The organism is Chitinophaga oryzae (assembly GCF_012516375.2).
Taxonomy (GTDB): domain Bacteria; phylum Bacteroidota; class Bacteroidia; order Chitinophagales; family Chitinophagaceae; genus Chitinophaga; species Chitinophaga oryzae.
Genome location: NZ_CP051204.2, coordinates 1,095,534 through 1,153,204, shown reverse-complemented (window position 1 = coordinate 1,153,204; position 57,671 = coordinate 1,095,534). Strand labels below are relative to the sequence as shown.

The window sequence follows — 57,671 nt, the reverse complement described above, 5'->3', positions numbered from 1 at the left end:
CCAGCCGCCAGCTGTATCATGAAGAAGGTTTTGACAGGGCGACGTCCCGGCAGCTGGCGGGTATTGCCTTACAGGCACAGCTGCACGAAAGGCGGCAGCTGGCAGCGTCTGTGCAGCTTACCGGGCGCAGCGAGCATCCAGGCATCAGGGTGGGCGATATCATTGAAGCCGCCGCCTCGCTTGCATCGCCGGACCTTGAAGGCACTTTTACCGTTACCCGTATTGACCACCACTGCCAGGGAGACGGCGCGTATTACAACCAGTTTACCTGTACGCCTACCGATTGCTGCATTCCTTCCGGTCATAGCGGCATAGCGCCGCTGTGCGAAGCACAGAGCGCTATTGTAACCGACAATCATGACCCTGAAGGAATGGGGCGCATCCGGATACGTTACCACTGGCAGCAACAAGGCAGTTCTCCGTGGATACGCCTGATAACACCGCACGGCGGCGCTGGCAAAGGGTTCCATTTTATACCCGAAAAAGGAGAAGAAGTGTGGGTGGATTTTGAAGGCGGCAACCCGGAGCGGCCTTTTGCCGTGGGCACGGCCTATAACGGTAAAGACAATACGAAATTCAGCGACGCCGGGAACAACCTGAAGGTCATTAAAACGCGCAGCGGGCATACCATACAGCTGGATGACAGCAATGGCGCAGAACAACTGCAGATCCATGACCGTAACGGCAACATGATACAGCTGGACACTCATCATGGTAATATTACCATCGCCTCACCGGGGCAGCTGCTGCTGAAAGCCAATCATATCAGCATCGAGGCAGCGGACCAGCTGGACATGCATGCAGGCGGTAATCTCACACAGGGCGCCGGCGAAAATATCAGCCTGTATGCCGGTAATCATCATACCGTTCTGGCTACACATATCGTACAACAGGCACAGGATACTTTTACCCGCACCTCCCGCAAGCTGGAAGAGCAGGCAGAAAGCATCCTGCTTAACAGTATCCGGCAAGACCTGACGCTGATGTCGGCAGGGACGATTGCTATTAACAGTGTTGAAAAAATAAAATTGTCCTGATATGATACCATCCTGTAGTACGGCCAGACACCTGGTATGTGAAGGCGCCCTTTGCAGCTGCGATAAAGCCGCAGCGCCGGCGCCCGTAAAAGTGGTATCACATCACCGGTATTATGTTCACAGCAGCGGAGGCACCGACAAACCCGTCGTGACCACGCGGGAGAATGATTACCGTGCGTTGCATTTCAGCAGCTGTCTCGCCGGCGGACAGCCAGCACCCTGCATGCCACAGCTGTTATGGCAGATACCAGCGGGGCAACAGCGTATTGCGCTGGCCAACGGCGCCTATCCCCTGCCGGATAATGCAACGGCGCAATGTCTCCGGGGAGGCCGGTTGCATTTCCTGACACATGGACAACTTCCCACCGGTGCGGCCGATTCCCCCGGCCTGTTCAGCGCCGACAATCAGCCGCCGGCAGATAAACTGTCGATCAACTTTTCTCCGTCCACTCCCCGCATCGTCCGTATCAAAGGGCCGGCAAAAATCCGCCAGCTGCATAATGGCTCCTGGGAAGCGCTCTTCGACCGTCCTCCCGCTGACGCAGACATCAGCGTGTTACACTGGGTGCTTGAAAATGACCAGGGCGTGCAGGAGGCTTCGCTGCATGGCGAGAAGTTTTTTCCTCATCGCTTTATGCACGACGGACAGTACACCCTGCGCGTTTATGGCGGAGAAGACTCAGACATACTGCTGACGCAAACGATACAAGTCGCGCCCACCGGTATCATTTGCTCATCGCGTACTGCAAGACCCGGAGAACGTATTCGTTTTACCGTGGCAGAAGCCGAAGCTGCCGACAGCTTCCGTTGGGACCGGACAGATGAAAAAGGGATTCGCAGCGGGACCCGGCACACAGGGCCCGAAATTGAATATACGTTTGAGCAAACCGGTCAGTATATTGTCCGTGCCGCCACCGGTGACGAAGTATGGCAACAATCGGTCACCATCTGCAACAACCGGATACGGCATATTCACGCAGACCGTACCCCTGTCAGCGGCGCCGTTGTGACATTCAGTATTGCCGAAACAATGTTTCCCGATATTACCCCCAGAGAACAACTCAAGTTACACTGGAAACTCGAAGGTCCGGAAAGCACGCATTGTGCGGGGGAAACCACTTTCCGGCATCTGTTTACCCATTGCGGGCATTATACGCTGTACGCATATCTCTACGATCTGCAACAGGAAGCAGCGCTGCGCTTTGAAGTAAAAAACGCGACCGTGTCCGCTGCACAGTGGACGACACCCAACGGGTATATCATCCGCCAGGCCGGATATGACCAGGATGTTTGTTTATATTTTGAACACAGCGGCCTTGAAAAAAGAAAAGTATTACTGGAGATATACGCCCGGCAAGCGCTTCACAGTACGTTGGTGCATTCCCGTTCGTTACAGGTACAGCAGGAAGCCAAAGTGTCGTACCCGTTGTCCATCAGCAGCCTCCGGCTTCCGGCAGGATGGGACAACGGACAGCTTCAACTCGACTTCCGGCTACACCCGACAGACAGCATCCCCATCGGGCAACAGGCACATCCCCGGTTGTTATTGCATCGCAAGCCCTGCATCGTGAAAGCCTGCTTCACCGATCCACAGGAACAGCGGATGTATTTTATCACCGACCATCAGCAACAGATAGCGTTGAAAATATACGCCGTCAACCTCACCGGTCAACAGCTGCGCGTCACCATCCTGCGACGCAACGGCTCCCCGCCGCTACAGCGGCCGCTCACACCATACCCCGTAGCCGCCATGAAGCCGCTGCTGGAAAAAGATGCCACCATTAGCACACAGCAGGTAGTGATCGACAAAACAGGGACGGCACTACTTCCCGTTCCGCTGGAATCATTGTCAGCTGTGAGCCTGATCTATGCGTTGATAACGCTTCCCGGGCATAACGCCGTTTATTCACAACAATTACTGGTATACCCGGGCCAGCAGCTCCGGCTGTCACCCGCTACAAAAGCGCGGTCCACTGCCGTCATAGAGCGGGTCAATCTTCCATCTGAACAAGCAGCCTGTCAGTCGCTGGTATGGGGCAGTAAAGTGAGCTGCGCGTTTCGGAAAAAAGTGATCAGCATCGCGAAAAAGCTTCACGCAGATCCTAATCACCTGATGACGTGCATGGCGTTTGAGACCGGAGCGTCGTTTTTACCGCATTTGTTGAGTGGACACAAACCGTGGAATACGCCGGCAGTGGAGAAATTGACGGAGGGAGTGTTGGGGAGGCATGCGGTGGGGTTGGTGCAGTTTACGCAGAAAGGAATCAATCAGATGAACAGCCGGTGGAAGCTTGGTATTACAAAGAAAAAACTGGCACATATGTCAGCCGAAGAACAGTTGGACTATGTTTATCATTATCTCCGGGAGTTCAAAGGGAGGTTGAATTCGCTGGAAGATTTTTACATGACTATTCTTAAACCGGATGGTGTAGGAAAACGGGAGGATTATGTGGTCTTTAGTGAGGAGTTAGACCAAAGGTTTAAAAAAAGTTGGTATCAAAAAAATAGTGGGCTGGACACCAACGGAGATACACAAATCACTAAAAAAGAGGTTAGTGTAATAATACATAAAAAGTTTACAGAAGGAATAAACTACAAAAACGTATGTAGTAAGAGCTGTCCACTCTTGATTCCAAACTCACCCAATCAAAGTAATAAATGGCACCACCCCACAAATAAGTTGCAGCTTCGGGGATGGTATGACTGCTGGGCTCCTTCTAGAAGTAAATATGGAATAATTGAAGGCAGAAAAAGCGGCAAGCATCAGGGATTAGATTTTTACGCTCCTGTTGGAAGTCCAATATATGCTTGCGTTAAGGGAACTATAACAGCATCTTATCATTCAAGCTCATATGGTCACGTTGTAATCCTAAATGGCGATTATGAAGATCAGAACTATTACTTTTTCTACGCGCATCTACAAGCGCAATCCTTTCGGGATATAGGCAGCGAAGTAGCAGCAGGAGAGGTAATTGGCTACTCAGGAAAGACTGGCAATGCAGCTGGAATGAAACCAGAACAAGAACACTTACATTTTGAGATCAGAACAACAGACCCTGTTGGCCGAGGTTTTGACGGCAGATTAAATCCATTTGAAATCATTACAGAGTTAAATAATGAGCAAATTATCAACCCTAGTAAAGACAACCAATATGCAAAATAACCATCACAGGTATTTTATCGTATTACCTCTTATTAACCTATTTATTCAAGGGTGTAATAGTTCGCAAGTTTCTGATAAAGAATTCTGGTCTGGGCATTATGAATGGAGTGTGTCAACTGACGAAATTATGAACGGATTGGAGGTTGGTACTATTTACGAAATTGATGCTAATAAAGACAGCTGCCTCTTCAAAGCTGATGGCATCCAATATGCATTTAACGCACAATGTGCACTTCGAACCAGCAAAGACACCTTGCTGGGTTACTTTTGCTACGATACACGGGGTATAGAGCAGTATTGGAACCCTGAGGTTCCCCTCTTCAAAATCTTCAGAAAAGACACCAACTATTACATCATTTCCAGTGCTATTCTGGAGGACACGACGAAAACCTATCTGGTAAAACATACCCCGGAAAGCGAAAAAATTCAATAGCTTTATATTCAAATTAACCTTGAATTGTGAATAAAGCTATTATCCTTTTATCGTTTTCTGTACTGGTATTATCGTTAGTGGCCTGTAATCAGTCGGAGCAGCCGGGCAACCGTGGCATTGGCGCTATCTTTTCATCCAAAGCCGGTAAACCGGTGGCGTTTAAACTGCAGTCGGGGCATCCTGACAGCAGCAGTGCTTCCTATGCGCTGTCCGGTATCACGGTGTCGTTTGAACAGACAGCCGATGCATCACAAACGATCAGTATCAAAAAAGACGCAAAAAGGCTGGTCAACTATATCCGTGCGACAGATGCGGCAGAGAAGACACTGCCAACGCCTTATATGACCATTAGCGGAAAAGATACTGTTATTACGTTTAACATCCGGCAGGATGCTTTCCGATTCAAAATAAAAGATAACAAGGCCACCTATACGAAAACGAAAGACACGACAGCCCGGCAGTAGCTGACAAAAGAAAGGCCGGCCCGCAGGCCAGCCTTCTATGACTGAATAATCCGGACAAAACCTATTTAAAATCAATAGGGATAGCCAGTTTAACACTAAAATTACGACCTACGTTAAAGACCCCGTTGCGGCCAGTCACCTCATTCACGGGTGCATATTTCAAGCGGCTCAGGTGATTCTGGTAGGCAACGTCGCCGATGTTGTTCACGGCGAAGTGCAGGGAGAACAGGGTCCTGTTATGTTTGTTCACGAACTCTGACCCCAGACCTGCATTCAGCAGCGTATAGCTTCCTGTTGATGTTTCGGTCTGATAGGCCGAGAACACATCGTTTTGGGAAAAATTCATATCCATCTGTACCCCTACATAGGCATTCCGCAGTGGACCGCCCACTTTTTTGAACTTGCCTTTCAGCTCGGACAGCCATCTGGCAGCCGGGATATTAGGCAGGTTTTTAGTGGAATCGGTAGCATTGAGCGCGGTACCTCTCACGTATGAAAGCGTATTCTCAAAGTGCAGCCAGTCGATGGGGTGCGGGTGTATATCCAGCATCAGCTCACCGCCATACAGGTTGGCGTTGGCCTGTTGATATTTGAAGGCAGCGAACCCTTCGGCGTTATCATCTGCAGGAATAGAGTCCGTACCGGCAGCATTTACCAGCTTACGGGAGAAGATGAAGTTGTTGATGTGATTATAGAACACGTTAGCCGACAGTGAAACGTGCTGGGTATTGAACTCAATACCTCCATCGATCTGTGTGCTCACTTCAGGTTTCAGCTCCTGGTTGCCATATTCATATTTGATGGTGCCCTCGTGCACACCGTTGGCGGCCAGCTCGGAGATATTGGGAGCACGGAAGCCACGGGCCGCGTTCAGTTTCAGCACCACCCGGTCGCTGGCTTCATAGCTGAGTCCTACGCTACCGGACACATTGGAGAAATTGCGGTTGAAGGCATCAAACTTAGCCTCTCCGGATGTTGCAGGTTTACCGTCAGCATCGAGATGGAGCGATTTAGAGCGCAGGGAGCGGCTGTCGAAACGTACGCCACCGCTGAGGGTGAGCCTATTGAAAGTTTTGCTTGTAACTGCAAAAGCGCCGATATCAAACAGGTTGTAGGCGGGGATGAGGAACTCTTCTCCTGAGATTTCATTTTTCTGTTGCATACCGTTAACGCCCACTGTTGTCTGCCAGCCGTTCATTTCGGGGAGATAATATTTGGCAGCGTAGTTGAAGGTCTGCAGCTTCAGCCAGAGTTCCGGTTCGTCCGGGTGCAGCGGATCGCCGAATTCACGACGGTTATTCCACTGATAGCCCAGCGTCAATCCGATGCGGCCGCCGTTATGCAGGTACAGGCTATTGTCCCATACCAGCTTCTGGTGGTTGATCTGTTGTTTGGGCACCGCCATGCTGTACGACTTGTTATCGCTGTCAGTAACAGGTACCTCTTCGGCATTACCGTTATCATTAATGGGTTTGATGAAGCGACCTTCTTCATTACGCTCGCCTTCTACCAGGCCGAGATGCTGGTTAAAGGAAGTGAAGCTCAGGCGGGAGAACCCCCATTGTTTGTTGATACCGATGTTAGCGCCGTAGTTAGTGTTGTTGAAACGGGAGTTGAACACATACCCGTCGTATTTATTTTTATAGTCGTGCGCCTGTTTCTGGGTAATGTAGGCGCCCCAGCTGAAGCCGTTGTTATTACCGGCGATATCAGCATGGTAGGCCATCAGCCCGTTGTTGGTCTGATAGTTGGCTTCCACGTTTCCTTTTATCTTGCCTTGCGGCAGTGGAGCCGGCGGAACGATGTTTACCACACCGGCGAGCGCGTCGGAACCATATACGAGAGAGGCGGGGCCTTTCAGTATTTCTATTTTGCTGACGTTGTAATCATCTACTTCGATACCGTGTTCATCGCCCCATTGCTGGCCTTCCTGGCGGGTGCCATCGCTGACAACCACCACGCGGTTGTAACCGAGGCCACGGATGAAAGGCTTGGAGATAGCCGGACCGGTAGAGAGCTGGCTTACGCCGGGCACTTTGGCAATCGCATCGATGATGTTGGTGGAAATGCTCTGGTCCAGCACGTCCCGGCGGATGATGCTGATGGGCGTAGGTGTCTTTTTCATGGAAGTGGCCAGGTTAGCGCCGGTGATCACCACTTCATTTTTTTCGATCAAAGTTTCTGTCAGCTCAAAATCCCTGGTGGTAGTACCGTTGACGTTCACGGTCTCTGTATAGGCAGCATAGCCCATGGAGTGTACTTCCACAATATATTTTCCTTTCGGCAGATTTTTGATGGTATAATTGCCCTGTGCGTCGGCAGCAGCGCCTACATGCAGGTCCGGCAGATACACCGTAGCACCGGGGATGACAGTATGAGTAACTTTATCAGTCACTTTCCCGGTGAGCACATTGGAGAAAGTGCCGTCTTCGGGAGTGATGGCATAGGCGGCAGGTTGCAGCAACAGCAACGCCCCCATTAATCCGAGTATAAATACACGCAAATAATGCATACGTAAGTAATAAAAAATAATAAAACAGTGAATACCAACAACCGGTTATTGCCGGATGACAATAGCAGCTATTTGTGATGTGAAGCTTAAATCAGGCAACCTCAACCGGAGGCGCCCGTGGGGAAAGGTCTCGGTGGGTAACATAGCTGGTTTCCGGCAGCTGCCGTGGTTGAAACACCCATATCACCGGTCGTACCGGCGCTATAAAAGTCGTAGTGTACTGGTCAAACGGCTCCACTCCTATCTGCAGGAAATCGCAGTGGCGGTGTTCTCCCGAGAACATGGCATCACCGGCGGAGGCATGCGTGTCCTGCGTGTCGTGGTGATTGGTGAAGATGTGTATAAACTCCCGTGGGACGGTATTCAGCGTGAATACTCCCAGCAGGATAAGCGCTAATATTTTTTGAAAATGTTTATACACCGGAGCAAAGGTAATAAACTTTACTCATTTGCAACAACGATGCATTTATATTGCACTATTTCACTTTCAGCATCGGCCGGACCTGTTGTACCGCACCGTTTTGGAAACGGGCATAATAAACCCCGTTGGCCAGGTATTCGGCGTCGAAAGTGAAAGTATAGGTGCCGGGGTATGGACTTTATTCACCGGCACGCTCACCAGCCGTCCCATGGTATCGAAGATCTGTATCATGGTATTGCCGCTGCCGGTGATATAGGTAATGGTGGTAGCACTGGTGAAAGGATTAGGACTATTGGTAATCAGCTTTTTATTGTCTGTATCCAGGTCAGGCAGACCGGTAATAACGCCGCAGGCCACACCGCTGATCAGTGGCAGCCGCTGGTAGTCTTTTTGAAGAATTTTGTTCAGATCGGTCTGGTCTACGCAGAACCACTGCTCCAGGATAGAAGCGTAAACAGAACGGAAATCATACTGCATGGGCACGTTATCTGCCACGCTGGTATTGTCGGGGATGGCGGGGGAGTTCCCCAGCACGCCCTGGTTTACATAGTCGCCGAATACGATCATGGGAGCAGCTGCGCCATGGTCTGTACCCATACTGAAATTGGATTTGATACGGCGTCCGAATTCAGAGAACGTCATGCCTACTACGCGACGGGAGGCCCTCAGCCCTTTCAGGTCATCCATAAAGGCTTTGATGGCGTCGGACACGCCACCGAGTAATTTAGCGTGGCCGCCGGTGGTGGTGTCACCGGATTCTGTCTGGCTGGCATGGGTGTCGAAACCGCCGGTGCTCACCATATACATGCGGGTTTTCAGTCCGCCGGCCACCAGGCGGGCTACGATCTTCAGCTGGTCTGCCAGGCTGTTGTTGGCCGGGTACGGTCCCTGGGAAGTGACCTTTGACGCTGCTGCTTTGATCGCTTTCTCGTAGCTGTTGGCCTGTTTGGCGATCATCCGGATATATTCCAGCTCTTTACCTGCTTTGGTGTTGGGAACGGGGTCTGTTACGCCGTCTATCAGGTTATAGAAATCTGTGGCGCTGGTAATAGCCATCCCCCTGCTGGCATCTGCTCCCTGAAACGCCGGGGACACGATGGAGCCTATCTGTATGGCCAACGGGTCCGGATTGTCGGCATTAGGGTAGCTATCCTGCGGTCCGGGATATTTGAAATCGAGGTAACGGCCGCCCCAGCCGCTGGTCAATATTTCGTTGGAGTCCGAGCCGGTGAGCCAGATGTCTGTTGCGCGAAAGTGGGAGAAATTAGGCGAAGGATACCCCACACTCTGGATGATACTCACCTTTCCCTCGTTATATAACTGTTGCACGCCTTTCATGGCAGGGTGCAGGCCGGATTTCAGGTAGTTGTCGAGCCGCAGTACTTTTCCTTCAGGGATAGCAATGTTTGTCCTGGCTGATTGATATTTCCCATAGATATCCAGTGGAATGACCATGTTGAGCCCATCATTGCCGCCGGTGAGCTGGATCATGACCAGCACGTGGTCATTATCCGAAGCAGCGCCGCTTAACGCCGCCAGCATCGGCGAGGTGCCAAAAGCTTTGATCGAAAAGCCGTTGATGATGGTGGGCAATATCGCGGCGGGGGCGGTATATTTCAGGAAATCTCTTCTTTTCATAGAAAGGTTTTTCAGGACAATTGATATTCTGAAAGGTTCATGATGTATTTGTAAAGGGCTTGCAGGTGATCGGTCACCTCTTTGGTGTTGGCAGCGTCGCCGGGATTGGATTTGTAGGTGTTCCAGGCGCTGGTCCAGTAGCCGTTGGTACTTTGTCCGGCCAGCAGGATGGTATCTTTCAGGAACGCTTTCACCTTATCGGACACGCCTACACGATAGAGGATATCCAGCGAGTCGTTGACGAGTGCTACCGGGTCGCCGGGATTGGACAGCTTATCCGCAAAGGCCAGCGGATCGATCTTCACGTTTTTATAGCCGGCGGCGATCATTCCATCGCTCAACTGGTTTCTTCGGGGCAGTGTAGCTGTGTTGATCCACAATTCATGGAAAGCTGGTTCCTGGTAGTAAGCGTCCCAGCCGGCTACCAGCGGCGGATCTCCCAGATTCTGGAGCATGGCGCCCATGGCGCTATGCAGGTCGCCCCAGCGCTGGTATTGGGTGGTATAGTCGGTGGGGAATGTCACACCGAATTCGCGGCACATGCCGATGCAGAAATCCACCGGGCTCTTTATCAGGCAGGCCATGTTGAGCGGATCAAAGAAATGCTCGCTGGTAAACAGCGCGTTGAGCGTGACTTTAATGTCGTAACCGCTGCTCCGGAAGATATCTGCCAACGGCAGGATCACATTGGTTTCCGTGGCAGCGTCTATATCGTAGTATACAAAGAAGCGATAGAGTTTACGGCAGATGAATTTGGCGACTTCCGGCTGCGCGAAAATGATATCCAGCAGCGTATCCAGCTCTTTAGCGCCTTCAGGGCCGGTTTGGCCGGAGATGACTTTATTACCATAGAAACCGGAGAATTCTTTGTTGCCGATATCGTGTTGGGTGGTATTAAAAGTGCTGACGATGGCCGTACGGTCTACGCGGAAGCCGGTGAGCACGCGGGCGGTCGCTCTCACGTCGTCTTCTGTATATCGCGAATCAGGGCCTTTGCCGACGGTAAATAGTTCGTGTAACTCACGGGCGTAGTTTTCATCAGCCGCGCCTTTGGAGTTCAGGTATCCATTGAGATACACCAGCATACAGGGGTCCAGGGTAATTGCTTTGGTCAGCGCCTTAAAATTGCCCAGCGCATATTGACGGAGTGTCAGGTTGTACTGGTAGATGAAGCGGCTGTCGTTTACCATGGTGGTTTCCGTCACGAAATGATTGTGCCAGAAGAGCACCATTTTCTCGTGTATGCTTGTCTGTTGGTTGATCATCTGTCCGACCCACCAGGCTTTATAGGAAGCGATTCTTTTTTGTTCCAGTTTTTCGTCGCCCATGGCGGCTCTTACCCAGGTGGCGCCGGGTGTTACGCCGGTGCTGTCGGCCCCGTAATTATTCACCGGCGGAGTGGGATCTGCCTGCGCAGTGAGCAGTATGTCCACTGCCTGCTGCATACCAAGGCCGTTGAGGGCTTTGATACTTTCCGGCGACGCCCCGAAGGTAGTCCGTTTGAGCAGGTGAATGAGCTGCTGGGGGCCCCAGGCGCCGGTGTAGGGGGTCAATCCGGTTGCCGTACGGGCAACAGCTTTGCTGTTCCGCGTATTGCGGGCAGGCGATAAGGTCAGGAATTGTCTGCGATCCATAAAGCGATATGGTTGAGATAGCGGGATGGCCTTTAATGGCGCCAAATTAATAAAAAATTTAATTCAACGGGATTAATTTATCATAAATCGGGGGATAATATCAAACAAAAGCCGCAGGAAAATCTTCCTGCGGCTTTGAGCTATAATGTATTACGAAAAAAATCAGGCAATATTTTCGATGATCCCGGCAATCCCCTGGCCGCCGCCTACGCAGGCCGTCACGATGCCGTATTTCTTATTCAGCCGTTTCATGTCGTTGAGGATCTGTACTGTGAGCTTGGCACCGGTACAACCCAGCGGGTGTCCGAGGGCGATAGCGCCACCATTGATATTCACGATATCGGGGTTGATGCCCAGTTCGCGGATCACAGCGATGGACTGGGAAGCGAAAGCTTCGTTCAGTTCCACCAGATCGATGTCCTGCAGGGTCTTGCCCGCACGTTGCAGCACTTTAGGTACGGCGGCTACCGGTCCTACCCCCATGATACGGGGATGTACGCCGGCAGAAACGCAGGCGACCAAACGGCCGATAGGCTTCAGTCCCAGCTCGTTCACCATCCTTTCGCTCATGACGATCACGAAAGCGGCGCCGTCGGAGGTCTGCGAGGAGTTGCCCGCTGTAACGGAGCCCCCCGCGGCGAACACGGGCTTCAGTTTGCCCAGCGCTTCGAGGGAAGTATCTCCACGAGGTCCTTCGTCGGTGTCTACCGTGAAGGTGCGCTTCTGTTTTTTACCTTTTTCGTCCACGTATACTTCTTCCACGTTGATGGGCAGTATACCGGATTTGAAATAGCCTTCCTTGATAGCGTTCAGCGCTTTCTGGTGGGATTTGAAAGAGAACTCATCCTGGTCCTGGCGGCTCACTTTAAATTCATTGGCCACTGCTTCAGCGGTGAGTCCCATGCCGATATAGTAGTCAGGGGTGGTGCTGGCCACGGTGTAGTTGGGCACGGTTTTCCAGCCGGCCACCGGCACCAGGCTCATACTTTCCGTACCACCGGCGATGATACAGTCGGCCATCCCTGTCTGTATTTTAGCGGTTGCGATAGCAATTGTTTCCAGGCCGGAGGCGCAGTAGCGGTTGACCGTCATTCCCGGCACATCGATTCCCAATGCACGCACCGAGATCATGCGGCCGATCTGCAGTCCCTGTTCCGCTTCCGGAACGGCGTTGCCCACAATCAGGTCATCTACCCGTTTAGGGTCGAGCTGTGGCACGGATTGCAGCAATCCGGTAATCACATCTACGGCCAGATCATCGGGTCTGTAAAAACGAAATCCTCCCCTTTTGGACTTACCTACCGCAGTGCGGTAGCCGGCTACTATGTACGCTTCTTGCATGAAAAACAATTTTATAATAAGCTAACGGTTAGATTATCAACATGATGGATAATTATCCACATTTTTACCTTGTAACCAAATTTAATTAAATTAAGGACACAAATATGCGAGAGAACCGTTAAATTTGTCGCTACCCGTTTTCCGGGGAATTATTGACTCTGTAGCTCAGTTGGTAGAGCAGCTGACTCTTAATCAGCGGGTCTAGGGTTCGAGTCCCTACAGGGTCACTTTTTATCTTATTCGCCCAATCTTAGTTTTACTAAGGTTGGGCGTTTTTCTTTACCGGGCGCGGCTTTCAGCAGAAAGCGGAATTAAACGAAGTAAAGAGAAAACAAAGTTTCGTGTACCCCATCGTGTACCCCAATATTTTTTAACCCGTTAACCCTATCGCCATGGATTTACAGTTTTATCTCAAACGCCCAGACGCGACAGCCATTACAACCATCTTCGCCCGTATCACTTATGAAGGTGGGAAACTGAAATACTACATTCCGGAGAAAATTGATCCACAGTACTGGAATCCGGATACACATAGAGCCAGAGAAACAAAAAGGTTTCCGGAGTTTTCGGAGTTTAACGCACGCCTGGACAACATTGCCCAAACGATCAAAAACACACTGCGCAAATTCCAGAATGACAATCAGAACAAAATCCCCATGCCGGCGCAGCTTAAAGAGTTGCTAGATATTACCTTTGGCAAGAAAACATCTGTGCTGAACAAAGATTTCTTTCAATACTTTGAAGACTTTGTAACCCGCACTTCCAAGGGCGAACGATTAAGCCCAAAGACAAAGAAGAAGATAGCACTAACCACCAATAAGGGCTATACGACGACATTAAACCATTTGAAGAAATTCAAGGCTGTATACAACCGGAAAATTGACTTTGACACCATCGATTTGCAGTTTCACAACGACTACATTGCCTACCTGACAAATAAAGTCAGCCTAAGCAATAACACCATAGGCGATCACATCAAACGGATTATCGTTATCCTGGGCGATGCAAAAAGGCTAGGTATCAATGTCAACCCATCTTTTGAAAGTGGCTACTTTTTTAAGCCTTCAGAAGAAACCGATAATGTTTACCTTGATCAAACTGAATTGTCCCTACTGGAAGAAATAGACCTTACCAGCCATCCCAAACTTGACAGGGTACGTGATCTGTTCCTGATAGGCTGCTATACCGGCCTGCGCTATTCCGATTATTCCACGTTGAAACCGGAAGATTTCAAAGACGGCTTTATAGAGATACGGCAAACAAAAACCGGTAAACCGGTGGTTATACCGGAACACCCGGTTGTCAAAAAGATACTGGATAAATATAATGGCCAGCTTCCCAAGTCCATCAGCAACCAAAAAACCAATGCTTACCTGAAAGATCTGGGGGAAATGATTCCGGCGCTGGAAAAGGAATGTAGTAAGACCTATACAAAGGGAGGTGTGACAGAAACGCTATTATCTCCCAAATGGAAAATGATCAGCTCTCATACTGCCCGGCGCTCCTTTGCCACCAACGAGTATTTGGCCGGTACCCCAACGCTTACCATTATGGCGATAACCGGGCATACCACGGAAAAAATGTTCATGAAGTATATTAAACTGACACCTAAAGAACACGCGGTACTACTCAAAATGCATTGGGAAAAAAGAAGTAATAAAAAGGAAGAACCAGAAAAAGTTTTTTGAAATGCTAAAAAAATTAGTAAATTAGATTAAGTAAGATTAAGAGGCAGAAAGTTAACCCCTATTAAGATGTCAAGAAATTATTTTGTATCCCGCAGAGATAGTCTTGAGAATGAGTTGCAAATGGTTATTCCTCAAAATAATAAAGGAATATTTGAACAGCTATTTGAGATATATTTTAACGGGCTGAATCTTTACTCGAAGATGTCAGACCTTCCTATAATCGACATTGTTAACGAAGAAACCGGTAAAATATACAAGAAGATTGCCCCACATGCAACAACTTTTCAAATAGAAAGACTGTCGGAAATCATTGCTAATCATAAAAAACAGCTTTGTTCAAAAAAGAGACAATTACTTGAGCAAGTCATTATCGAGGATACACTATTGGGTAAAGACTATTCGTTATCGGAGAAAAGAGAGTTAATAAAACCGTATTTATATTATTTCATTAGACCATATTATTACACTGGCTACGATAACATATTTGATGACCTTTTCAGGAAATGGCTTTTCAAGATTAAAAAGATAGCCACAGCCGCGCAAATACTGCGTGAATTAACAAATAAACTGACGGAACTAAAGGAACTTCCGGCCAACCAAATAACAACAGATCCTCCGGTAAAAATTAAGTGGAAGGGATCGCCCGCCTTATTGGGTTGCATCATAGAAGAACTGATTTCCAAAGGTTATATGGAACGGCCAACTTCATCCTATTTGAAAGACGCAGCTGTCTACCTGCAAATTTTCGATATTGACACCACGCCCGCGACCCTCGCCAAAGAATTGAGCGACCGCACCAACTCCCTTTGTGCTGAAAACAAATTGAAGTTTTCCTTGCCCAAAAAAGAGCATCTAAAATAACCTGCGAAAGTAGAACGAAACAAGTCAGAAAGTAAACCAGGGCCGACTAAGTGAAATTTGTTTAAACAAAACAAAGTTTAGACAAATGGAAAATTTAGTTCTTTCTTCTATTCCTTTAGAGGAATTAAAAAATGTGATTTCTGATACGGTTCGTTGTGAATTGTCCAAACACTTAGAGGTAAAAAGCCAGTCTCCTAAGACGGCGGAATTATTAACCCGTAAAGAGGCGGCCCAATTATTAGGGATCTCCCTACCTACCCTGTTAGATTATACCAAGTCGGGAAAAATTACCGGCTACCGTCTGGGTACCAGGGTACGCTATAAGCGCGAAGAGCTGGAACAGTCTTTAATGCAAATCAGGTCTGCTAAACAAAAAGGGGGGCTTTATGACAGAAAGTAAGGTAACCACTCCCCCAACCAAACCAGAGTTTTCCGACACTATAAAAAGACTGACTGTTGCCGATATCCTGGAACATAGCCGGGAATTGTTGGCCCAGGGGAAGCCGCTGGCACATCAACTGATTCTAAACCAGCTATTGGAAAAAGTAGATTTAATAGACTTCCAAGGCATAGCCTTCCCGCACGTTATAGCGTTGCGGGAAGACTTGGAATTAGTGGAACAACAGATGTCTGCCGGTAACGGAGCGATGAAAGATGATCCAATCATCCGGGAGAAGGCTCAAAGCCTGCGCACCAGCATAAGTAAATGTAAGCTCAAACAAGCCCATTACCTGATCATCTGTGTGGAGGAAATATTAAGGACGGCTACCGCCAACCGCTGGGGAATATGCCGGCATCAGGACTTTATATATCTGTACAATGGCGCGTACTGGTCGGAGCTTAACACCAACGAGCTAAAAACCTTTCTGGGAAAATGCGGCGAGAAAATGGGGATAGACAAGTTTAAAAGCCGGTTCTACATGTTCCGCGATCACCTGCTGAAACAGTTCTTTGATACCGCCTACCTACCCAGCCCGATAGTTCCCGACAATGCTGTTTTTATCAATCTGCAAAACGGCACGTTTGAGATAACGCCTGAAGGCACCCAATTACGGGACTTCCGACGCGAGGATTTCATTACCTACCAGCTTCCATTTGCTTTCGATAAAGCAGCGACGGCCCCGCTTTTCACACAGTATTTAAATACTGTGTTACCGGATGTACAGCGTCAAACCGTGTTAGCGGAATACATCGGGTACGTATTCATCCATCCCAGCACGCTTAAACTGGAGAAATCGTTGTTACTATATGGCTCAGGAGCCAACGGCAAGTCTGTCTTCTTTGAGGTCATAAACGCGCTGCTAGGCTCTGAAAACGTCTGTAGTTATAGCCTGCAAAGCCTTACAGACACCACCGGATACTACCGCGCTAACCTGGCTAATAAACTGGTAAACTATGCCAGTGAAATCAACGGAAATATGGAAGCGTCCATCTTTAAGCAACTGGCCAGCGGGGAGCCGGTAGAGGCACGGCAGCCATACGGCCAAGCCTTTAACCTCACCCATTACGCAAAGCTCATTTTTAACTGTAATGAACTGCCCAGAGATGTTGAACATACTAACGCCTATTTCCGGCGCTTCCTGATCATCCCTTTTGACGTGACGATACCACCGGAAGCCCAAGACAAAGAACTTTCTAAAAAGATCATTCAGCAGGAGCTTTCCGGCGTTTTCAATTGGGTACTGGCAGGCCTTCGCCGGCTCATGGAACAAAAAAAATTTTCTCCTTGCGATGCGGCCACACAGCAGCTACAGCAGTATCAACAGCAATCTGATAGCCTGTTGATGTTCCTGGAAGATGAGGGTTACCGGCCATCACGGATAGCGTTTTTGCTCTTGAAAAACCTTTATACACAGTATAAAATATTCTGTTCGGATAACGGTTATCGGGTCTGTTCGGCTAAAACTGTCAGCGAAAGACTCCGTAGTCAAGGGTATGAAATGGAGCGGAAGACACCGGGAATGGTAGTCTACTTAGAAAAATAATGTTTGTTCCGCCCTACATATGCTACATATCCTACATGGTGCCAGTCACGCTATGTAGCATATGTAGCATATGCAGGGCCAAAAACAATTTTTTTTATGCATACTTACAGGTACACGTTAGAAAGGGGCAATAAAAAACATATCTGTCCCAGTTGTGGAAAGAAGCGGTTTGTAAGGTTCATTGATACAGAAACAGGGGAATATCTGCCGACAGAGTATGGGCGATGTGACAGGGAAGTAAATTGTGGCTACTTCCTCAAACCGGATTTTGGCACAATGGCACAGTTAAATGAGGCGGGGAAGGGCCATCATACACCATTACATCGTAGCCAGCACTACAAAAGACAGGAAACCAACAGATCACCGGCTTATATACCTATTGATGTTCTAAATCAAAGCCAGCAAGGATTTGAAACAAATAGCTTTGTAACCTACCTGCATTCTCTTTTCGGAAGCGAAATAACCCATGAATTAATTCAGCTATACCAGATAGGCACCTCCGGCAGCCGATGGCCGGGAGCTACTGTATTTTGGTGGATCGATGTATCCGGCAACGTTAGGGCCGGACAAGTAAAACAGTTTGATCATACCGGCCATACGGCCAAATCTCAAGATGGCAATTCCCGGACAACATGGATACACAGTATTTTAAAATACAACCATGAAACCAAAGGGGAGTGCCTTCCCGGCTGGCTGGCTGCTTATTTAGAACAAGCGGGCAACTTCGTCGGCTGTCTTTTCGGGGAATACCTATTGCCTAGCAGCCTCGGTAAACCGGTCGCTATTGTGGAAGCGCCGGCAACGGCCATTGTTGCAAGCGTCTATCTTCCTGCTTTTATTTGGCTGGCTGCCGGGAGTCTGTCTTACCTTACTGTTGAACGGTGTCAGGCGCTTACCGGTAGACAAGTGTTTCTCTTTCCTGATCTTTCCCCTGATGGCAGGGCGTTCACTTTATGGAATAGCAAGGCTAAAGAACTGGCCGGTATTGCCGCTGTAACAGTATCCGACCTCCTGGAACGCGGTGCAACCGTAACCGAGCGCGCCCAAGGATTAGATTTACGGGATTATCTTACCCGATTTGACCTTCAGCAGTTTCATCCAGCACCACCACCGGAGGACAAATACACGCTTACCATCGATGGACAGGAGCATGAAATCAATGCTATAGCGGTCATAACAGAAATTGACGATTATAAAATCGTGACTTATATGTTAAGAAATGCTAAGTTTTGCGAGGTTTTATATACAGCCGCCGGTGAGTTGATTCCTCAGCCGGAAGATTTTTCCGCAATCATATACGCGCGTATGGGAAAGATGATTATGCCAGGGAGATTAAACGATATCAATTGTCTATTTACCTATGACATAATATGACATCCTAGAAATTGGTAAAAGTAATTAAATACGTGACGTGTATTTCTATTCATTCGTTTATGCTTATTGCAACTTAATTTTTTTATTTTTAATCCTTTCGTTACTTTAGGTATTATAAAAATATAATGTGTATAAAGTAAGTCCTAAATATACCGGCTATCATGGAACGTACCCCGAAAACATTGAAAGTATACTCACCAATAATTTTCGAGAATCCTTAAACCATGATATGTGGATTGGCGACGGAGTATATTTTTTTATTGAAGGAGTGGGCATTGTGAAAGCTTCCCTCAGACAGTAACGTTTTCAACTAAGGTTTCCCACTCAAATCCTTCATCTTTTTGAAGAGTAGGAAATGTGTTGGTTTTTTGATGCCGACATAGAAAATCTATTGGCGATCTGTAACCCAGTGCCTTGTGTGGTCTTTGGTTGTTGTACACCCACATCCAGGCGTTTGAAAGTATTTGAGCTTCCCCCAGGCGGGTAAAACAAAATGCATCCAATACTTCCTCGCGGTAGCTTCTATTGAAGCGCTCCATATAACCATTCTGGAAAGGTTTACCCTTCTGGATGAATTTGAGTTCGACACATCGGATCTCAGCCCATTGAGAGAGTGCTTCAGCAACAAACTCCGGCCCATTATCGACTCTGATCTTTAACGGTTGTCCACGCCAGGCAATCAATTGGTCCAGCTGCCTGATAATACGCTTGCTGGTTAAGCTGGTATCAATAGTGATGTTTAGAGCCTCTCTGTTATAGTCATCGATGATATTAAATGATCTGAAAGTAACACCATTGCTTAGTGTGTCATGCATAAAATCCATGGACCAGGTTATATTAGGTCTGAGAGGCTGTAGCAATGGCTCCATTATTCTTGCTGGTAGGCGTTTTTTATGCTTACGCCTCATATTGAGTCCCATCTCTGTATAGACCCTGTATACCCGCTTGTGATTCCATTTGTGGTTCAGATTACGCAGATAATGGTGCATCATCCAGAATCCCCAGCGATTATGCAATTGCGACAATTCAGATAATTTCTCCCGAATATCTTCGTCACCGTCTGGCAATGGTTTATAATAGTAAACAGAAGGATGGATTTGAAACAATCTTAACGCCTGCCGGATACTCATTTTATGGCTATCACGGGCATAATCCACCAACTCACGCTTATCTGCAGGCGTTAGAGCTTTTTTTCTATGACATCTTTCATTACGGTGATCTGAAAGGCTTGTTCCGCTACTATTTTTTTGTACTGGGCAAGTTCCGACTCCAGATCCTTCAGTTTCTTTAACTGATTGACTTCAAGCCCGGAGTATTTCGACTTCCACTGATAAAATGTCGCCTGGCTTATTCCATGATCACGACAGATGTCGGCTACCGATTTGCCTGATTCCTGGCCATTTAGAATCCCAATAATCTGGCTTTCTGTAAATTTTGATTTTTTCATACCCATTAAATTTAACGATTATTCGATATTTTTAACCGTTACGTTTTAATGGGAAGCTTTCAATCGCCTTAGTATTCCCCTATTTAAGAGCGTTCATTACAACCTTAACCTCCGTAGCTAATCTGAATCCACTGATCTTACCAACTTATAATTTATCCAATTTAGGTACACAGCTAAAAGAAAGAACAACAATCGAGCAATAGTATCGAATAGAATTGATATTTATGCAACTATTGGATTTCTTCTAAAAGCGTTGCAGGAGTAATACCTAACCCACGGGCCAAATCAACGATAACTAGAACACCAGGATTCAACAATCCGGCCTCAATCCGGCTAATATCTGCCTGTTCCGTATCACATTTAGCAGCAAGCTTATCTTGACTAAGCTTTGCCTGTTCTCTATATTTTTTCAGTGTTTGACCGAGTGTTGCCAGTACTTCTTTGGAATCTTTAATCATCTTTGTCGAGTTCGTCCCAATCTGTCCAATCCTTATAAAAAAAACCATGTGTAATTACACATGGAATGATATTTTTAGTATCTTAGTCTATATTTGCGATCCCATAAATAATTAAAAAGGCATCGCTTTTATCCTGTCCGACCCGCCAAAATAGGACACGGGGTAAGAGTGAAGCCCGCCACCTTAGTGCGCGGGCTCTTCTTGTCCGTGTCCACCTTGGCGGGTCGGGCGGCAAGTTGAGTTCCGCGCCTTTTTCATATATTTCCGGCGCGTTCTACCTCACCAAACCTCACTTTGATATGAACGTTAAAGCCGCCGCCAAAACCCTTAACAAAATCCCCTTTGACATTCTCATTGGCTTTCTATGTGGGATTACCCTGTGTCTAACCGTTGCGCTAGCCTTTTGTATCTGGATTATCACCGAGCAGGACAGCTTTATCCACAACCTCCTACTGGATTTACCACAAAAAATAGTTTCAACCCGATAATCAACATTGCCTCATGAAAGTAGACATTCTCTTAGTTGATGCCGCTAACGAGTGCCCATGTAGCACTGGTTTTGTTCCTTATTTGATAAACAGGAACTATATCATAGACAGACGGCCGAATATATACACTTGTATAGAAGCCTTTGCTGACCAGGAGCGTGAATATGGGGTAGTAATCGTTCACATGAGTATTTTGGCGAAGTCCTTACGAGTTGTCAGGAAAATACGGGAACAAAACGCCTCCATTCCCATCATCGTAATCACCTTCATCGGTAGGGGGCCAACCGATATACACGCCATCACGGAGGCAGGAGCTGACGATTATATTATTAAACCCATGTGCGGGCCGGGCTACCTGATTGAAGTTATCGGGAAGTACTTACCACATAAACAATAATCCTGTATTTTATTCTTGGATGTAAGGTTTTGTCAGGGTAAATTGTTGAAAGTAGACAGCGTGTGTACCCCTACGTGTACCCCATGCCGTTAAAAATACACATAAAAAATTGATTATCAAATGATTCAGAACATCAAAAATAACCCCTACAGGGTCACCTTAAAGGACATTTCGGTATTATTGCTGGAATGTCCTTTTTTTATTTCCCCGAAAGCCTCGTCCAGACTACATATTAAACGAACCGCTTCATTGATACGAGGAGTTCGATAATTGAAACCATCAAAAGTCAATTTTTCCGGATAGATCGAACTCACGATCAAACGCTTTTCTATCACCGTTCTATTTTCATACAGGCAATCCATTCTGGAAACGTTATCCACGGCCTTGTTAATCAAGTCGTCAATCTTATTGGAGGGTGTTGAGCAATTCAATACTTGTGCCTCTAAGGAATTTATTTCGGGTTGATATTCTGCTTTTATTTCGCGGTATTCAGCAGGTGTAATTTCTTCCTTTAACATCGTCGCCTCGCTTTCGCAAGCTGTTTGTTTAATTCTTCCAGTCGCTCTAACATCAACCTGCGACCATTCATGTGGTCTTTAGTCTTGCTGTTATACTCACTGATAATGGCTGATTTATATATCTCTATCATACCGGGATGCGGAACCAGCTTCTTCAACTCTACGATAAATAGTTTGTTGACCGCATCTGTTCTAAATCGGCTACCACAAGAAGAGGAGCAATGATAGTAATGATAGTATCTGTATTTTCCCTTTGATGCACTGCCGGTTAGCAGCCTCCCACAGCGGGGACAGACAAGGAAACCACGGAGCGGCAAATTTTCGTCTACCTCAATTTGTACCCGCTGTTTCCTTTTTCTACCGTCCAATACATCTTGTACTTCATAATAAAGTGCATCTGAAATGATTGGTTCATGTTGTCCTTTCACAAAATGCGCTTCTTCCTCTTTGTACTTAGGAATAAAAATCTTTCCACAATAAACCGGGTTACGCACCAGCACCCAAAAGCCGTTCTTACAGATACGCAGTCCTTTTGCCTTCGCTTGTTTCCAAACCTGTTCCGTAGTAAATATGCCTTTGGCGATTGTTTCAAATACCCATTGGATAATCTCCGCGTGTGGATGTTTAGGGGTAATGTATTTCTTGCCGACTTCCGTCACCTTGTTGGCGTAACCGAATGGCGCTGTTCCCATCCATCTCCCCTCCTTCTTTGCGCGGCGCATACCTGAAAAGGTATTTAAAGCCCTGCGATCATTTTCTACTTCCGGTGCGGCGAGATAAAACGCCAGCATCATTTTGTTTTCCTGGACAGATAGATCTAAAGGTTGTTCAATGGCCTGCGGTTCAACTCCTACTGTCCTTAACAGGCTAATCATTTGGTAGGCGTCTCCTGCATTCCGGCTGAATCGATCCCATTTTGTAAACAGGATTAAATCAGCCTGACCTTTATGTTTACGCAGATCAGCCAGCAGCTTTTGCCACTCCGGGCGATTAAAGGTTTTGGCGGAATGGTCTTCGTATATAGTTTTGCGTACCTGGATGGCGTTTAATTCGCAATACCTGCGAAGCATTTCTTCCTGATTACGCTGGCTATACCCTTCTCCGCCTGCTCGTCTGTACTCACCCGAATGTATAAGTCTGCTGTTTTCATCACGTAAACATTGAGCTATGGCAATTTGTGCCATAGCATAAATAAATTCTAAGATCAATACGGCTTCTTCCCTGCTTACCTGTAATCCATACTTTCGCAGTATTTCTACTGCCGTGTCCGGCTTCATTCTTTCCATAACCCATTTTCATTTTCACGTTACCTAACCACCACAATTTCCCCATAGAGCAGGGCTATGAATACCAATATACGAAAGTTTTGATGAAAATATATTTTTGGTAAAACTTTTATTCTTAAATTCGTGTAACAATGTAAAATGAGGTAAGTATTGGCAAAGACATATAAAGTCACTTATAAACCGTACTTCAACGAACGGATTAAGCCGGTCCGGTTTCATGGCAAGGATGTTCATCCCTTGTACATGCAGGTTACCTTTGACCGGAAATCTATATTCTTTAAAAGCTACTACTTTGATCTATTTGCCCGCCCCAAATACGCGGAGCTGGAGACAAGTATAGAACAGATCAAGGAACAGGAAAGCCGCCTGATCGAGTACATCGTAGATAAAAATACTGACACCTTCTCACTTGAACAGTTTGCCCAAGAATACAAATATTTATCTACTGACCTATTTGATCTAATGGACGAACGTTTCAAGGACTATCTTGTAGATTTCTTTATGGATGAAGGTATTCCCAGATATGCAGGGATAGTAAGGGCCATTTATGATAGCTTAACAGTTATACAAATAGTTGAAACTTTTAAAGAGGGTTTCAAACCTGAACTATATAACAAAATGATAGAACATGCTATCTATTACGCTCCTCCATATATCCCCTTAGTGGCCTTTGTCCGGCAACAGCATCCTAAAGGTTTAATCAGCTTCCCTGTTTTTGAATGGAAGCAGTTGGGGACAGCGGCAGCGTTGGAGAATTTTCTATCGGCGTCCTTTCCCGAATACAAAATAGCTGAGGTAAAAAAGGCGATAGAGCGATATATAGATCATATATAGCCCTTTCCCACGGAGGCCTAGCCAATAACACGCAACCAATACATATTTCAACGGTTATTGACTTGAACCTCCACGGGCAACAGGTCATTATTTCCCCCACATTTATAATACAATAGATTATTAGCCTAAAAATCTATTCAATATGTCAAAGAACTTTACTCACTCTCCTTTATGGAAATAGCTGTTTTAGTAAATCAGCAAGCCTACTTTTGCTGACCGGTTTAATCACGCATCCGACAACCCCCATATCCCAAATATTCAACTTTCTATCAATCAATAAATTTGCTGTTATTACGATCAATGGTATGTGACGTAACCGATGATCAGCTTTCAATAACTTCAATAATGTTTCACCATCCATATCGGGCATTCCCATATCCATCATAATAAAAGATGGAAACACCTTATGCGCCATTGTCCAGCCTTCCGAACCAGTTCCGGCTATGTGCAACTTTATGCCAAGATCACCCATATAGAGCGTCATTAGTCGCTGTTCTATCAAATTATCTTCAATATAAAGTGCTTCCATTGTGGTTGGTTTTTCACATATGGGATGCTATCAAATCACCGTTTGGGTCGACGATATTTATCACAGTCGCTTGCAATACTTTTAATCACATCTTCAAAAATCTCGGCAATCTTTTCCTTTTCAGCATTGCTCAAACCTGTAATCAACCTTTGTTTGCGGTAAAAAGTAGGTGCACTCCATGCACATTCCTCCTCTATCTTCTCACGGAAGGAGCAGGGTAAGGCAATCAATTTTGAATAGATTTCACCCAGTAAATTATCCGGTGGTCCTATCATCCTGTTCATAAAGAAAGGGGGTAAATGTTAGATAATAGTTGACCACTGCGCACAAAAATAGCGCAGAACTCAACTTGCGGTACCTGTACGCCTTCGGAAGCCCAGGTAACCAACAAGCGAGCCTGCGCCATAAGGTGCAGGCACCGCCCTACTCTATTCCCGGGCTTCCGAAGGCGTACGGGAATGAGAACGATGGCAATGCGGATAATTCATTTACGAAGACCCGCAAAGCTAATATTTTTATTAATTATACCTAAAACAGTGTTTCAGGCCCTATAACACTACAAAGATAAGGAACATTCCAAATGGAATGCGACTAATGATAATCAATTTGATAATTAAAATTAAACAAATCAATTACTATTAATAATCATTTCATTATGCTTTAGGATATTTTTTGCTACTTTAAATGTATGGCGAAAGATAAACGATATAATGCAATCAAGGAGTTGATAGAACGTGGTGGTATCACAGATTTCAACAAAATCTTTGATATTATGCCGCCGTCAACGATGGCGAGGCACTTGGGCATTAATTATAATAATTTTACGAAAAGGCAGGCGGATTGTAGCCGGTTTACGGTGAAGGAGATAATGAAAATGGCGGAGTTGATTGGGGTAGAGGATTTGGTGGTGGCTAAGCTTATAATTGAAGCCAGTAGGAAGCAGAAAAATAAAAAGCCTAAAACCACTTAACTATCTCTAGTTTAAATTCTTCTTATGAAGCAAACTTTTCTTGATCATATTTCAAATGAAAAAATAAGCGTAGTCGAACCGTTAATAAATAAAGTAATTGGATTTTACCGTGAGAATCTTGAATTGGTTAGAACTGATGATGTACAAAGTACCTTCGCTAGGGAAATAAAAGATCAGGAAGGGAAAATTGTTCCATTGGGCAAAATACAACTAACTACAAAGGGAAATATCGAAGAAGGATTAGTTCACGAGCTATTACATTTAGCCCTACCGTTGAAAACAGGACTATATACAATGGAAAAGACTAGGCAGGACCCCCAAAATTTTTTTGCTGTTTATAATAATATGGCAGAGCATGATCTGATTCTTCCCGATTTCTTGGAAATGGGCTATCATTTGGAAACCTTTTTAGCAGGAGGATTTACAATTGATTATAAAAGAGAATCTAAAGAAGCAATGGGTTGGTGGATTTACGAATACATCAGAAATGTAATCACAAAAAATCATCTTGGCTCTGTTGGAGCTAAGCAATCAGAAAAGGCAATAAAAGACATACGACAGTATGGAGTACAATTTTATCCACGGCTGGATAACAGCTTTAAAACAGTATATGAATGGATAAAAAGCAGAAAAAAAATGGAGCCGAAAGACCATCCCCAAATGATGCGGGCACTAATCGTACTTCTGAATCTGGGTACTCCTGGAAAATATCTTGCACCTGATGGTGACGGAGCTTTGAAAGAGGTTAGCTTTTAAGTTTTTATAATAGAACTTTGCGCCAGTATAGAGACCTTTCATTTAACCTTAAAAACATGAAAGTATTTGAGCATATTGACAAACGTATAGCATGGTTACAAAAGCATCTTATCCAAGCCATAGAAAATCCACCTCTTACTTATAAAGAGATATGCAAAATCAATAAAGTAGGCCTATACTTCATATACCTTGAGAATACAGAAGGTGATATGGAATTTCAATACATCGGCCAAACGACAAGAAGCACAAAGAGAATGCGAGAGTTAGCAACTGATTTTAGAAGCCACTCCTTTAACCGAAAATTGTTAGCACAACGATTTCGAGAAAAGGAGATAGTAGTTCATGTTCTTTCAAATACTTCCAAAAAGCAGCTCTTGGAAAGTGGGATTTTGACGTTAGAAGCATTCAAAAGAGATCAGAAGTCTGTAAATGACGCTATTCGTAATACATATAAATTTAAGTTTTACGAGTACCTCCATACGGATATTCTTTTGTTAGAGCATTTCGCAATTTCAATATTAGGTCCTTTATATAATGATTAACAACCTAAGGTAAATTTATGCTCTAGATGTCTCTCCAACGAATCAATAATAATTTAAAAAACTTAGAAATTCTATTTTCATAGATAGATTTCGACACTATATGTCTGTGAGTGTCATGGATATTTAGTGAGATCGCAAAAGTTTATAACAATGTTGACTGTTTATCTGGATAAAAACATCTACAGCTATTTTCTGAGTACACCTATCGATCCTACATATCAGAGGTTTTTAGATTACCTAAATAGCAATGTATCTAACTTTCTGGTATTTTATTCATATGCGCATATAGAAGATTTAAAGCAATCCAGTAGCACAATGATTGGCCAAAATCTGGCCATAATCGAAAAAATCGCAAAGAATAATTATTGCTATTATGATTCAAACAAGAACAAATTTTGTGTGGGATTTTATACCCCCAAAGAGGTTTTTGATTGTCAAGAAGACCTACTTCCAATTATTGACAAATTAATTCAACTAGATGGGTTAGACATGTTTTTAACGCCTGAAATAAAGGAGCAGCTTGAACAACTAAAGAAAAACTGGGAAAAATCGGAGATGAATGAGAAAATTGACGAAAAGAACCTCTCTCTATTAGATAAAGTTTTTCCGACCGATATAGCTCAACTCTCGATTAATGATTTGCTTAGGGAGAGCTATCTCAAGTTGAGGGAGTTTAGTCAAAATAATTCTATTTATCGAGAGTTCCGTAGCATATCTAATGACACTATCAATAAAGGTAAATTCACCATAGATCTGGAAAAAATCGACTTTGACAAGGATTTAAAGGGATCTCCATTACAAAAATCTTTTCTAGAATATGTAAGAATAACATTAGACAAAGGCGAAAACGATGAAATCCTACGATATGATCATCATACCGCCGCATATGTTGGGCTTGATATTCTCGGCCTGAATATGGACAAAAAAGTAAAATTTAACAACCTTTTAGTTGACGCAAACCATTCATATTTTGGGGCTCACTTTGATTATGTCGTTTCAAACGATCATGGTTTTGTGATAAAATCAAGAGCATTGTATAAGTTGCTAGGCATCAGTACTAAAGTACTTTTACCCGAAGAGTTTCTTGCAGAAGCATTCAAAGCTGAAATAAGCATCGAAAATAGTGAGACCGACTTCATCAAAAAGCTTGATTTTGATGTTAAAAACTGTTTAATTAAGAGACATAATGTTATTGGGAATAAGCAGGAGCTTGAATACAAGATTGATCATCACTATTTAAGCTATTTTAATACCGTGGTTTATATTACACAGTTCAATACAAAAAAAATTCTTTTCAAAAAGGAAGATCCTATATATCTCCAAAATCGTGTATACGCTAAAATCATAATTGAAATCACAAGAAAGTGTATAAATCTATTTGGCATCGATAGTTTAGGGCTTGGAGAGCTAAAGCTAGATGAAGAATTTAAGGAACCAGAAAAAGGATATTGGACCGGTAGAAATTGGGAGCGTAATGACTGCATAATCAATTTAAGAATGGTAGAAAAAAGGCTAGAGCTAAGCATAACTTACTTCTGACATTCTCACTCCTATCAACGCGGAATAGCGCTTCAATATTATATTACAAACTTCCTCTTGACAATTTTGAAATGGTATTACTGGCTATCCACTCGTAATCTCCTTTAGTAAATCGGTCAGACGAGTGAAGGGCTTATCTTTATAGAAAGCATAAGTAATGCCTGTTGTGCTAACAAAGTTTTCATGTGTAAGGGCATTGAAAACATTTATTACAGCCAATGTCGCAGCATCCTTTAAGGAGTTTTTTTCTTTTCTTTCAACTATAGTATCCATAGTATCATCATCCATAACTCTCACCACAGCAATTCCATTAGATCGGGCATAGTTCAATAGTCCTTCTTGCACCGCTGACTTTGTGATAAATATTCCCTTAGCATTTAAACCAATTCCTCGAAGTTCAACAACATCAGCATTAAATTTTTTTATCTTGTCAATTCCCACAGCTGAATTATAATCCTTACATTCAATGAAAATATATAAGGATGGATGTTCGGCCCCCTTCCGATAGGATTCGATAGATATATCGATTCGAGCTGAAAATGATTGATCTTTTGAAAGATATTTTTTGTTTTTATATATTTTGAAATTTTTCACAGGCACATTGAATGTTTCCCTGTTTATGCTATCTAGAATTAGGTCGTAAACCCTATTTTCAAATGTATCGCCTTTAGCTTTTGTATTCATAACAATAATACATGAAAAATAAAAGACATTTTAAAATTAAGTACTTTATTTTCTTATGAATATATCTGGTCTTGAGAAGCTATCCAAGTTCCAAATTACACAACGTGCTGTTGAATTGTTAGAAAAAGTATGTCCTAACTATCTCGATCGACCGACAGCCATTCCTATAATGAAGGTTGTGGAATATTTACGAGCCAATTATAATATTAGTTTTGATTTCCAGGCCAAATTTCCCTTATCAGCAGGTAGCAATTTGCTAGGAGCATATGTGTTTAGCAAAAAGCTAATATTAATTGACTCGGAACTAGCTTCTAATGAAAAACGCTTTAACTTCACTCTTGCCCACGAAATTGGTCATTGGCTATTACATCGAAATGTAAAGATACTTGGAAATCGCTCCGATATAATCACGGATGATTCCACAATAATCGGAAACGGGCCAAGAAAGCTCCATACAGACTATGATTGGATGGAATGGCAAGCCAATTATCTAGCATCTTCCTTATTAATGCCTCCTAACTTGATTAAAGCTAGCCTCATTAAAATTCAAGCCAAGAATGGAATAAGTAAACAAGGCATTATTTTTCTGGATATTCAATATGGAAATATTAAAGATTATAATAACATTATAATAGGATTGAGCGATCTACTAGCTGTTTCAAAACAAGCCATAGAATTTAGGTTGCGAGATCTAGGTTTGATTATAGATCAAAGAAGTCCATTCCACATATCTAAGTTCATTGATATTTATTTAAAAGAGGTTTTAAGAATGCCTTCAAATGTCATAGCATTCTCCAATTCAATGTAGTCTTTGCCGTCGTCCCTTTTTCATTCTTTTCTTATACCCTTCAGCTGTCAACTCATAAGGCAATAAATTAAAAGAATCTTCCGGCCTTAGAAGATCATTTAATATACTAGCAATTTCCTTTATGATAGGAACAAAAGGCGAACGCTCCATCAAGGCATCTACCTTTGTGTCCAATAACAGCCTTTGTGTGGTGGTAAAAGATTTCCGCCCGCCATACCTCGTTCTATAGCCTGTCTATAATTCTCCTGCTCTTTTACATTGATTTCCAACTTCTGTTTCAGGTTGAGTATTTGCTCTATCTTGGACAAAGAAAAACCTACTTCACTACCTTTAATCCTCACTTTCTTATTATCAATAAAAGCAATACCCCGGCCTTTAAGAACGGTATACCCCAGGTCTTTCATTCGTTCTGTAAATTGATCAAAATGATTAACATCTGTCAATGCTTGCCGAATATCTTTTTGTAATTGGGTTTTCCGTGAATCATGTCGGGGTAGTAATCGCTCATTGGCAGACAAAAAAGCTTTAGGACTTAATACCTCCTGCAAATGATATTGCTTTTCCAGCCTCCGACAAAGCGCCGCCATCCGCTTATAACTATTGCTATCACTGGCGGCCTTTCCGTCCAGTCCAACGCGATTAGCCACGATGTGAATATGCTGCTCACTGGTATCCTTATGCAATACACAGATATATTGGTTATTGGCTACCCCAAACTCCTTTGCACATTCATACCCTATCTCCTCCAATTGATTGCAGTTAAGGGATTCTCCCGGAGCCAGCCGCAACGAAAAATGGAATACCGGTTTCTCTACCCGCTTACTTAATCTAGCCACATCTCTGAATTGTTGGGCTAACTCTTTCGGATTTCCAAAACACCGGTTGTACGATAGGATTTCTGCTCGACCACTATGTTGCAAGCCATCCAGCCGTGAAAGCTGCTCTTTTTGTTTTTCAGAAAGTTCTTCTTTATCATTCAGGCAATATTGAATACAGCCAAGGAAAGAACCTCCTGTACCTACATAACCTATCATTGGAAATACTTTTTAATCTGTTCCGCTAGCTTTTTCAGGTCACCTGATTGAATTTTCAGTTCCACTAGTTCCGTTAGGGATAATTGCTCTATACCGTTCCGTATTCTAGCAATCTGATTGAGGTTAGCTGCAAGGTGGTTCAGTGTTCCGGTTAACTCTAATACCTCTTTAGGGAATACCTTTTCCCGTCTGTCAATTTTTCAGGCAACGCCCATTTTTCGCTGGTATTCCGATATAGTAAGGTCTGAAGTTCTTGCCTTAGTCTCAATAATGGACCGTTCCCACTGATTACATTTGATGGCCAGGAATTGATCTCTTTTGATTCCTTTGCGGGGCCGGCCACCCTTCTTTTTGAATTGTTCGTTCTCCTGCGTCATAGTCTACTTCACTTTAGATTCTTGAATGCGATAGCATGAAAAAAGCTATTCACCGAATGCGGTAGCATGGGTGAGCCAGTAGTTTTGGTTTTACCAAAACATAGCTGGCTACCTAAGCGAGTTAAAGCCTTCTTCCTTTCCTCTAGCTTTCTTTTCGGCTATGGTGATGATGAATAAGCCAGTCGTTTAAATCCTTTCGGCTGTGGTAAAAATCGCTCCGGTCTATGTACTTATTTTCATCCCATTGCAAGGCTTTTCGGGTGTGATTCATTCCGGCTGTATCTCTGTCTAAAATCAAATGTACCTGCTTGTATTGCTCCATCAGTGGACGGCTTTTTTCAAAGAAGGAAAGGGAATTTAAAACAAGACAATTTGTCAAAGGGGCTTGTTGGTTTCTGTTGATGGTGCAAAAAGATAGGAAGCTAAAGAATCCTTCAAAAACGACTATCTGTTCAGTGTGGTTGTCTACAAAGGTTATTTCTTTTGGGGCGCTGCTGCCTTTAAAATTTTCGTTCCGCAATTCATATCCTCCCGCGTTGTTTTGGAAACCGATAGCGGTATGCTTCTTTCCATATAAAAGAAAATCCACCTCCTCACAGAAACGGCGGGCAATTTCTACGGGTATACGCCGCTTGTGAATATACCCCAACAGCACCGCATCATTTAGGGGGCGGGTGACAACAACCACAATTTTATCCTCACCGGGTTCTTTTTTTTCACCAGCAAAGGACGCCGGGGATGGCGGGTGAAAAGAAAAAGTTGGGGATGGTCGGTACTGAGCAAGGCGCTGCAAAAAGTCGGAAACGGGGCAGTTAAAATAGAGCAACCCGAAGTCTATAAGATTACCTCCCTTGCCAATGCCGTGATCATACCACATATTCAGCCGACGGCTAACCTTAAAGGAGGGGGTTCTTTCCTGCCGCAATGGGGATAAATACCAATAATCTTGGTTTCTGATCTTTTGGGGATGATGGCCAAGGGAAGCCAGGTAGTCAACCAAGTCAAGTTCCCTTGCCTCTTTACATGATAACTTTAACATACAACACAATTTTCAGGTTCACAAATAATCATATACAGAAAAGGCCCGCAGGCCGGTTACTAAACCACCATGCTTGCGAGCCTCTTTAAATCTTCCATAAAAAAGTTCGAAAAAAGTACCGAAGGGGTCACTAAAAAATTGAAAAGCCTTGCAGATTCACTGCAAGGCTTTTTTATGTGTGCTAACATTACTCCATTATAGCTCGAAATTACCCCAATAACTAAGCAACCTAATTACTTTTGGACAGACTTTATGGCAAAACTTCTCTACTGAAAGCCATCAAACCAAATCACAAAACCGCGCTTTTCTATAGTCAAAGACTCAATAATATTGTTATAAACCATCTGCAAACCACCTTCGGCTACGAAATCAATCTGATCGCAGTCTGGTTCAAAAACAATCACCCATCTCTCCTCGTGCTGAGTTAATATCGTTAGTAAAGCAAACAAATCGGTATCTTTCTTTTTTACCTCCTGCCCTTCGTTTATCAACCGCTGTGCCAGCTCATCAACCCCTTCCATTACAGCAATACACTGCCAGCCTTCACTCCTAAGACTCTCAGGCAACAATGGTAGAATATATTGAGTAACAGGTGACTTTACCAGTTTAAATTGATAGACATATGCCTCCTCAGGACCTTGTGGATACTTCTCTCCCTGCCATTCAAATTCGGGCACGTCAAATTTAACAGATGGTATTACTGAATTAACTGGTAACAAAAATTCGAAAGCGATATCCATGTTACCTATCACTATGTCCCGTATCATTTAGCTCAAAAGGATCTGTTATGTTAATTACTATCACTTCTTCACAATCAAACCCCAATATATCATTTTTCATAGTCTTCGATTTTATAGTTTCTCTCCGCTAAACCACTACCCGATATGTCCATATATCAAATGCAACATCACTCGGCTTCCAATCAGGATAACAGAAATTCTGTTTCATTAATTCACATTATGCCTGCAACCCGCGGGCAACCGGTCTATACATAGTTACTGATTACACAAAATTATCCAGCTTATTTTTTCAAATTTCAAGAAAACTGAATCACTATCTTTATACAGATGGTATCAAAAATACCATATCTCAGCAACTCAAAATAACCCGAAAACTTATTAAAAGCCCTATTATACCAAAGTATCACTCCCTGTTCATTTACCCATTTTTTCACTCTCTTTAACCTTTACTGTATGAAGATCTCTCATCTTTTCCTGCCCCTTATTGTATCATCTATATTCACGATGACCAGCTGCCGTAAGGACCTGGCAACCGCTACGAATCCGCAGCAAAACACCCAAGCGCTCAAAACAGAGATTAATGATGGCTCAAAAACCATTACACTCGGCATCGGCGACGACCTCCAAAGAGGCGCCGGCACCCAGGATGACGCTGTTGTTTACAACAAACCTGAGTGGGTGAATGTCAACTTCAGTTCCTCAACAGATTTCCTCGCCTCTTCCTGGACCTATCAGGGTGTTCCTGGCACTGGCCGGCAGTTCTTCCGGTTCAATGGCCTTAGCACCATCCCTGCAGGCACTACCATCACTTCTGCAATACTCACACTGACAGGTGTGACCAGCAGCCTGGCGGCCCCGCAGGGCAACTCCTATTACCCGGGATCTCCATACAATTCTTCCGGCACCAACCCTGCCTGGATAAAACGCGTAACAGGCTCGTGGACAGCCAGCACCATCACCTGGAACAATCAACCCACTACTACCACTACCTACGCAGTGACTGTACCGGCATCCACCTCACAATGGAATTACAGTGTAACCCTCAACGTTACAGCGCTGGTACAGGATCTCATCAACAGCGGACAGAATAACGGTTTCAGCATGCAACTGCAGACCGAAGCTTACTACCGCTGCGTGATCTTCACCGGGCCCCGTCATACCAACGTCAGTGGCCGTCCGAAACTGGTAGTCACCTACGAGATATAACCACTACCAGGATTACCAAAAGCATAATAGGGCCACTTTTTAATTTAAAATGCCCAACCTTAGTTCCGCTAAGGTTGGGCGTTTCAAGTTATGAAAGCGCTCTTCAAAACAATTTCTCACAACAAAAACCGTCAATGTTATAACATTGAATAAAATTCTCCTAAATTAGACCAGCACGACGTTTTTCTTTCAAATTCCTCAAAATACTAAACGTATGCAGGTAACAACCCACTTGCTCATTTCTTTCCCCTGATATAAATATGCTGCCTTCTTATGCTGAACATCCGCTCCATGGCATTGCTCCGCGGCTAAAGACAGGAGAGGAACATCTGTTTAATGTAATCCGCTATTATGAAAAAGAAAACTTTTCCGAAAAAACTGCAGCTGGCAAAAATGAAAATCGCCATCCTGAATCCCAACCAGCTCAAACAGAAAGAATTTATCTGCGAAACTTCTTATGCAGAAACTACTTGCCGTAACTGCGTGGAAACTATCCTTTGCCTTTAACAGGTAAGGACCAACCGCACGTCACACTTCAATGCTGAACATCCGCTCCATGGCATTGCCTCCCGGCTAAAGACAGGAGGGGACTATCTATTGTAATCCTCCAATTATGAAAAAGAACACATTTCCCAAAAAACTCCAGCTGGCAAAAGTAAAAATCGCTGACCTGAATGCTACCCAACCCAAGAAAGCGTTCATCTGCCTGACATCTTTCGATCAAACTACCTGTCCCGGCTGCATCCGGACGATTGACTGCGTTCAATAAACACAATAAAGGGCTGAACCGGGGTTCAGCCCTTTATATCACTATTTAAATTCAAGAATATACGAATGAGTGTCCGGACTTGGGTAAGTTCCTACACTATGGATCTTAATCCGAAGCGGATATCCCAGAGCGCCAAACGGTACGTATTTCTTCCAGTAATTATTGGAAGAGCCGTCCTCCGTTATCGCATAGTCTGCATTCACAAACTGATTATTCAAAGACGGCGGAATATAACTTACCGTCGTCGGATTGCTTTTCAGCGCAGCGGATGCGATAATCACCACTTCATGCTCCGTGGCAAGCCCGTGGCTCCAGTTGGGACCTTTCACCCAGTTCCCGCCGAAATCGCCGACACTGTAAATCATATGTTCTCCCTGATTGTTCAGCGTAACGGCATGATCCCCTACAAAACCGCTATTGATAGTATTTACCCTTCGTAAAATACCAAGCCAGTTTCTATGTTCCGCAAAATAGTAAACCGTGCAAAAGCCCCTGTTTTGTCCGTTCAACAAAAAGTTGTAAATCTTAACCTGTGCATGAGCTGCCGCCTCCACGCCGGATTCCATCGGAGACGCATTGGCAAAACTGCCTTCTCCCATTTTAAGTTGATTCAAAACGGGTGCCTGTCCATAAGCAACCAGCGCAGACTGATCAAAGACAGTGACATCTCTTGCTAATGTATTTTTCTTGTCTCTTGCCCAAATAATAGTATGCTCATTTGCTTTTCTGCCACCAATGCTACCTTCTGCCTGAATAGAAGAAGTCGTAATCTGATCATGGCTGTATTGCAAAAGCTGGTCATTTATCCGAACCAGGCCTTCTGCATTTACTACACCCGCTTCCAGAATACCCCGGCAGTTGATATCATAAGAAGTGCCGGCACTATTCCACACTACAACCCGATCATACTTGTTCTTCACGGTAAAAAAGCCGTCTTTATTCTGTGCGGCTTCCATTTTATCAAGCTCCTGATTGAATTTGTCGTAAACCGATCTCAGGGAAGTGAAACCAATCTCCTTCTCCCATGCCTGTCGCTGTTCCGCAGACATTGAATTAATTGCCAACATTGTCTGAACGAAAGTCTGATCGTCAGAGAAGTGCAGTACACCATCGACTACTTTAACAGGACTGTCTTTTGCCACTGGTTCACTTTCTTTGACACTTGCCTCCTTTTTACAGGACAGAAAGACAAACATTAACAGCAAACCTGTGCAGAGCATTAAATTGATTTTCATAAAATAAGTGGGTTAAAAAAGTGAAATAATAAACGTGGAACCAATAGAATATTTGATAGTATTAGCAGGAGATAATATGCATAGTATTCCGGTAAAGGCCAACAATACGGATTACAAGCCCCGGAGCGAACTGATGGTTATTTTGATTACTGTCTTTGTAGCCGGAAAATGGTATACTACAGTCCGTCAACTACTAAAACATATTTTCAGTATACGAAATTATTTAACGATCCTGTTCAGGAATAGTATAAAAGCGACAACATTCAGACAATTAAAAACATGATATGTTTATGCATACCTTTCTCATAGTAAACCGGCGCGGACTTCTGCAAAACACGCAGGGCTGCCCTTCCGGAGCAGCCCTACCCTCTCTGAAATGCAAGCACCCTTACTTAAGCACAATTTTTCTGATAGCCCTGTTATTCGGATCAGAGATATAAATACTTCCTTCCTTGTCGATCGCCAGGTCCGCCATCAAACCGATCTTCGCCTTATCCAGGCTGCCATCTTCAAAACCTCTTGACAGTTTCGCCGCGGTGCTCACCTGCCCCGTAGACGGATCCAGCTTACGCAACGCATAGTTATGCACATCTGCGATCAGCAGGTTTTGTTCATGATCTATCAGCAATGCACCGATAGTGCCTCCAAACAGTGCAGAAGACACCGGCCCGTCCTGGTAGCCAGCGGATGACCCAACCCAGGTCAACTTGCTGTTACTGAACTGTTGCCAGTAGAAAGTAGGTTCATATTTGTCTCCTACCACAAACAGATGATCATTGTTACCGCTAATGGCCATCCGCGTTGCCTCTGCTGTCCGGGCAAACACATTTTCCGATATGCCATTGGGAGATACCCGAAATACACCTTTATACAACTGCGTGTAATAGAGGTTACCTTTTTTGTCTATCGTCACCGTACCAACGTCATTGGGCAAACCACTCCTGAGGGTCGTCACATCGCCCTGCGGTGTGATTTTACGGAGAGCGCCACCATTAGCAGACACCTCGGAAACATAGAGGTTATCATTTTCATCCAGCACCAGGCCGTAAATACTACCAAAGCGGGCATTCGTGCCATTGCCATCGGCTACCCCCAATTGGTTAGGCTCTCCGGCAAAGACGGACACATTGCCGGCAGGCGTCACTTTGGAAATATAGTTCTCACGGGTGTTGGACACAAATACGTTACCCTGCCTGTCTACTACCAGCGGACCGATGAATGCACCCATCTGGCTGGTCAACGTAAACATACCGGAACGGCTAAACGGAACAGGGCTTTCCGCTATCAGTGCAGCACGTTTCACTTTTACCGGGCCGGTCGTCAGGTTGGCCGGCGTCATCACTTCCAGCGTGGTGGCTGTGGCGCTGAGTATCTGTGCTACCACACCGTTGAACGTTACCTCGTTCTCTGCAGGGTTTATACTGAAACCGGTACCGGTGATCACTACCTTAGTGCCTGCCAGACCATTGGACGGTTCCATTTTCAGTATACCCAGATTTTGTTCTGTAAACTCCGGCCCTTTCACCGGCTGATCATTCACGCTCACCATCACCGTTCCCTTGCCCATACCTGCCGGCAGCACTACCGTAAGACGCAGACTGGTCGCCTCTTTCACCACCGCCTTCACATTATTGATCGTCACTACGTTTTCATCTGCTACAGTGCTGAAGTCTTTCCCCTCAATGATCATCTCCGCACCAGCCGGCCCGCTGAGCGGACTTACCAGCCGCAACGACGGCGGCGGCACTACGGTGAACGACGGACCGACAATTTTCTGCCCGTTAATGGTAACAGCCAGCGGCCCGCTCGCTACTCCTTCCGGCGCCACTGCCACCAGTTTACCGGCAGTCACCTCTGCCACGACAGCTTTCTTACCGTTGAACTCCACCACATTATCGGCGGCTACCGCTGCAAAGCCTTCTCCGCTAATGGTTACACGGGTACCCTGACCACCGGTCAGCGGCTTAATACCACTGATCGTCTGAAACTGAAAAGGCTGCCCCACAGATACCATCCCGTCTACCTTCACCGTCACCGGTCCGCTGCCGGCCCCTTCCGGCACGGTGGCAATCAGCGTAGTGTCGCTGGCACTTACCACAGTAGCGGATTTGCCGTTGACCAGCACTTCTGCAGGTGATTTCAGGCTGCTGAAGCCAGCGCCGCTGATGCGTATCTGCGTACCCGCGGTACCGTTAGGAGGAAATATTTTCTGCACACTTAACTTCTGGTAGGTATACTCGCCTACGGTCAATGACTTGCTGCCGTTGGAAAAAGTAACGGTGCCGCTCTGCCCTTTTTCCGGCGCGCGTACCACCAGCAGGGTATCGGTAGTGCTCAGCACTTCTGCATCGGTACCGTTGAAGGATATACTGGCTTTCCCCTCGGAGAAACCGCTACCGGTAATGGTGACCAGCGTTCCGGCATTGCCGCTGTTAGGATAATAACTCCTGACCTCAAACGGGACCACAGCCGCTATTTTATCTTTTTTACAGGCCTGTATAATGCCCATCAGGTATAACATCACGCCTGCGAATAAATATGTTGTAAGCTTTTGCATATCATCTGTTGTTTAAAAGGTGTAACGCAGTCCCAGCTGTACCTGGTAACGGGAACCGAAATAATCAATGGAATAGGGCGTACCCGGATCAGAGAAAGTATATACCGGTATACCACCTTTGTTCTGCTCCGGCGGGAACAGGGTAGGCGTTAAACCAACACTGGCAGTAGAGTTAAAGGTATTGGGCGAGAAATAGCTGATGCCCCAGTTGCGGTTCAACAGGTTGGTCAGGTTCACCACATCTGCCGTGAAGGTGATGAAATGCGTTTTCATCTTACGCAGATGGAACTCCTGCGCGAAGTGCAGGTCTGCCTGCACATTCCACGGTGTGCGGCCCATATTTCTCTCAGTGAAATTTCCCCTTCTGCTGTTCAGGTATTTGTTGCCATCAACGTAACGGTTAAACGCTTCGGCCTGTTCAGCCGCCGTCACCTGCTGCCCGTTGCTGGTATAGTCCCTGAAGAAACGGATCGCCTCTTCTGTCTGCGGGATATAAGCCAGGCTCACCTGCTGCGGTAACCCCTGTACGCTGTTGTTCACTACCCCGTAGGTGAAAGGACTGCCGGACTGCGCACTGAAGAACAGGCTAAGGGTGCTCACCCATGTTTCATTCCACGCCTTGCGGTAGCTGGTATTCACCACAAAGCGGTGACGGATATCGAAGTTGGAATAAGCCAGCGGCGCATTATTCGGGCTCAACGCCTGGTTCAGCTGCCAGTTGGACTCCATGGAGTTACGGATACCATTGAAGGCATCCTTGCTCTGGCCATAGGTATACGCGCCCGACAGATATAAACCGCCGGAGAAGTTTTTGCTGGCGGTGCCGGTGATGCTGTAGCGGAAACCTTTGTTAGTATTGCTCAACAGGTATGCATTGGAGAAATGCGGATCAATATTGCCGGAATAAACAGGCTGCTGCCGGTCTTTATCGTAAGCGTAATATTTCGGGTTATCGGTGATGTTCACCTGCTGAAAGAAGACTTCCTTAATACTTTTGGTGACCATAGCTTCTATCCCGAACTTCCACTGACTGGCAGTAGTCCTGTCGATGGCCAGGCTGGCGCGCAGTATCTTCGGCATCACAAAATCATTATCGATCAGGTCCACCTGTGTCTTCCCGGCATTAGGGTTGTTGATGACAGTGCCGTTCTGTTCAATGAAATCGGCGATACCGTTCTTACCCGGCTTGATAGCGTCACTACCGGGGGCGAAAGGCTTCTGGTCTGCTTTCTGGTCAAATGAACCGTAGTTCACGCCGTTGTTATAGTAGGCATAGGCCAGCCATGCAAAGGGAATACGGCCGGTAAACATGCCCACGCCGCCGCGAACGATGAGGCTCTGATCTCCCAGCCAGTCGTAGCGGAAACCTAAGCGCGGGGAAATCTGTACTTTCCCGAAATACCGGTTCTCAATGCGGTTCAGCGGCGTATAGTGATACGTAGATCCGAAGTAAGGATCGGCGATCGCGTTGGTCACTTTATCGCTCAGCTCCGGTTTTGTAGGCAGATGCGTATAGTCGGCACGCAGCCCGGGCGTAACGGTCAACTTGTCCGTCACCCGGATCGCATCCTGTATGTACACGCTGTACAGGTTCACATTAAATACCGCGCCGGGATGGCTCATGATATAGTCGCGACTGTTATTGGTGTAGTTATAGCTCCCTCTTACACGATAGGGCGTATTACGCAGGTAGTCATCGATGCTCAGGTAGTCCACACGGCCGTTCCAGGCATTCACAAACCCGTAGTCGATATGATACAGCTCATTGTGCATGCCCATCAATACCGTGTGTTTACCTTTGGTCCAGGTGAGGTTGTTGGTAATTTCGATAGTACGCTGTTTCATATTGAATACAGACGCCTCCCTGTCTGTGCCCAGATAGATGGTGGTGCCCGGCGTGCGGCCCATGATCTGTACCTGCGGCAACGTAGGATCGCTGAGCGGATCGCGGTAGTCGTGCACGGTAGTGAAACCGGCGACGAAACTATTGGACCAGGCGTTGTTGAAACGGCTTTTCAGTTCAGCGACGGTGCTGCTCTGGTTATTCGTTTGCTTGAAAGCCATGCTGCCGAAACGAAAATCCTGTTGGTCGCGGTCCAGGCTGATGGCGCTGGAGGTAATGGTATTGTTGCGGACAGACAGCTGGTGTTTATCGTTGATGTTCCAGTCTATACGATTGAAGAATTTATTGGACTCGGAAGAGGAGTTGTACATCCCCGGTGTCCCCGGGTCAAAGATATCTCCGTAGCGTTTGATGGTCGCCTGGCGGATATCGTCGGCGTCTTTCCCGCTGAGGATACGGGCTGTTTCTTCCTTACCGGCCAGCAGCTGCGCAGGATCGGTTCTGCGGGTGATTTCTTCATTGGTAAAAAAGAATAGTTTGTTTTTGATGATCGGGAAACCGAGCCGTATGCCTGCCTGGTAATCTTTAAAGTCACTGTTCATCTTATCACCGTTGCCGGCTTTGTTTTTCCCGATCATGGCAGCGGTGCGGCCAAAGCCGTATACCGAACCGGTGAAGGTGTTGGTACCGCTGCGGGTAACAGCGTTGACGCTGCCGCCGGTGAAGTTACCGATCTTCACGTCGAAGGGCGCGAGGTACACCTGCATGTCTTCGATCGCATCGAGGGAAACGGGATTGGTGCGGGTGCTGCTGCCGGGCTGACCGGAAGTGCCGCTTTGTCCGCCCATAGACGGGCTGAAGCCGATCGCATCGTTATTGATGGCCCCGTCGATGGTAACGTTGTTGTAGCGGAAGTTGGAACCGCCGAAACTATTGTCTTTGCTGCCTTGCGGCACCATGCGGGTAATGTCTTGTATGCTGCGGCTCACCGTCGGCATATTATTGATCTGGCTGCGGCTGATGTTCTGGCCCGCGCCATAATTATTGGCTTTGGGTCCTGCCTTCGCGCCTTTCACCACTACTTCGGATAGTTGCTTGCGGTCATCGTTCAGCACTACATTCAACTGTTGCGGTTCACCCAGGCGTACGGTCACGTTCTGGTATTTTTGCGGCGCCATGCCCATCATAGTCACGGTAACAGTGTACGGACCGCCGATACGCATTCCTAAAATGTGATAGCGGCCTCCCGCATCGGATATCACCGGATAACGGGTACCGGAAGGTTCGTGCAATGCGATGATGGTGGCTCCCGGCAATGCCTGCCCCTGGCCGTCCTGTACCTTTCCCGTCAGGCCGCCGGAGGTTTCCTGCGCTATGCCGGCCATCGACGCCAGCATTAGCAACAGGAAAGAATATATTGTTACAATTATTTTTTTTGTGTTCATCACGTAAGATTATAACTGATTCTACTTTGTGATTTTTAATACCTGGTCGGTAATATGTACTACACCGTTACCGGCAATGCTATTCTGCTTTACCAGCTTTACCGGCGCGTCGTTGCCCGGCCCCTGAAGCGTAATACCATTGTAAAGCCCCGGCGACAGCGGGTCTGGCGTAAGCTGCACTTTCACAATATTGTCGTCGAGCATGTTCTGCGTAGTGGCGGCAGTGCTTCCGGTACTCAGGATATAGTCATACACAAACCGGCGGTCGGCCGCAATGTGATAACGCAACAATGCGGCCAGTACCCCGGGATCGGCCGCCTCGATCTGCTCCAGCGTCTTATAGCCGTAGGCAGTCATGGCAGCGTTGTTTGCAGCATACACGGTATAGGGACCTTTGCCTTTCAGCAAAGCGGATAAACCGGAACGTTGTAAGGCGTGGCTGAAGAGGCTCAGGCTCGGCTCGGCCGTGAGCGCTTCTGTCACCGTTTCATAGAGATATGGTTCCAACATACGATCGATGACCTGCAGCGTACCATTGCTGGCTTTCATGCTAATGGCCAGCACCCGGCTGCCATTGACAGTCAGCACGGTGTCTTTGTCTTTTATCCAGCGGGTCACATACAGCTTTCCGCCGTTGTAAGTGCGTATCTCCTGGTTAAACAGGAAAGGCATTTTATTCAGATCATAGTTGCCGTTGAGGATATGATATCCCGTGATATTGGTCATCAGGGAAATACTGGCCGTGCCTACACTGAGGGTAGTGGGATATCCTGCGTTGGTGAAAGCGGCGTCAGATGGCGCCAATACGGTGAGTGGTCCTGCGCTGGTCAGCAACGGCCGCATACTGCTGCGGTCGGTCGCTGCTTTGAACTTACTGAGGTTGAAGTTGTCCGCCACCACTTCCATGAGGCGGTCGTTAGCTTTAGGTTCATCAGCTTCGTCTTTCTTGCAGGCGCCTGCCATCAGTAAAGACAAACTGATCACCACCAGCCGGCGGGAAAAATATTGTCTGGATAATATAGTATTTGTAGTCATCATGAATCTTTAATGGATCAACTGTTAGTTCACCTTGAAATTATCCGGCAGAAAAAGCCGGTCCACCAGATGTAGCGGACCTTCAAAGGTGTTGATGTCTCTTGCGATGATAGTTGCCGGCGGTGTATTGGCACTTCTCAGTTTTACCTTGATGGTATTACCCTCACGGATAAACTGCAACGGCATTTTATAACCGGCGGTAGTTGTATTCCCCAGAGATATCCAATAATCTCCGATCAGTTTATCATCGAGATCATTAGAATAAAATACAGTACGGGCAGAAGGAATAAAACCGCTATTGTCGGTGGGAGCATAAGATCGTCCCCAGTTGTGATAGTCCAGGATACTGTCGGTAGGAATTAAACCAGTCATCTTGTAAGACTCCCAGTCCAGTTCAGGTATGAAGCGGCTGTTAATATCCATAACTTGTGTTATATCCTGAATGCCGGCCTGGTGGAAAGCCTCATCGGTAGGGGCCAGATAGGAATTAAAAACAACGGCGCCGGAGGCGGGGTCCACATTCCAAAAATAGCCGCCGTAGCGCACAAAAGAGCCAAAGGTATATTCCATCCAGCTGGCCTCATTCATATCGTTGATGGCCAGCAGCATAGTAAAGCGGCCATCTTCCTCCAGTATTTCCCTGACATGCTTTTCTGGTTTCTGCAACAACCGGTTCACCGGCCAGATGATACCATTCCTCGCTGCCACCGGCGGATAGTTGCCGCAAAGCTGGCCATCGATAATCAGCTGGCTATCTTTCGCCATTGCCATAAAGTGGCGGTAGGTGTAGGCATAAGGACGGCCCACGCCCGATCCTGAACCATTCCGGTATTCCGTCAAATTTGGGTTCTCCAGCATCGTCATCCTGGGAGAACTCATTTTTTGCGTCTGAAGGGTCAATGGCTCGAGTTTTTCATTGAGCATATGGTATCTCATCAGTGTATTCAGCTCCTCCGGAGAGCGTTTGCCGATTTCAGTTTCATCGAGTCCGGCAGCCTTCATGGACGCATCGTCCACTGCCAGCACGGTAACGGACGCCCGGGCTCCCAATGCCATCAGGACTTCCTCTATATTACTACGCTGCCAGGCAGCATAAAACAGCTTATAAGGAGACGATTTCAGGACTGCCCGGATATCGGCGCTGGCACTGTCTTTATAGGGAACGGTCTCACCTTCCGGTTCCGGCATGAACATTTCCTTTCTGCAACCGGTGTGCAACAACCCTATGCTGAAGAACGCCCCGCAGAGGATAGTTGCCTGTATAGTTCTGTATATTTTATTTTTCATGATGATTATGTCGTTAACTGTTGACCTTATTTTACGGCCTGTTCGGGTTTTAGCAGCAAGCCATCCAGCTGATGTACCACACCGTTGTCAGTATTATAATCCACGATTCCTTTCCGTTCCACCGGCACCGCATTTAGCGGCTGATGGTTTCTGTCTTCCCGGATGGAACAGGTATACCTGATTTTCAGAACACCGTTTTCTGTACCGTCCAGGCTGGCGATCTCCAGCAGGTAGGTATCATCCTTTATATTAAGTCTCAGCGGGTCGCTGGTACCAGTCATGGTTTTAAACGCACGGATATCAGAGAAGAAGTAGTGCTGTTTGTGTATGATGTAGCTTCCAAAAAGCCGCGCCATGGTGTATTTGTCAGGGTCTAACGCTGCGATTGCCTGCTCATCCAGGCCATTGGCTTTGAGTGCCGCATTGGTGGGCGCCAGTACCGTCCAGGGGCCGCCACTTTTTAACTGTTCCCAAAAGCCGAAACGTTTCAGGGCACCTACAAACAGGCTGAATTCCTCATGCTGAGCAAGCAGGTCCTGTACAGTCCCCGGCTGATCTTTTATCACCTGCTGCAGCACCTGCAATACACCGTTGGTAACAACCACGTCTTTCACATCTGCCAGACAACCGTGGAAGTAAATGGCATTGCGATTGGCCGCTGAACCAAAAGGATTGGTAGCCATTGTTACCAGCAACTCCCGTGTGCCGATAGTTTTAAACCGTACGTCCACGCTATTGGACGCCAGGTCACCTTCGCGCAACGTGCGGGGCAACACATGCAGTTGTACCAGTTCCTTTACCTTGTCGACCGGCATTTTGGCCAGATCGGCAGTGCTCAGGATCCCCATCTCATTAAATGCCTTATTGTTGGGCGCCAGGATGGTAAATGGTCCCGGGCCGTTCAGTTCCGCCGTCATGCCAGCCCTTTCAATGGCTGCGGAGAAGAGGCTCAGGTCATAGTTGTTCCGGATGAAATCTGCTGCAGGGCGATAGTTCTTCAACTCCTGCCCGAAATCCAGTTTATCATGCTTACAGGAAGTAAACATCATCCCGATCAAGGCTAAGAATATGATAGTGTAATGTTTCATAGTTGATGATTTAGGAGCCTCCGCTTAATAGATCGGCGTCGGATATTTACGTTGCACGGTAGTTAAATAAGCGGTGCCGTTCACTATTTCGATGGTATTCACGGTGGCAAAAGACTGCGGGTTGTTTGTTCCGGAGTGAATATTGACGATCATATTGGGCCGGCTGCAGATGTAGCGTTCAAAGCTCGCACGGGTACCATTCCCGTAACAGGAAATCACTGCGTAGTTACCATCCACCACTTCACCATTATTATCGTTGTAAGGATTGTTGAGCGGGCTCAGTCCCGGCGACAGCAGGCTGAATCGCTGCCATGCCGTGGTCCGGATGCCATCGGCGGCATTGTCTGCAAACAGCGGAAAGCTGAAATAACTATTCACGGCGTTAGACGTGTTATTGCGGCGCAGTGTCGTCAGGAACCTGAAATTATATCCCGGTACCGGATTCGTCAGTCCGTCGCCGGTAAGGAGCGTCATCCAGACATTCGCTTCATCCTTTATCCCATATTGCAGCATGCCGGCGTCTACATTCCTTGGTTTCTTCGTTTTGTCAGCTGCTTCATATCCTTCTGCGCTCATGTTATAGAAGTTCACATACACCAGCGAGTCAGACAGTGACAGCTTGTGGAAAATTTCGCGGCGTAACAGCATGCCATTTTCCTTGGTCCTGAAATTTTTCTGCAGGATGTGCAGGGTGTATACTTCACGGCTGTCCAGTTGGAGAACGGTATCCAGCAACACCTTCTTTTTCAGCCGGTCTTCCAGGCTAAAGAATGGTATTCCACTCACCGGGCGGTACATAAACATCACCCGGTGCTGGCCGGCAGGTATCTGCGCCCAGCTGGAGAGGTCAAAACCATTAAGTATGGGTCCTACCAACACGTCTTCTTTACCGGGATACTCAGGGTTACGGAAGGAATTACTGGTACCTATATGCGAAGGGTATGGCGGTGCATAGGAGCTGCGCTGGTCCAGGAAATCACCGATAATAGCTGCACTGACGGGCATACCGGAAGCATCCGTCTGCGGATCGATGAGCATCGTCAGAAACGGCTGCTCCTCATCCTTGTTTTCCAGTGCTACGGTATAGTTCAGGTTATTGAACACACGCAGGTAGGCAGGGTTGTCTATCTTCTCATGTTCTATCTTGGCACAGCTACCCAAAGCCAGCGCCAGGCCTGCTATGATAATGGAAAATGTTTGTTTCATGCTTTTTTAAGTTTAGGGCTACCGGTTATGTTTAACAATGATCATCTTCGCTTTGGATGCCTCCGGCCCACCGGCGCCATCTCTTCCTATCAGCGCTATAGAGTAGTAGCCGGGCTCCTGGTTCGGTATGATTCCCCGCACATACATTTCTTTCCGGGCCACCAGGTCAGCACTTTTCACCACCGGCACCTGTGTAAGCCATGTGCCGGGAAATACACCGGGGTTTGACCGGAAGGCCATAATATGGTACGGATCATCGACCAGGCCAACAACCGTATTGGTGGCATCCTCCGGGATAATGCCCGGCTGCAGCCCACGGGTAACGCCATATCTGCCGAACGACTGGCCATTAGGCGCCGTGAAATTCACATTAGGTATATCCGGGCAGAAATTATAGAAGCGGAAGTGGATAGGATGTTTGTACTGCACCCGCAGGAAAGAGCCGTCCTGCCCATCGCCACCTGGTACAAATACGCCGCCGCTCAGGTTGTTGGCGGCAATGGCTATCTGCGGCTGTCCTTTGGCATCGCCGTATATCCATGCGGTATAGTTGCCGCCGGGGCTTACCATCTTCTGCGTAGAAGCCAGCACTTTACCGGAAGCGTCGGTTGCTTCAATGGTGGTCATAGCTGCCACGATGTTCGTATACTCGCCGGCAGTACCGTAGCCGATGTTGCCACCAGCCTGCGCGCCGTTCACTTTCAGCCGCAGGGAGGCTGCGCCGGGGAGGGCATTCACGGCCTGCAAACGGCCATAGTTCACATTGGCAGGATCGGCAATATCCGCTATGATCTGAAAAGCGTTTTGGGTAAAACTGGATTCATCATGACCACCGGGAATCGCATAGGGCAATACCTGCGGCGTAATGACGATCGTGTATATTCCCCCGGCTGGTAAGTACGTATAGGCGCGTAAGTTAGCCCGGTAACAACAGGCTGTACAGAACCCAGCGTAATGGTAGAGGTAGCCCGGTCTATCATGGCCGCGTTTTCTTCGCGGGCGCCGCCGGAAGCGGTCACCTGCGTACCGGTGGATGTCATTACCCTGAACTGGTAGGTACCATAAGGCACTTCCACATACTCCGACCAGTGGCCGGGCGCAATGTTGGATGTGGTGGCGCTAACCGGCGTTCCGTCGGCAAAAGCCAGCGACATAGGCCCGTCCACCCGCTCCTGTCCAGCATCAGGACGTCTGATCCCGGAGGCAAGGTTTACAATGCGGATCTTGAAATGGTCAGGCCGCGAAGGTGCTTCTACGGAACGGGGGATCTTGTTCACCTCCGGAATATTACCTGTCAGCAGCAGAGGACCGCGGATAATATAATAATCAGAAGGGTTGTTATAGTCGTCATTTACATCCAGTTCCACCGGTCTTTCCCCTACTGTCAGCTCTTTGGTTTCAATTTTCAGATGTGCGTTACCGTTATTCTGAAACAAATCGCGCGGCACCGTCCAGGTAGTAGCCAGACGGCCTTTGTCAGGGAAATATTTTGTCGCCGGATACCGCCATTTATCATCGAGGTAGGACAGGACCACGTAGTTGGTCAGCGTATCATTATTGGCGATCACCTGGTTGTGCGTGCTCAGGTTCACGATCCGGACGCCGGAATTACTCCGGACATCCTGAACGGTCCTGTTGTCATACAGGTGGTCCATTTTATCTTTATTGCAGGACAACATGAAACCGGCGCCTGCCAGCAACACTCCTGCTATCATGGAAATACGTTTCATTTTTATTTTTTTATTCCGGATAACCGTTACCGTTAGAACAGATTATAAGTAAAGCCCAGCATGATCTCGCTGCCGCGTTTGAAACTGCGGTTAACGTATTTGTTGCCATACCACAGGCCGCCGGTGCCCGGCGCCGCGTATACGGTTTCTATCGCCGGGTTCAGGATATTCTTGGCATATCCCTTGAACAGTAAACGTTTGGTAACCCGCTGCGTAAAGATGAAATCCAGTACCGGCACCGGACGGGTATAGAGGTCCGGCTCACCTGTCAGGTTGATCTGCACCAGCCGCTCGCCCACCATATTGAAAGTGGCGGTGACATCGGTACCTGAACGGCCGTTCTTATAGTTGAGCCAGGCGTTTACGGAATATGGCGCCTGTTCAAACAGCGGGCTGTACTCCGGCGTATGACGGTCCAGGGATTTGTTGGCCTTATACCGCTCCGTCGATTTCTTAATCAGGCTCTGTGCCAGCAGCAGGTTGGAACCAATATTGAAATTCTTCAGCGGGGCGTAGAGCCTTCCGAGGTCTTTTACCACTTCCAGCTCCATTCCCCATACCTTGCCTTCGTTCGGATCATTCTGGAACTGGATGGTGGGATATTCAGGATATTTGGCAGCGAGACCGTCTGTTTTGAGGCTGAAGACCTTCACCAGCTGATGTTGTATCCGTTTTCCAAACAATGATACTGACAGCACTTCTCCCGGGTTGGGGAACCACTCCCACCTGAAATCGAGGTTTTCCGTTTGTTGGTTGACCAGGCCAGGGTTACCTACCACCAATCCCATCTGGAAAGCATCAAATTCGAACACGTTGGTGATTTCACGCAGCTCCGGTCTTGCCAGGGTAGTATTGTAACCGACGCGGAAATTCATGCTTTCCAGCGGCGTATAGGTCAGGTTAAAGGAATAAAAAGGTTTGTAGCCCGTCTTGTAAGCGGTATTGGGATTGATAAGCACCACAGGCACTTTCGTACCATCGTCACCAGGAGCAGTAAGCGATGGATCGAGATAAACGTCGGAAGTATCCACGGCAGATTGAATATTGGTTTTCTCAAAACGCACGCCACCGGTAAGACGCAGATTGGCCGGCAACCGTAGGTCCATCATACCATAGAAGGCGTTGGTTTCAAAAAAACCGGTGTAGTTATTGGGAGACTTCTGACTGTTGTACAGAAAACCGCCAACAGGGTTGGCACCTTCGCCGGTACTGCCTCCGGGGATTTTGATACCGATCATCTCCGGGCTAACCAGGCGATTCAGGTTGCCCTCCACGGCGTACAGCGGGTAGGCGCCATAGGTAGAGAAATTAGATCCCGGCAGGAAGAACATGTTCTCCCGGAAGCTACGGTCACGGTTCAGGTAGTTCACGCCGGTTTTAAATTCCTGCTTCTTGCCAAACAATGGGAAAGGCAGCGTTACATCGGCTTTATAGTTATAGTTGGTTTCCTTCAGCCTGCGCCAGCGGCGGCCGTTGGGCTCGGCCTGTATGATACCGTAGGTACCGTAGCCGTTCACATAGCCGGAATTGAGCGCATACAGATGGTCTGTATACACATAATCGCCCGAGCCGGGAAATGATCCTACAGCAGGTTTGTAATAGTATCCTCCGTTGCGCGGCGCATAGTCTGTCAGCGTCACAAAACGATAGTCAGGATCATTCTGTGAAGAGTTGGACGTAGCGATGTTGTAGCTCAGGCGCGGGCTGTATTCGCCCTTCATGAACTTATGCTCGCCCTGAAGGTTGAAGGTATGCAGGGTACGGTACGTCTGCTTCAGTGAATAGATAGTGCTGCTCACTTCTCCCGGCAGGCCGGTATACTGGTATTGCCCGTACATGTTGACTGCCTGCGCCTCGCTGCCCCAGCTGCCGAGGTACTGCATACTGATTTCATGACGGGGGTTGAACTTATACGTCAACCCCGTCAATGCTCCATAGTTGATTGTTTGTATTCCTGTGTTCTCTTTATAGGTTTGATATTTACCCATGAACAGGTTGTTCGGGGTAATATAGTTGGGTATGTTGCGCGGACTGTACACGTCTTTGTTACCGGTGATCACACCCTGGTAAACACTATACTGGGTAAGGTTTCCGCCGTAGATATCTGTTGTGCGGCTGTAGTAGTTGGCGCCGGCTATGACCCCCAGCGTATGTTTTCCAAACAGCTTAAAGCTGTTGCCATAGGTAGCCGAATATAGCTGGTTCAGCGGTGCTTTGCGGTAATTGGTGGTCAGCACCGGATCGAAACTATGCATCAGGTTATTGATGCGGACAGCTTCCTGTTGCAAGGCAGGACTGTTGGGGCTGTTGGAGATCAGTTGCTGTATCTGGGATAAACCGCCGGGATATTGTTTGGACAAGTCCAGGAATTCGGCAGACAGGTCTTTTTTATTCACCCTGGTACCTAAGAATCCCATCTCGCTGTTATAGAAGCTGTTCACACGGCCATTGGGGCCGATATTGGAATTAAAGCCGGTTTGCGCGATGATGGTAAATATCGCGCTGTCGGGAACAGATTTCGTTTTCAGTTCCACGATACCGGCGGCGGCATCGGCGGGCTTATCAGGTGTAACCGTCTTGAAGATGGTGATATTATCGAGGAGGGATGCCGGTACAAGGTCCAGCGGGATGGTGCTTCTGTCGGGATCGGAAGAGGCGAGGCGGACGCCGTTGAGCTGCCCGATCACGCTGCGGTCACCGAGCCCGCGGATAGCTACGTATTTGTCGTCCGTGATGGTAACGCCGGATACTTTCTGCAGCGCCTGGGTGGTGGTGATACTGCCGGTGCGTTCTATCTGTGCGGCGGATATGGCGTCCTGTACGATGGCGGCATTTTTACGGTCCTGTAATACCGCGATTTCCGTATTGAGTTTACGGCGTGCGTTGACGGTCACTTCGCTGAGTTGTTTACTGGAAACGGTCAGCGCGATGATCATTGTACCACCGGCGTTAGCTTTCACTTCCCTGGTTTCGTAGCCGATGTAGCTGACGATGAGCGTAACGCCGCTTTGTGTCACGGTGAGGTTGAAGATCCCGTTGACATCGGTGGAAGCGCCGGCAGCGGCGCCTTTTACGCGTACAGAAACGCCGGGGATGGCTTCTTTTGTTTTGCTGTCGATCACCTTGCCGCTGATCTTCACAGGTACCGGTTGTTGGGCGATCACCACGTAGCCTTCCACCAGCTTATATTCCAGACCGGTGTTTTCCAGGATGCCGTGTAAGGCGTCCTGGATACGGATAGCGGGACTACTGATGGTAACCTTTTTATGGGTTTTCTCCAGCAGTTCCTCCGGTAACATAAATTTAACTTCGCCCTGCTTTTCGATGGCGAGCAAAGCCTCTTTTAAGGCTACCTTGTTCAACTGCAGGTTTATTTTCCGGGTCAGATCCTGGCTCTTTACGTTCGCGGCCAAAAGCAACCCTGCTGCGGTGAGTTGCAATACCAGCACAATAAATGAACATCTCATCAGGAAATAAATTATGGGCCTTATTCCTTCGCTTTGTCCCAGAGGAGCGCCGGTATTTTTTTTATCCGGGCGGGCCCGTTGGCACGCGAAGGCGGGATGCATGCTAAATCTTAAAGGATTTCTTTTTAATCCTTTTTCCATACTTTTGAATGTTACTGGTTAGTCCCGGTTTTCCGGGAAATCTGGTATCCTTTTTCATGGTGCCTGTTCGTCGTCCAAAACTTATCAGGCATGATGAAATCATTTTAAGACGTTCCCGTGTATTTGTCAGATACCGGGAACGTTTTTTAGTTGTGTACTGTTAGGGCATATGATTGTTTTCTGTTAATGAATAGTAATCTGGCGGTTGTTGATCTTGTAGGTAAACCTGCTGCCGGTGCTCAGCACACGGAGGGTTTCTTCCATGGGCCGGTTGGCCGACAGTGTAACAGTTATCCGCTTTTGTGCGGTCACAGGTTGTTTAAAACGGATGCTTACATTATACCAGCGTTCCAGCACCGCTGCCACCTCCTGCAAGGTGTTGTTGTTAAACGCCAGGCGGGCATTCTTCCAGCCGGCGATGTCTGCCACGGGCATTTCAGCGATGGCTGTCTGCTGCGCTACCGGGTCCCAGGTGACCTGCTGTCCGGGAGTAAGCACCGCCACACCGTTGCCTCCATGCTCTACCTGTACCTTACCGGTGGCTACGGCCACTGTCAACGGTGTCCCCCTGAAAGCATTGATCTTAAAAGAGGTGCCCAGTACTCTGGTCTGCACCATGCCTGTATGCACAATAAAAGGGTGCGCCGGATCTTCGCTGATGTCAAAAAAAGCTTCCCCTGTAAGCGTGATCTCCCGGGTAGGACCATTGAAGGCTTCGGGATACTCCAGTTTACTGTCAGCCCCGAGGTGTATCACTGATCCGTCTGCCAGCGTGATCACGGCCCGCTGCCCCTTCGGGTTTTGTTTTTCCAGGTTAGCCAGTGCGATAGCATTGGTTTTATGCTGCTTCCGGTATTGATGCACGCCGATGGCCCCCAGCGCAGATACCAGCAGTGTCCATATGGCGGCGCGGCGCAGGAAAGAGAGCCGCTTTGGCCGCATGATCGCAGGCTCCTGTTCCTCCTGCATGACGGCCATCCGTTGCCGCAGTACTGTCTTCCATTCCTCTGCCTGCTGATCATCCACCCTTATCTGCTCCATCAACAGCATGTCTGCTGTCAGCCGCTCTGTTAACACCTCGTCCAGTAACTGCTGTCCCTCCGGCTGCTGAATAAAAGCCGCTGTCTGCAGCTTTTCTTCCGCGGTACAGCGGTGGTCCAGGTATTTGTTCATTAATGCTTTCGTGATCGTATTTGCCATGTTGATTGTTGTGAACGGTGGTCCGCTCACTTATATAGGGGAGAAAAGAAGGGGCAGGGGGCTAATGGGAGCATCACAGGTAACAATTACATAACATTGGCAGACAGCGCTTATCGTGTCCACCAATAAATCAGTACCGCCATCGAAACATCCGTATAGTCTTTCAGGTGATGCCGGAAATGGGTCAGGGAAGCTTTGATATGATTCTTTACAGTAAACAGCGAGAGGTTCAGTTCTTTGGCGATTTCCGCGTGAGAGCGGTGCTCGTGCCGGCTCATTTTAAATACGCGCTGGCGTTGGGGGCTCAGCTCATCCAATTTATCCAGATACACCTGGGTTAACTCGTGGCAATCCATCTGGTTGTCTGCCGCCGGAGAGACCAGCGTTTCATCATCATAGGCCTGTTCTATAGGAAGTATCGCCAATGACTTTTTAGTCATGGCTTTGATAACGGCATTTTTCATGGCACGGAACAAATAGGGCGCCAGTTGCACGTCCGGGTCCAGCTGCTGCCTTTTCTCCCATACCCACAACATCAGGTCCATCATCGTCTCTTCAGCAACGCCCTTGTCCTGCAGATAGTTCAGGGCGTAGTTGTATAACCTTCTGGAATACCGGTCGAACAATACTTCAAACGCCTTTACATTATTGAGTCTGCATTGTTCCAACAGTGAATAATCTGATAAGTCGTGTAGCACTTCGCTCATAGATTCATTCCAATTTTTCCAGTCGCAAACATAAGGGCAAAAAAACAGCAGCGATATTATCTAAACATTAACTTTTGTTCTTGCTTACTGCCGATCATGCCGGCAGCGGCAAAGCGTTTTATAGTTATACGGACAGCATCAGGCAGCAGCCAGGCAGGCAATAAATGAGCGTGGTCATGGCTGACCGGCGCCTCCGGAAGAGCCGTATACCTGGCCGGTAGCGTAACTGGCATCGCTGGCAGCCAGTTGCACGTAGATAGAAGCCAGTTCCGCCGGCTGGCCGGGTCTTCCGAAGGGCGTTTTACCTCCGAAGTTTTTAAGATTTTCTGCGGTAGCGCCGCCACTTACCTGTAGCGGCGTCCAGATAGGGCCCGGCGCAACGCCGTTTACCCGGATACCTTTGGGCGCCAGCTGTTTTGCCAGCGATTTAATATAGTTGGTGGTAGCTGCTTTCGTTTGTGCGTAGTCGTAGAGCTCAGCAGAAGGGTCATATGCCTGTTCCGACGTGGTACCAATGATAACGGCACCAGGCTGCAAATGTGGCAACGCTGCTTTTATGATCCAGAAAGGCGCATAGATGTTTGTCTTCATGGTCCAGTCAAACTGATCAGTGGAGATATCCAGGATAGACGTATGCGCCTGCTGCCTGGCGGCATTGTTGATAATAATATCCAGGCCGCCCAGTGCACTGACCGCCTCATCGACAAGTTTCCTGCAGAAAGCCTCGTCTCTCAGGTCACCCGGAATAGCCACTGCCTTACGGCCTTCCGCCTTAATAAGCGCTATCACTTCCTTAGCGTCCGGTTCTTCGGAAGGATAATAGTTAATGGCTACATCAGCCCCTTCACGGGCATAGGCGATGGCTGCGGCACGCCCCATACCGGAATCGCCACCGGTAATCAGTGCCTTTCGGCCTTTGAGCCGCCCGGAACCTTTATAGCTTTTCTCTCCGTGATCGGGCCGCGGGTCCATCTGGCCCGCCAGCCCGGGCCAGGGCTGAGATTGTACTTTAAAGGGAGGCTTGGGATATTTGCTGACAGGGTCTTCGATACCTGCTGTTGAGGACGCCGGTGTGAAACCCGCGCCCCGTGCAATCATGTCCGGAACTGTAAGCATCGCGAGGGTAGTTCCCATGCCGGTCAGCATATGACGGCGGGTGATCCTGTTGTCTGGTTCCATAACCTGTGTTTTAATGGTGAGCACGGCTGCCTTCAAGAAATTTAAGCACAACAGCCATGCCTAGCGGGGCACATTTTTCATGCCAGAACAACATGGGAATCTCAGCAGTAATTGTTACTTTTTTCGATGCCGGAGAAAAGCTGCCTATAAAAAAAGCCGCTTCGTAAAGCGGCTTTAATCGAAAATTATTTTGTGACCGGTTTTCCCTGTTCATCAAACGTTTCTATTTTAGTTTGATTCTGTTTGTCCACATAGATTTTAATTCTCACTTTTCCTTTGCTGTCGCGGATAAACAGGCCCACTTCGTCTTTCCAGGTGCGACCTACAAAAAGCCTTTCCGTCCCGTATTTTCCTTCTGACACCAGCTGTTTCATTACTTCATTATACACCTTTTCATCTTTGAGTGCTGTCAGGGAGTCATGTACCTGGTTCTGGCGGGTGAGCGTGAAATCATCCGGGCGGTCCCAGATTTTCAGGCCATAGGTGCGGGCCTTACTGCCTTCGAGGTCCTGCATGTATTGCAGCTGCATGATCTGATCGTTGCGGTATTGGTCTACCGAATATACCATGCCTGCTCCGTCTTTTTTGTCGGCGTCATATACCAGGCCGCCGCATTCATCGCCGGCGCTATTGAAAAAGATCAGTCCCGGCTGCCTTTTCCTCGGAGCCAGTTCTTTACCTTCCGCCATACCCGGATGTTGTCTTTCTCCGTTGGCGATCACCATTTTCAGGGTGCCGTCTTTTTCCACAACGTTGATTCTTTCCACGTCTATTTCCTGGAAGCGCTGTTTACCAAAGTCTGTCCGGAAGGCCATGAAAAAGAATGCTACCAGTACTGTCGTGAGGATGAGGGAATAGGCTTTCAATAAGCGGACTTCCCGTTGTAATTTCTCCATAAGCTATCAGATTTAAGTTGGCTGCAAATGTAGTTATTTAGTGACCAGTTTTCAGGGGATTATTTACCCCGCTAATTTGTCACATCTGCCCCTGTGCGCTATCGTAAAATGAATATAGGTTTGCAGAAAATATCCTGGTTATGAGAAAACTGATTTTACAGCTGCAGCTGTCGGTCGACGGCTTTGCCGCTGCAACAGACGGGAGTGGTAGCTGGATGGTGTGGAATTACGGCGGGGAATGGACCTGGGACCCTGCCCTTCAGGCATATCATACCGCTTTGATAGCTACAGCGGACGACGTGCTGCTCAGCAGGAAAATGGCTGAAGAGGGCTTTATCGGGCACTGGGAGAGGATGGCGGACAACACCGCCAATCCGCAATCCGTATTTGCCGGGCATATCCGGGATGCCCGGAAGGTGGTATTTACGCACACGCTGGACCGTTCGGACTGGCCTAACACCGTGCTGGCTACAGGAGATCTTACGGAAGAAGTGACAGCGCTGAAGCGACAGCAGGGGAAAAACCTGATCGTTTTCGGCGGGGTATCTTTCGTTTCCGCGCTGATCGCAGCAAGGTTGATAGATGAGTACCACCTCATTATCAATCCTGCGATTATCGGCAGGGGAATGCCCGTTTTTGACAAAGTGAAAGACATCCTGGGACTGTCGCTGGTCAGCGCTACGGCCTACCCTTCCGGCATCACGGTACTGCACTACCGTTATGCCGGCTGATAACAGAGCAGCAATACGCCTTTATCCAGCCGGCGGGTGCCGGTGAGCTGTAAGCCTGCCTGGATGCCGTTGGCAAAGAAACGCTTACCGCCGCCCATAATGACCGGATGTACCAGCAACTGGTATTCGTCGACCAGGCCTGCTTTGGTCAGCGACTGTACCAGTTCCCCGCTGCCTTCTACCTGTATCTCATTGCCGGGCTGTTGTTTCAGCCGGGCGATTTCCTCTTCGATATTCTCCCGGATGATGGTGGAGTTTTCCCAGGAGGCTTCCTTCAGGGTGGTAGACACCACGTATTTTTGCACGTTGTTCAATTTAGCGGCTATGCCCATTTCGTTATTTTTTAAGGAAGACCAGTAAGGGGCCAGCATCTCATAAGTTTTACGACCAAAGAGGATGGCGTCTGCTGACAGAATACCTTCGCGGATAAGGTCCTGCCGGGCCTGGCTGTCGTAGGGGTTAAACCATTGTCCCATGCTTTCAGCATCAAAAACACCATCTAATGTCATCCAGGTAGAAACGATTAACTTTCTCATACGTTGTTTTTTATACAAAGTAACGCCGCCGCTAACCGGGGGTATAGAACAAACCCGACAATCTTCAGGAGGAAAAGTCTGTGGCCGCTTTCTGATATTCCAGCGGCGTATGGCCGGTAAAATCCCGGAAGGCCCTTATCAGATGGCTCTGGTCCGCATAGCCGTGCTGGAAGGCCACACCGGCCATGTCTGTAAAGCCGTTGCTGCTCAGCTGCCGCAACGCCGCGTCAAACTGACAAATACGACCATATGTTTTAGGGGATACACCCACGTGCATTTCAAACAGCCGCTGTAAAGTACGTTCCGTCATATACAGTTCCTGCCGGACTTTCATCATAGGCAGTGCGCCACCGTACTGCTGTATCAGCCGCGTGGCATGCAGCACCGGCTGGCTGATTTCCAGTTTACCGGGGGAT

At 47.1% G+C, this 57,671-nt stretch carries 54 protein-coding genes and 1 tRNA gene (2 of these 55 cut by a window edge); 21 read left to right on the top strand and 34 right to left on the bottom strand.

All coding sequences use genetic code 11. The features are described 5' to 3' along the window. The 4 genes in view from HF324_RS04880 to HF324_RS04865 are tightly spaced (at most 26 nt apart) and all read left to right on the top strand, a layout consistent with a single transcriptional unit that may run on beyond the window. A protein-coding gene (locus tag HF324_RS04880) for a type VI secretion system Vgr family protein (RefSeq protein WP_168862042.1) crosses the window boundary here: on the top strand, nucleotides 1-1,037 show its 3' portion. 748 nt of this gene lie to the left of the window's left edge; the window shows 1,037 of its 1,785 coding nt (coding positions 749-1,785); its start codon lies beyond the left edge, outside the window; its stop codon occupies nucleotides 1,035-1,037. 1 nt (nucleotide 1,038) lies between these two features. After that, complete coding sequence (locus HF324_RS04875; protein WP_168862041.1) at nucleotides 1,039-4,200, top strand: peptidoglycan DD-metalloendopeptidase family protein; 3,162 nt, start codon at nucleotides 1,039-1,041, stop codon at nucleotides 4,198-4,200. Continuing rightward, the gene (locus HF324_RS04870; protein ID WP_168862040.1) at nucleotides 4,190-4,633 is read left to right on the top strand and encodes a DUF5991 domain-containing protein; all 444 of its coding nucleotides are present in this window, start codon (nucleotides 4,190-4,192) and stop codon (nucleotides 4,631-4,633) included. The genes HF324_RS04875 and HF324_RS04870 overlap by 11 nt, the downstream gene beginning before the upstream one ends. Nucleotides 4,634-4,659: 26 nt before the next feature. Then, nucleotides 4,660-5,097: a hypothetical protein gene (locus HF324_RS04865; protein ID WP_168810025.1), complete on the top strand. Its 438-nt coding sequence runs from the start codon at nucleotides 4,660-4,662 to the stop codon at nucleotides 5,095-5,097. A gap of 61 nt (nucleotides 5,098-5,158) precedes the next feature. Here the strand turns inward: HF324_RS04865 and HF324_RS04860 are convergent, their stop codons facing one another. From HF324_RS04860 to HF324_RS04840, 5 genes are all read right to left on the bottom strand, one after another. Next, on the bottom strand, nucleotides 5,159-7,609 hold the full coding sequence (locus tag HF324_RS04860; protein ID WP_258539425.1) for a TonB-dependent receptor: 2,451 nt from the start codon (nucleotides 7,607-7,609) through the stop codon (nucleotides 5,159-5,161). Between the two features lie 91 nt (nucleotides 7,610-7,700). Beyond that, entirely contained in the window at nucleotides 7,701-8,030 is a 330-nt protein-coding gene (locus tag HF324_RS04855; RefSeq protein ID WP_168810023.1) for a hypothetical protein, read from the bottom strand. Nucleotides 8,031-8,096: 66 nt separating this feature from the next. Continuing rightward, the gene (locus tag HF324_RS04850) at nucleotides 8,097-9,668 is read right to left on the bottom strand and encodes a DUF1501 domain-containing protein (protein WP_258539424.1); all 1,572 of its coding nucleotides are present in this window, start codon (nucleotides 9,666-9,668) and stop codon (nucleotides 8,097-8,099) included. 11 nt (nucleotides 9,669-9,679) lie between these two features. Beyond that, nucleotides 9,680-11,302, bottom strand: a complete 1,623-nt coding sequence (locus HF324_RS04845; RefSeq protein ID WP_168862039.1) for a DUF1800 domain-containing protein — start codon at nucleotides 11,300-11,302, stop codon at nucleotides 9,680-9,682. Between the two features lie 162 nt (nucleotides 11,303-11,464). Next, on the bottom strand, nucleotides 11,465-12,643 hold the full coding sequence (locus HF324_RS04840) for a thiolase family protein (RefSeq protein WP_168810017.1): 1,179 nt from the start codon (nucleotides 12,641-12,643) through the stop codon (nucleotides 11,465-11,467). Nucleotides 12,644-12,797: 154 nt separating this feature from the next. Here HF324_RS04840 and HF324_RS04835 point away from each other — a divergent pair. From HF324_RS04835 to HF324_RS04810, 6 genes are all read left to right on the top strand, one after another. After that, nucleotides 12,798-12,870: transfer RNA gene (locus HF324_RS04835), tRNA-Lys, on the top strand. Nucleotides 12,871-13,035: 165 nt separating this feature from the next. Further along, complete coding sequence (locus HF324_RS04830; RefSeq protein ID WP_168862038.1) at nucleotides 13,036-14,331, top strand: site-specific integrase; 1,296 nt, start codon at nucleotides 13,036-13,038, stop codon at nucleotides 14,329-14,331. Between the two features lie 66 nt (nucleotides 14,332-14,397). Continuing rightward, entirely contained in the window at nucleotides 14,398-15,192 is a 795-nt protein-coding gene (locus HF324_RS04825) for a hypothetical protein (RefSeq protein WP_168862037.1), read from the top strand. Between the two features lie 85 nt (nucleotides 15,193-15,277). Beyond that, nucleotides 15,278-15,592: a helix-turn-helix domain-containing protein gene (locus tag HF324_RS04820; protein ID WP_168862036.1), complete on the top strand. Its 315-nt coding sequence runs from the start codon at nucleotides 15,278-15,280 to the stop codon at nucleotides 15,590-15,592. After that, nucleotides 15,579-17,177: a DNA primase family protein gene (locus tag HF324_RS04815; protein WP_168862035.1), complete on the top strand. Its 1,599-nt coding sequence runs from the start codon at nucleotides 15,579-15,581 to the stop codon at nucleotides 17,175-17,177. Before HF324_RS04820 ends, HF324_RS04815 begins: the two co-directional genes overlap by 14 nt. 96 nt (nucleotides 17,178-17,273) lie before the next feature. Continuing rightward, entirely contained in the window at nucleotides 17,274-18,551 is a 1,278-nt protein-coding gene (locus HF324_RS04810) for a DUF6371 domain-containing protein (RefSeq protein ID WP_168862034.1), read from the top strand. A gap of 290 nt (nucleotides 18,552-18,841) precedes the next feature. On the opposite strand, the gene HF324_RS04805 is transcribed toward HF324_RS04810, so the two are convergent. The 3 genes from HF324_RS04805 to HF324_RS04795 form a co-directional block, all read right to left on the bottom strand. Continuing rightward, the gene (locus tag HF324_RS04805; protein ID WP_220100703.1) at nucleotides 18,842-19,708 is read right to left on the bottom strand and encodes an IS3 family transposase; all 867 of its coding nucleotides are present in this window, start codon (nucleotides 19,706-19,708) and stop codon (nucleotides 18,842-18,844) included. A gap of 23 nt (nucleotides 19,709-19,731) precedes the next feature. Continuing rightward, nucleotides 19,732-19,998, bottom strand: a complete 267-nt coding sequence (gene tnpA / locus HF324_RS33340) for an IS66 family insertion sequence element accessory protein TnpA (RefSeq protein ID WP_168804560.1) — start codon at nucleotides 19,996-19,998, stop codon at nucleotides 19,732-19,734. A 230-nt stretch (nucleotides 19,999-20,228) separates the two neighbouring features. Continuing rightward, a complete protein-coding gene (locus HF324_RS04795) occupies nucleotides 20,229-20,456 on the bottom strand; it encodes a helix-turn-helix domain-containing protein (RefSeq protein WP_168862033.1) in 228 nt (75 codons plus the stop codon). Between the two features lie 501 nt (nucleotides 20,457-20,957). Between HF324_RS04795 and HF324_RS04790 the strand changes: the two genes are divergently transcribed. Beyond that, the gene (locus HF324_RS04790; RefSeq protein WP_168862032.1) at nucleotides 20,958-21,341 is read left to right on the top strand and encodes a response regulator; all 384 of its coding nucleotides are present in this window, start codon (nucleotides 20,958-20,960) and stop codon (nucleotides 21,339-21,341) included. 146 nt (nucleotides 21,342-21,487) lie between these two features. Here the strand turns inward: HF324_RS04790 and HF324_RS33335 are convergent, their stop codons facing one another. Both HF324_RS33335 and HF324_RS04785 read right to left on the bottom strand, forming a co-directional pair. Further along, nucleotides 21,488-21,859 carry a hypothetical protein gene (locus tag HF324_RS33335; protein WP_220101272.1) on the bottom strand — a complete coding sequence of 124 codons (372 nt, stop codon included), beginning with the start codon at nucleotides 21,857-21,859 and terminating at the stop codon, nucleotides 21,488-21,490. Next, nucleotides 21,853-23,145 carry a recombinase family protein gene (locus HF324_RS04785; RefSeq protein WP_220101271.1) on the bottom strand — a complete coding sequence of 431 codons (1,293 nt, stop codon included), beginning with the start codon at nucleotides 23,143-23,145 and terminating at the stop codon, nucleotides 21,853-21,855. The genes HF324_RS33335 and HF324_RS04785 overlap by 7 nt, the downstream gene beginning before the upstream one ends. Before the next feature lie 150 nt (nucleotides 23,146-23,295). On the opposite strand from HF324_RS04785, the gene HF324_RS04780 reads away from it, so the two are divergent. Further along, a complete protein-coding gene (locus tag HF324_RS04780) occupies nucleotides 23,296-23,979 on the top strand; it encodes a hypothetical protein (RefSeq protein WP_168862031.1) in 684 nt (227 codons plus the stop codon). A 169-nt stretch (nucleotides 23,980-24,148) separates the two neighbouring features. Here the strand turns inward: HF324_RS04780 and HF324_RS04775 are convergent, their stop codons facing one another. Both HF324_RS04775 and HF324_RS04770 read right to left on the bottom strand, forming a co-directional pair. Next, nucleotides 24,149-24,508 (bottom strand): response regulator, encoded by a 360-nt coding sequence (locus HF324_RS04775; RefSeq protein ID WP_168862030.1) that lies wholly within the window; start codon nucleotides 24,506-24,508, stop codon nucleotides 24,149-24,151. A 35-nt stretch (nucleotides 24,509-24,543) separates the two neighbouring features. Further along, nucleotides 24,544-24,792: a hypothetical protein gene (locus HF324_RS04770; RefSeq protein WP_168862029.1), complete on the bottom strand. Its 249-nt coding sequence runs from the start codon at nucleotides 24,790-24,792 to the stop codon at nucleotides 24,544-24,546. Nucleotides 24,793-25,196: 404 nt separating this feature from the next. Here HF324_RS04770 and HF324_RS04765 point away from each other — a divergent pair, with 404 nt between their 5' ends. From HF324_RS04765 to HF324_RS04750, 4 genes are all read left to right on the top strand, one after another. Next, on the top strand, nucleotides 25,197-25,478 hold the full coding sequence (locus HF324_RS04765) for a hypothetical protein (RefSeq protein ID WP_168862028.1): 282 nt from the start codon (nucleotides 25,197-25,199) through the stop codon (nucleotides 25,476-25,478). A gap of 24 nt (nucleotides 25,479-25,502) precedes the next feature. After that, the gene (locus HF324_RS04760; RefSeq protein ID WP_168862027.1) at nucleotides 25,503-26,234 is read left to right on the top strand and encodes a hypothetical protein; all 732 of its coding nucleotides are present in this window, start codon (nucleotides 25,503-25,505) and stop codon (nucleotides 26,232-26,234) included. Between the two features lie 56 nt (nucleotides 26,235-26,290). Then, entirely contained in the window at nucleotides 26,291-26,776 is a 486-nt protein-coding gene (locus HF324_RS04755) for a hypothetical protein (protein WP_168862026.1), read from the top strand. A 150-nt stretch (nucleotides 26,777-26,926) separates the two neighbouring features. Then, a complete protein-coding gene (locus tag HF324_RS04750) occupies nucleotides 26,927-28,315 on the top strand; it encodes a hypothetical protein (protein ID WP_168862025.1) in 1,389 nt (462 codons plus the stop codon). A gap of 84 nt (nucleotides 28,316-28,399) precedes the next feature. Here HF324_RS04750 and HF324_RS04745 read toward each other — a convergent pair whose 3' ends face one another. Continuing rightward, complete coding sequence (locus HF324_RS04745; RefSeq protein WP_168862024.1) at nucleotides 28,400-28,999, bottom strand: restriction endonuclease; 600 nt, start codon at nucleotides 28,997-28,999, stop codon at nucleotides 28,400-28,402. A 55-nt stretch (nucleotides 29,000-29,054) separates the two neighbouring features. Between HF324_RS04745 and HF324_RS04740 the strand changes: the two genes are divergently transcribed. Continuing rightward, entirely contained in the window at nucleotides 29,055-29,807 is a 753-nt protein-coding gene (locus HF324_RS04740) for an ImmA/IrrE family metallo-endopeptidase (RefSeq protein ID WP_168862023.1), read from the top strand. A gap of 158 nt (nucleotides 29,808-29,965) precedes the next feature. Here the strand turns inward: HF324_RS04740 and HF324_RS04735 are convergent, their stop codons facing one another. The 5 genes from HF324_RS04735 to HF324_RS04725 all read right to left on the bottom strand — a co-directional run bounded on the left by HF324_RS04735 (nucleotide 29,966) and on the right by HF324_RS04725 (nucleotide 32,997). Next, complete coding sequence (locus HF324_RS04735; protein ID WP_168862022.1) at nucleotides 29,966-30,841, bottom strand: relaxase/mobilization nuclease domain-containing protein; 876 nt, start codon at nucleotides 30,839-30,841, stop codon at nucleotides 29,966-29,968. Continuing rightward, nucleotides 30,838-30,933, bottom strand: a complete 96-nt coding sequence (locus tag HF324_RS33990; RefSeq protein WP_507999829.1) for a hypothetical protein — start codon at nucleotides 30,931-30,933, stop codon at nucleotides 30,838-30,840. Before HF324_RS33990 ends, HF324_RS04735 begins: the two co-directional genes overlap by 4 nt. 108 nt (nucleotides 30,934-31,041) lie before the next feature. Further along, nucleotides 31,042-31,218 (bottom strand): plasmid mobilization protein, encoded by a 177-nt coding sequence (locus HF324_RS33840; protein ID WP_373997297.1) that lies wholly within the window; start codon nucleotides 31,216-31,218, stop codon nucleotides 31,042-31,044. Between the two features lie 142 nt (nucleotides 31,219-31,360). Further along, entirely contained in the window at nucleotides 31,361-32,257 is an 897-nt protein-coding gene (locus tag HF324_RS04730) for a DUF8464 domain-containing protein (RefSeq protein ID WP_168862021.1), read from the bottom strand. 266 nt (nucleotides 32,258-32,523) lie between these two features. Next, nucleotides 32,524-32,997, bottom strand: coding sequence for a hypothetical protein (locus HF324_RS04725; RefSeq protein WP_168862020.1), 474 nt, complete (start codon nucleotides 32,995-32,997; stop codon nucleotides 32,524-32,526). A gap of 453 nt (nucleotides 32,998-33,450) precedes the next feature. Here HF324_RS04725 and HF324_RS04720 point away from each other — a divergent pair, with 453 nt between their 5' ends. The 3 genes from HF324_RS04720 (at nucleotide 33,451) to HF324_RS04710 (ending at nucleotide 34,972) form a co-directional block, all read left to right on the top strand. Then, a complete protein-coding gene (locus HF324_RS04720) occupies nucleotides 33,451-34,203 on the top strand; it encodes a DNRLRE domain-containing protein (protein WP_168862019.1) in 753 nt (250 codons plus the stop codon). 351 nt (nucleotides 34,204-34,554) lie between these two features. Further along, on the top strand, nucleotides 34,555-34,710 hold the full coding sequence (locus tag HF324_RS04715) for a class I lanthipeptide (RefSeq protein ID WP_159455989.1): 156 nt from the start codon (nucleotides 34,555-34,557) through the stop codon (nucleotides 34,708-34,710). 106 nt (nucleotides 34,711-34,816) lie between these two features. Beyond that, nucleotides 34,817-34,972, top strand: a complete 156-nt coding sequence (locus HF324_RS04710) for a class I lanthipeptide (RefSeq protein WP_168810011.1) — start codon at nucleotides 34,817-34,819, stop codon at nucleotides 34,970-34,972. 41 nt (nucleotides 34,973-35,013) lie between these two features. Here HF324_RS04710 and HF324_RS04705 read toward each other — a convergent pair whose 3' ends face one another. The 14 genes from HF324_RS04705 to HF324_RS04640 form a co-directional block, all read right to left on the bottom strand. After that, nucleotides 35,014-36,207, bottom strand: coding sequence for a DUF4848 domain-containing protein (locus HF324_RS04705; RefSeq protein ID WP_168810009.1), 1,194 nt, complete (start codon nucleotides 36,205-36,207; stop codon nucleotides 35,014-35,016). Between the two features lie 388 nt (nucleotides 36,208-36,595). Continuing rightward, a complete protein-coding gene (locus HF324_RS04700; RefSeq protein ID WP_168862018.1) occupies nucleotides 36,596-38,764 on the bottom strand; it encodes an IPT/TIG domain-containing protein in 2,169 nt (722 codons plus the stop codon). A gap of 12 nt (nucleotides 38,765-38,776) precedes the next feature. Then, nucleotides 38,777-42,052, bottom strand: a complete 3,276-nt coding sequence (locus tag HF324_RS04695) for a TonB-dependent receptor (RefSeq protein WP_168862017.1) — start codon at nucleotides 42,050-42,052, stop codon at nucleotides 38,777-38,779. Between the two features lie 21 nt (nucleotides 42,053-42,073). Continuing rightward, complete coding sequence (locus HF324_RS04690; RefSeq protein ID WP_220100676.1) at nucleotides 42,074-43,090, bottom strand: fasciclin domain-containing protein; 1,017 nt, start codon at nucleotides 43,088-43,090, stop codon at nucleotides 42,074-42,076. Nucleotides 43,091-43,111: 21 nt separating this feature from the next. Further along, the gene (locus tag HF324_RS04685; RefSeq protein ID WP_168862016.1) at nucleotides 43,112-44,374 is read right to left on the bottom strand and encodes a fasciclin domain-containing protein; all 1,263 of its coding nucleotides are present in this window, start codon (nucleotides 44,372-44,374) and stop codon (nucleotides 43,112-43,114) included. Nucleotides 44,375-44,400: 26 nt separating this feature from the next. Continuing rightward, the gene (locus HF324_RS04680; protein WP_168862015.1) at nucleotides 44,401-45,462 is read right to left on the bottom strand and encodes a fasciclin domain-containing protein; all 1,062 of its coding nucleotides are present in this window, start codon (nucleotides 45,460-45,462) and stop codon (nucleotides 44,401-44,403) included. A gap of 24 nt (nucleotides 45,463-45,486) precedes the next feature. After that, nucleotides 45,487-46,668, bottom strand: coding sequence for a hypothetical protein (locus HF324_RS04675; protein ID WP_168862014.1), 1,182 nt, complete (start codon nucleotides 46,666-46,668; stop codon nucleotides 45,487-45,489). Between the two features lie 18 nt (nucleotides 46,669-46,686). Next, nucleotides 46,687-47,520: a DUF4397 domain-containing protein gene (locus HF324_RS04670; RefSeq protein ID WP_168862013.1), complete on the bottom strand. Its 834-nt coding sequence runs from the start codon at nucleotides 47,518-47,520 to the stop codon at nucleotides 46,687-46,689. Next, a complete protein-coding gene (locus HF324_RS04665; RefSeq protein ID WP_168862012.1) occupies nucleotides 47,454-48,398 on the bottom strand; it encodes a hypothetical protein in 945 nt (314 codons plus the stop codon). The genes HF324_RS04670 and HF324_RS04665 overlap by 67 nt, the downstream gene beginning before the upstream one ends. Before the next feature lie 32 nt (nucleotides 48,399-48,430). Continuing rightward, complete coding sequence (locus HF324_RS04660; protein WP_168809995.1) at nucleotides 48,431-51,865, bottom strand: TonB-dependent receptor; 3,435 nt, start codon at nucleotides 51,863-51,865, stop codon at nucleotides 48,431-48,433. 324 nt (nucleotides 51,866-52,189) lie between these two features. Further along, the gene (locus HF324_RS04655) at nucleotides 52,190-53,206 is read right to left on the bottom strand and encodes a FecR family protein (protein ID WP_168809993.1); all 1,017 of its coding nucleotides are present in this window, start codon (nucleotides 53,204-53,206) and stop codon (nucleotides 52,190-52,192) included. A 110-nt stretch (nucleotides 53,207-53,316) separates the two neighbouring features. Further along, the gene (locus HF324_RS04650; RefSeq protein ID WP_168809991.1) at nucleotides 53,317-53,913 is read right to left on the bottom strand and encodes an RNA polymerase sigma-70 factor; all 597 of its coding nucleotides are present in this window, start codon (nucleotides 53,911-53,913) and stop codon (nucleotides 53,317-53,319) included. A 174-nt stretch (nucleotides 53,914-54,087) separates the two neighbouring features. Further along, nucleotides 54,088-55,092 carry an SDR family oxidoreductase gene (locus HF324_RS04645; RefSeq protein WP_168809989.1) on the bottom strand — a complete coding sequence of 335 codons (1,005 nt, stop codon included), beginning with the start codon at nucleotides 55,090-55,092 and terminating at the stop codon, nucleotides 54,088-54,090. A gap of 185 nt (nucleotides 55,093-55,277) precedes the next feature. After that, nucleotides 55,278-55,988 (bottom strand): hypothetical protein, encoded by a 711-nt coding sequence (locus HF324_RS04640; RefSeq protein ID WP_168862011.1) that lies wholly within the window; start codon nucleotides 55,986-55,988, stop codon nucleotides 55,278-55,280. A 140-nt stretch (nucleotides 55,989-56,128) separates the two neighbouring features. On the opposite strand from HF324_RS04640, the gene HF324_RS04635 reads away from it, so the two are divergent. Further along, nucleotides 56,129-56,719, top strand: a complete 591-nt coding sequence (locus HF324_RS04635; RefSeq protein WP_168862010.1) for a dihydrofolate reductase family protein — start codon at nucleotides 56,129-56,131, stop codon at nucleotides 56,717-56,719. Here the strand turns inward: HF324_RS04635 and HF324_RS04630 are convergent. After that, on the bottom strand, nucleotides 56,707-57,255 hold the full coding sequence (locus HF324_RS04630; protein WP_168862009.1) for a dihydrofolate reductase family protein: 549 nt from the start codon (nucleotides 57,253-57,255) through the stop codon (nucleotides 56,707-56,709). The genes HF324_RS04635 and HF324_RS04630 overlap by 13 nt on opposite strands. A 64-nt stretch (nucleotides 57,256-57,319) precedes the next feature. Then, on the bottom strand, nucleotides 57,320-57,671 hold the 3' portion of the coding sequence (locus HF324_RS04625; RefSeq protein WP_168809979.1) for an AraC family transcriptional regulator. The gene runs 422 nt beyond the window's last position; only the last 352 of its 774 coding nucleotides appear in the window; the start codon falls outside the window, past its right edge; its stop codon occupies nucleotides 57,320-57,322.

What these genes read in the sequence shown, in the direction of transcription:
- HF324_RS04695 (WP_168862017.1), bottom strand. Translation starts at nt 42,052, where the DNA reads ATGAACACAAAAAAAATAATTGTAACAATATATTCTTTCCTGTTGCTA.
- HF324_RS04730 (WP_168862021.1), bottom strand. Translation starts at nt 32,257, where the DNA reads ATGTTAAAGTTATCATGTAAAGAGGCAAGGGAACTTGACTTGGTTGAC.
- HF324_RS04840 (WP_168810017.1), bottom strand. Translation starts at nt 12,643, where the DNA reads ATGCAAGAAGCGTACATAGTAGCCGGCTACCGCACTGCGGTAGGTAAG.
- HF324_RS04875 (WP_168862041.1), top strand. Translation starts at nt 1,039, where the DNA reads ATGATACCATCCTGTAGTACGGCCAGACACCTGGTATGTGAAGGCGCC.
- HF324_RS04690 (WP_220100676.1), bottom strand. Translation starts at nt 43,090, where the DNA reads ATGATGACTACAAATACTATATTATCCAGACAATATTTTTCCCGCCGG.
- HF324_RS04770 (WP_168862029.1), bottom strand. Translation starts at nt 24,792, where the DNA reads ATGAACAGGATGATAGGACCACCGGATAATTTACTGGGTGAAATCTAT.
- HF324_RS04740 (WP_168862023.1), top strand. Translation starts at nt 29,055, where the DNA reads ATGAATATATCTGGTCTTGAGAAGCTATCCAAGTTCCAAATTACACAA.
- HF324_RS04850 (WP_258539424.1), bottom strand. Translation starts at nt 9,668, where the DNA reads ATGAAAAGAAGAGATTTCCTGAAATATACCGCCCCCGCCGCGATATTG.
- HF324_RS04725 (WP_168862020.1), bottom strand. Translation starts at nt 32,997, where the DNA reads ATGGATATCGCTTTCGAATTTTTGTTACCAGTTAATTCAGTAATACCA.
- HF324_RS04815 (WP_168862035.1), top strand. Translation starts at nt 15,579, where the DNA reads ATGACAGAAAGTAAGGTAACCACTCCCCCAACCAAACCAGAGTTTTCC.
- HF324_RS04715 (WP_159455989.1), top strand. Translation starts at nt 34,555, where the DNA reads ATGAAAAAGAAAACTTTTCCGAAAAAACTGCAGCTGGCAAAAATGAAA.
- HF324_RS04790 (WP_168862032.1), top strand. Translation starts at nt 20,958, where the DNA reads ATGAAAGTAGACATTCTCTTAGTTGATGCCGCTAACGAGTGCCCATGT.
- HF324_RS04765 (WP_168862028.1), top strand. Translation starts at nt 25,197, where the DNA reads ATGGCGAAAGATAAACGATATAATGCAATCAAGGAGTTGATAGAACGT.
- HF324_RS04870 (WP_168862040.1), top strand. Translation starts at nt 4,190, where the DNA reads ATGCAAAATAACCATCACAGGTATTTTATCGTATTACCTCTTATTAAC.
- HF324_RS04720 (WP_168862019.1), top strand. Translation starts at nt 33,451, where the DNA reads ATGAAGATCTCTCATCTTTTCCTGCCCCTTATTGTATCATCTATATTC.
- HF324_RS04830 (WP_168862038.1), top strand. Translation starts at nt 13,036, where the DNA reads ATGGATTTACAGTTTTATCTCAAACGCCCAGACGCGACAGCCATTACA.
- HF324_RS04760 (WP_168862027.1), top strand. Translation starts at nt 25,503, where the DNA reads ATGAAGCAAACTTTTCTTGATCATATTTCAAATGAAAAAATAAGCGTA.
- HF324_RS04645 (WP_168809989.1), bottom strand. Translation starts at nt 55,092, where the DNA reads ATGGAACCAGACAACAGGATCACCCGCCGTCATATGCTGACCGGCATG.
- HF324_RS04680 (WP_168862015.1), bottom strand. Translation starts at nt 45,462, where the DNA reads ATGAAACATTACACTATCATATTCTTAGCCTTGATCGGGATGATGTTT.
- HF324_RS04735 (WP_168862022.1), bottom strand. Translation starts at nt 30,841, where the DNA reads ATGATAGGTTATGTAGGTACAGGAGGTTCTTTCCTTGGCTGTATTCAA.
- HF324_RS04775 (WP_168862030.1), bottom strand. Translation starts at nt 24,508, where the DNA reads ATGGAAGCACTTTATATTGAAGATAATTTGATAGAACAGCGACTAATG.
- HF324_RS04750 (WP_168862025.1), top strand. Translation starts at nt 26,927, where the DNA reads ATGTTGACTGTTTATCTGGATAAAAACATCTACAGCTATTTTCTGAGT.
- HF324_RS04635 (WP_168862010.1), top strand. Translation starts at nt 56,129, where the DNA reads ATGAGAAAACTGATTTTACAGCTGCAGCTGTCGGTCGACGGCTTTGCC.
- HF324_RS04845 (WP_168862039.1), bottom strand. Translation starts at nt 11,302, where the DNA reads ATGGATCGCAGACAATTCCTGACCTTATCGCCTGCCCGCAATACGCGG.
- HF324_RS04705 (WP_168810009.1), bottom strand. Translation starts at nt 36,207, where the DNA reads ATGAAAATCAATTTAATGCTCTGCACAGGTTTGCTGTTAATGTTTGTC.
- HF324_RS04795 (WP_168862033.1), bottom strand. Translation starts at nt 20,456, where the DNA reads ATGATTAAAGATTCCAAAGAAGTACTGGCAACACTCGGTCAAACACTG.
- HF324_RS04700 (WP_168862018.1), bottom strand. Translation starts at nt 38,764, where the DNA reads ATGCAAAAGCTTACAACATATTTATTCGCAGGCGTGATGTTATACCTG.
- HF324_RS04650 (WP_168809991.1), bottom strand. Translation starts at nt 53,913, where the DNA reads ATGAGCGAAGTGCTACACGACTTATCAGATTATTCACTGTTGGAACAA.
- HF324_RS04755 (WP_168862026.1), top strand. Translation starts at nt 26,291, where the DNA reads ATGAAAGTATTTGAGCATATTGACAAACGTATAGCATGGTTACAAAAG.
- HF324_RS04810 (WP_168862034.1), top strand. Translation starts at nt 17,274, where the DNA reads ATGCATACTTACAGGTACACGTTAGAAAGGGGCAATAAAAAACATATC.
- HF324_RS33335 (WP_220101272.1), bottom strand. Translation starts at nt 21,859, where the DNA reads ATGTTAAAGGAAGAAATTACACCTGCTGAATACCGCGAAATAAAAGCA.
- HF324_RS04660 (WP_168809995.1), bottom strand. Translation starts at nt 51,865, where the DNA reads ATGAGATGTTCATTTATTGTGCTGGTATTGCAACTCACCGCAGCAGGG.
- HF324_RS04820 (WP_168862036.1), top strand. Translation starts at nt 15,278, where the DNA reads ATGGAAAATTTAGTTCTTTCTTCTATTCCTTTAGAGGAATTAAAAAAT.
- HF324_RS04745 (WP_168862024.1), bottom strand. Translation starts at nt 28,999, where the DNA reads ATGAATACAAAAGCTAAAGGCGATACATTTGAAAATAGGGTTTACGAC.
- HF324_RS33840 (WP_373997297.1), bottom strand. Translation starts at nt 31,218, where the DNA reads ATGACGCAGGAGAACGAACAATTCAAAAAGAAGGGTGGCCGGCCCCGC.
- HF324_RS04785 (WP_220101271.1), bottom strand. Translation starts at nt 23,145, where the DNA reads ATGGAAAGAATGAAGCCGGACACGGCAGTAGAAATACTGCGAAAGTAT.
- HF324_RS04665 (WP_168862012.1), bottom strand. Translation starts at nt 48,398, where the DNA reads ATGAAACGTATTTCCATGATAGCAGGAGTGTTGCTGGCAGGCGCCGGT.
- HF324_RS04675 (WP_168862014.1), bottom strand. Translation starts at nt 46,668, where the DNA reads ATGAAACAAACATTTTCCATTATCATAGCAGGCCTGGCGCTGGCTTTG.
- tnpA (WP_168804560.1), bottom strand. Translation starts at nt 19,998, where the DNA reads ATGAAAAAATCAAAATTTACAGAAAGCCAGATTATTGGGATTCTAAAT.
- HF324_RS04825 (WP_168862037.1), top strand. Translation starts at nt 14,398, where the DNA reads ATGTCAAGAAATTATTTTGTATCCCGCAGAGATAGTCTTGAGAATGAG.
- HF324_RS04685 (WP_168862016.1), bottom strand. Translation starts at nt 44,374, where the DNA reads ATGAAAAATAAAATATACAGAACTATACAGGCAACTATCCTCTGCGGG.
- HF324_RS04630 (WP_168862009.1), bottom strand. Translation starts at nt 57,255, where the DNA reads ATGAGAAAGTTAATCGTTTCTACCTGGATGACATTAGATGGTGTTTTT.
- HF324_RS04860 (WP_258539425.1), bottom strand. Translation starts at nt 7,609, where the DNA reads ATGCATTATTTGCGTGTATTTATACTCGGATTAATGGGGGCGTTGCTG.
- HF324_RS04710 (WP_168810011.1), top strand. Translation starts at nt 34,817, where the DNA reads ATGAAAAAGAACACATTTCCCAAAAAACTCCAGCTGGCAAAAGTAAAA.
- HF324_RS04655 (WP_168809993.1), bottom strand. Translation starts at nt 53,206, where the DNA reads ATGGCAAATACGATCACGAAAGCATTAATGAACAAATACCTGGACCAC.
- HF324_RS04640 (WP_168862011.1), bottom strand. Translation starts at nt 55,988, where the DNA reads ATGGAGAAATTACAACGGGAAGTCCGCTTATTGAAAGCCTATTCCCTC.